Origin of the sequence: Chryseobacterium sp. C3, from assembly GCF_014218905.1 — a bacterium.
In the GTDB taxonomy this organism is placed as follows: Bacteria; Bacteroidota; Bacteroidia; order Flavobacteriales; family Weeksellaceae; genus Chryseobacterium; species Chryseobacterium mucoviscidosis.
In genome coordinates, this window is the sequence record NZ_JACLCU010000001.1 from 1 (window position 1) to 57,671 (window position 57,671).

Genomic DNA, 57,671 nt, shown 5'->3' on the forward strand with positions numbered 1-57,671 from the left:
TGATAGATTTGGAAAGCGCTACATCGATTTTGTTTGTGGGAAAAGAAATACTTCCACTTTCAAAAAGCTCTGGAACAATTTAAAAGACAGGGAAATTAATGGTTTTTGCAGTGACTATTGGAAAAGTTATTCAGAATTAATTCCTAAGGAGAAACATTGCGAATCAAAAGCGGAAACATTCACAGTTGAGAGCTATAATTCCAGAATAAGGCATTATTTAGCGAGATTCAAAAGGAAAACAAAATGTTACTCTAAAAAGCAGTTTATGCTGGAAAACTCTTTAAAGTTGCTTTTTCTAAAACTAAATAAACAATTATATATTTTAAAATAACAAATACAAAATTTTAAATGTTGAGTTTGTTTAAACTTTTTAAAATAAAAATAGTCTTATTGGAAAACGCAAACGCGCAGGATTTTTATTAGTCTCAAATCTTTGTACCTTAAGACAATACCGTATTTAATGAATATTTTTCGTCGTTGCTATGATTATTTCTATTAAGGTAAACAAGTTTGTTTTGTAGATGAATTTAAAGTATTCTAAAAAACAATTAAATATCCTATTTTTGCTAAAACTCCGGATAATCGTGAAGAATAGTTTAAGTTGGATTTTGATCTTATTTCTTTTGGTTTCAGTTTTGAACAATTGCTTAAGCAGTAAGGTTCAGAAAGAAATCAACCAGAAAAATGCTTTTTTGGATAATCTTAGAAAACTTTATTCTTCGGGCGATTCTTCACAATGGCCAAAACCTGTTCTTGATCCTGAATCTGCCCCGACTTTTGTGGAAATCGGACATTTGCCGGAGGTGGAATTTCCAAAAGATAATCCCTATTCTTCCGAAAAAGAACTCTTGGGAAAAACGCTTTTTTTCGATCCCAGACTTTCAAAATCCAATCAGATTGCGTGTGCTTCCTGTCACGATCCGGAATTGGGATGGGGCGACAGCAGAACGGTTTCTTTCGGGCACGACCGACAGCTCGGAACCCGAAATGCAATGACCATTCTGAATGCTGCTTTTGCAAAATCTCTATTTTGGGACGGAAGAGCAAAATCTCTGGAAGAACAGTCGCAGATGCCGATTCAGGATCAGAGAGAAATGAGTGAACATATTGATATTGCGGCAGGAAAAATTGCAAAAATAAAAGGCTATGAGATTTTATTCGAAAAAGCTTTTGGCGATAAAACTGTTACCAAAGACCGCATTTCCAAAGCCATTGCCACGTTTGAAAGAACGATAAAAAGTTCTCCAAGCAAGTTTGATGCGTTTATCGACGGAAAGCCGGAAGTATATACCAATGACGAATTGATGGGGCTTCATCTTTTCAGAACAAAAGCGCAGTGTATCAACTGCCACAATTCGGGATATTTTTCAAATAACCGTTTTGAAAATGTGGGAACTTCTTTACTTGGCGAAAAAGGAGAGGATCTTGGAAGGTATGCAGTGACAAAGGTTGCGGATGATGCAGGGAAATTCAGGGTTCCGGGTTTAAGAGAGGTTTCCAAAACTGCACCTTATTTGCACAACGGTTCTATGACAAGTTTAAAAGAAGTTATTGAATTTTACAGCAAGGGAAATCCTGAATATACCCAGAAAAGATCTACTATATATGAAGGAATTACTTTGCATTCTCAAAAATCGGGTATGGTGAGAATGCTTGAACTATCGGATGAAGAAATTTCACAGTTGGAAGCATTTTTAAGAACTTTATCCTCCAAAACGGAAAAAATAACACTGCCTGAACTTCCAAAATAAAACCTCCGGAAATTCCGAAGGTTCTGGAAGCAGATGCATTTTTACATACCTCTGCGAAAGTAAATATTAATAATTAATTTTTTATTGCTTTTACGGTATACTGAGAACCATCTTTCAATCGGATAATGAATAAGTATAATCCTGAATTTAATGTACTTACATTAATTTCTTTTGAAGGATTTTCAATAGTTTTAATAATTCTTCCCGAAACATCGCTGATGCTCACGGATTTTACTTTTTCAATATCTGAAATGCTCACAGTATCTTTGAAAGGATTCGGATATACTTTAACTGTATTTTTAGCCCCTGAAACTTCGCCTGTAGCCAAAACAGGGTTCTGTTTTACCTCAACATTGTCCAGTAAAACATCATCATAAAAATAACCGTTGCCGTTTACATTTTTATCTACCGTAAATCTCACCTGAATGGTTGTTCCGATGTAAGATGAAGGCAAAGGAATTCCTACAGGTCTCCATTGGTTGGAATTGGAGGTATCGCTCCATAGAGAAACCCATCCGCTTCCGCTATTTACTTCTACTGTAAGTTTGTTGTTATCATAGGTTGAAGGACTCACTGTAGTACTTGTAGAGGTAGAGTGGTTTTTAAACCATTCAAACGAAATATAAGGAGATGTTAATCCTGCTAAACTTATGTAAGGAGTAATCAGTTGTACCGTATTAACTCCCGCTCCGCTGTACGGAGAACTCGCGTCTACCCAAGCGTAAGTTCCTGCTGCTCTTCCGTTATTGGCAAGGTTGGCTCCATAATCGGCACTTCCTGAAAATTTCCATAAAAGATTCGCGGTTGTACTTCCCGGATTGGTATTCGTCCAGCAATTCGGTACAGTTGCATTATCAAAAGTCTGGGTAAATGGCGCAGATAATGTGGCGCATGCTGTTGTAACCGAAACAGGTCCCCACCAGGTACTTTTATCTGAACTGCTGCATGCAGATCTTATCCAGAAGTTGTATGTTGTAGCCGGAGCAAGTCCGTTGATGGTTGTTGAAGTTGCAGTACTGCTTCCTGAAGCTGTGGTTGCAGCAGTTGGTGCCGTGGTGTTTGTAGAATAATAATATTCATATCCTCCTGCCGGAGCAGAAGCCGGAGCCGTCCAGGAAATTCCTGCACTGTTTGCCAAAACATTAGACGAAGTTAATGCAGAAGGAGCAAAACATGACGGAAGAGGTTCCCAGTAGACATCATCGTAATAATAAGATTTTCCGTCTGCTGTATTTCTGATCGCTAGTCTTGCGTTGGAAGGAACAGAAGAAGGAACGATCACTGAATATTCGCTTGTTGAACCGTAGCTGGTGTTGCTGATGCTTAAAGTCTGTAACAATACAAATGTTGAGCTGTTTACCGGATCCGTAACGTATCCTACATTCAGCGTTCCTGTCGCTGTGCTTACTCTTGCTTTTAATCTTAACCAATGTGTTCCTGCATTGATATTGCTGAACTGAGGAAGAACAACGGTTGTTGGATTTTGAGTCGTTGAGCTGTACTGGTAAATATTTCTTACGCCCGAAGCCGGTGTTGTAGAGGTGATTGTCTGGCTTCCATTCGTATCAATAATTCTTGCCCAGCAATCCGGTACGATATTTCCTGTGGCATAAGACTCAAAATCTTCAAACATGGAAGTCATGGCTCCGCATAACGTCTTGAATGTACCTGAAAAAGACCACGCGCTCTGACTTGTTGCACCGCTGCAGTTTGCTCTTACCCAATAATAATAGGTGGTATTAGGATTTAAACCCGGAATTGTAGTTGAGGTTCCCGAAACTCCCGGAAGATTAGGCGTTGCTGCCGCAGCTGGAGGTGTATTGGTTGTGCTGTAATAAATATCATACGTGGTAGCCGTCGTTCCCGTTGCAGGTGTCCATGAAACTGCTGCGGAATTTGCCGTAAGAGTTCCTACCGCATTCAATGTAGGAGGCGCACAAGTGGAATAAGCATCTGCTGAAAAGGCAAAAATATTGGTATAACCCTGTGCGGTTGATGTTTTGGTAATTGTAATGCTTTGGATGGGCTTTGTCTGATTGGCTGCATCTAACGTCAGCAATGTCTGGTACAATCTCGGATTGGTTCCGCTCCCTGATTCCAGAGTGTCGTTTGTTCTGTTGATTCTTCCGAATCCCTGTATTGCGAATCCGGTTCCGTTATACCAGTCTGAAACCGCAACTCCCGTAAAGGTCTGGGAAGTGTTGTCGGTAAAATTAACGGTTACCGTAACGGTAGAAGCACCGCTTCCGCTGGTTGCGAGCATATATAATTTAAATGCTGCTGTCGGTGTTGAAAAAGTTATTGTTCCGGAATCGTTCTGGTTAGCCAGTTTCAGAGAATTGTTTGCACTGTAACTGGCTAATTTATAAGATAATCCCGGAGTTGTGGAAACTACACTGTTAACGATGCCGTCATTCGGTAAACCGTAAGTAAGGGGAGTACTGGAAGAGGTCAGCTGAAAATCTCTCGATACAAAAGCGAATGATACGCCGTCTACATCGGTTGAGGTAGTTACTGCGGAAGATCCGACTCCGTTTGCAATAACATCGGAATTAAGCCCCGAAGAAATAAGCATTGGCTGGAAATTTTGAGCTGCTGCTGTAGAAGCTGCCAAGACAGCTCCCGTATACATCGCTCTTGAAAGTAATTTTAAATTCATGCTAAAAAATTATAAGGTATTATTTGTTTGAAATTGTTTAGTCACGGTTTTTTACAAGAATCCATCCCGAATATTTTACAGGAGTATTTTTCTTATCATTTTCATTCCATGATACGGAGTACCAGTAGTTTCCGGTAGATATTTTTCTTCCGTTTGCGGTTCCGTCCCATTTGTATTTATTGGATTTGTCGGCTTTATGAATCTGCGCACCATATCTGTCAAAAATATTGAAAACAAGATTTTGTTTTCCGGCGAGTGCAGAATAATCAATAAAATCATTCACACCATCTCCGTTGGGAGTTATTACGTTGATGAGATTAGGAACCAATATATTTACAGTAATAGGATCGCAGTCATAAGCATCTTTTACAAAAATTTTAATGTCGCCTCTCGGTATATTTTTAAACTCGTTAGAATCCTGCCATTTGATTCCGTCTAATGAATACTGATAAGGAATCGTTCCGCCGATTGCATGAACCGTAACTTCATTATTATTATTAATATCAATACTGGAAATCACGGGCTGTTCCGATGCATATACTTTTACTTCCTGCAATGCCACGCACTGTCCTGTTTTAAGTTTTACCCAATATGTTCCCACGCCTACATTACTGATGGACTGGGTAGTTGCTCCAGTACTCCATAAATAGCCTGTAAATCCGGGTCCTGCATCCAAGTTTGTTTTATCTTCCATGCAAATAATTTTATCTTCCAGAACATTGGAAAATACAGGCGGAATGACTTCAAGAGTAACCTTTGCGATGTCATAACAGCCGAAAGAATTGCTTACTCTGATGAATACAACTCCGTTTGGCGCAATATAATTTACAGGATCTGAAATTTCATTGGTCTGATTTTCAGCGTCGGTTAACGACGGATAGTAATTTTTAACAACACCCGATGTACTGATTACCGAAGCGGTTGTTAAATTGAATAACCCTGTTGCCGGATTGTTTTCCAGAAAGCAGGTTCTTAAAGATGCATCGTTGGTGGTAACGGTAGGAGCAACTTTTAAAGTAATCGTAGCATCGTTGTTATCGCAAAGAACCTGTGAAGGATCTTTAATTATCACCGATACATTGGTATCTGCACTGTATTGAAAATTGGTAGGATTGGTGATAGGAGAGCCACCTGTATAATAGGCAAAAGTATAGTTATTCGGATTGGTAGTAAGCTGAGAATTTAAAGAAGTTAAATCCACGGTTGCCATTCCGGTAACATCCGGACATATATTTTTTGTAATGGCTCCCTGTAATAAAGGGATTTTGTCTACATACACCTTTACATTTTTAATGGAATGTCTGGATCTGTTTCCTCCTGTGGAAGCCGAAAAACCAAAATATCCGACTGTCATTGCAGCAGCAGTTCCGGAAGGAGCAAAAGACTGGTTACAGATGAGGTTTCCGTTGATGGTAATTTTCACAATCCAGTTTGCCGGAGCTGCCGGATCTACCTGTGCGGTCACTTCTACGTGTTTGTAAGCCGTTCCCTGAAACGGAAGCGTGGTATTCATATCCGGAGAATGAAAAGAGCTTCCCGGAACATTGAAAAACTCAACATTGTTGGTGTCTGTTGTGTTGACGATCTGTCCGTAACCAACGTGAACTTTGCTCATTACCGCAGTGGTGGTATTGTTATAGGTATCAAATCCTACCACAAATCCTATCGCGTTCAATGAAACACCAAGACCTGAACCCAGTACACTTGCACTAGGAGGATTGGCAAGATACCAGAAAGCAATACCGTCTCCGTTTGAGTTCTGATTAGAATCCATTCTGAAATCGAATTCTATCCTCCATTTATCGCAGTATTTCAGGTTAATAGGTTGATTTAATCTGATAGAGCCTGATTGATGATTAATATCTTGAGTTAACTGGATGAAATCTGTATTTACAGAAGTCGGAGCTACCATTGTCCATCCGGTAGTATTAACCGGATTTCCTGTAAGTTGATAAGTCTGTGAAAAGAGAAGATTAGAGAAAGAAGATAAAATAGTAAATAACAAAAAAGAATAGCTTTGTTTCATGCGTTAAAAGTTTATATAATCTGTGAATAATCATTACAGAGATAACCTTATTTCATTTTTGTGTACAGTTTCCGAAGATGATTTTAATGTCTGATTAAAAATCAATAGAAAATAAAATTATAATTTTCGCATAAATGTATGTATAATGGATATGTTTTTGATATTTTTAAGATAAATAAGTAAATTAATCTTTAATTTTATTTATAAAAAGTGAAAATTTCTTTAATGTTAATGAAAATTAATTATTCATAGAATAATATTCTTTTTAATGGTTTATTTTTAGTCTTTTTTAGGTATCGTAATGGTTTTGATAATCTTCGTATACCACAGTGGAGGGCTATACAATACCTGAAATTTATTAAAAGAGCAAAAAAAACAGTTGCACAACCTGTGCAACTGTAGTCCCTAAGATTATTTAAACTAAAAATGTGTATTTTTAATTGAAATATTTTTTTTAATATTATCAGATAAATGTATATTTATTGATTTAAACTGTAAAAAGTAAGGGTTACAAAACAAGACCACCCCATAATTAGAGTGATCTTGCTATAAAATATTCCCTTTTACTTGTATGTCTTTGTAATTATATTTTGTAACAGCATCTTCATTCTTGGTGTTTTAGTTTTAGTAAAAATAGAGATTAAGAATAAAACAATAATCAATGTCATATAATTAAGTAAAATAAACTTTAAAATTGTCATTATGTAGAATATAATTCTTTATATTTGGAGAAATAATAACCTCTAAAAGAATAATATTCTATGGAACATCTTGATAGTAAAGATTTACAGTTACTCAGATTACTCCAAAGTGATGCAAAACTAACCGTAAAAGAACTGGCAAAAGAAGTTAATCTTTCTCCTTCTCCTGTTTTTGAACGGGTAAAGCGACTGGAACAGGAAGGGTATGTAAAAAAATATGCCGCCGTTTTGGATGCTGAAAAACTTAATTTGGGATTCACTGTATATTGCCAGTTAAAACTAAAAAGCAACGACAGTTATCTGGCGGTAGAATTTGAAAGAGAAATTATGGAAATCGAAGAAGTGGCAGAATGTTACAGTATTTCCGGAGATTTTGACTTTCTGCTTAAAGTATACGTGAAAGATATGAAGCAATACCAGAATTTTGTTTTTAATATTCTCGGAGCCGTTCCGTCCATCGGAAGCACGCACAGTACTTTTGTGATGGCTCAGGTGAAAAACACCCATGGATTAACCATTTAATTCTTAAGCTGTTTCACCGTAAAATAAAACCTCCGGATTTCTCCGGAGGTTTTTTTTTATGGAATGACAAAATTTAAATTTCGCTTGGAGTAAGTCCTGCCGTAGGATCAAAAGCTTCATTTTCGTCCATGCTTCTGAACTGCATCTCTGTTTCCGGTCTTTTTCTCATCGTATTAACCGTTACGTGAGGCCAGTTAATAGGCTGTGCAGAACCTGTTGCCGGAAAAACAAGATTGATGGTTTGCGAATACTGAAGAATCTGATCTGCGTTTCCATCGCTGTCCGTAATATCTTCGATCCAGAAAGTCGCATCCATTTTGGTTGCATTTACATTCGTCTGGATGAAAGGAATATTTAAAATTCCGCCATTCGCGTCCGGAGTGCTTGTAGACATCTCGATTACCGTCATGTTGGTTACTCCTCCTGTAGAACCTACCAGACTTTCCAGAGTAGACTGAAGAAAAGCGTTTGGATTTACCTGATTAAATTCCGCAAACTGAGGATTTCCAATGATGGGATCCGAATATCCCAGTTGAGTAATTGGTCCTCCGTTCAGCATCGTAGGAATAGACGAAGCAGGATCGAAAAAGCCAGTTCCCGGATTTTCTGCATCGAAAGAACTTCCTAAAGCTAATAAAGAATTTCCGTGAGGAATAGTAGACATTCTTGCAATCGTATAACCTCCGTTCGGCTGTCCTATATTTAAAAACAAACCTGTTTCTACGTGTATGGTAGAACCTTTCGGAAAACCTTTGTCGTTACAAAAGCTTGTTTCGCATGCACTTACGATCTGCTGTTCGTACAATAACCCGAAAATGAGCTGTTCAACCTGTTGTCCTTTTACAACGGGACCTCTGTTTCCTGCCTGTACGACAACAGGATTAAAAGTTAGTGTTTCTGTATAAGGAATGACCTCAAAAACAAAGCCCGTATCCTGTCCCGGTACGGAAATGGTGTTCCAACCCGAAGAAGCCTCACTTCCCGGAATCTGTACATTTTCCCAGACACCTACAAGAGGAGCCAGAGCTCCCAAATCTGATGATGCAACTTTGTGTAACGGGAGAACCTGTGCTCCCAAAGTTAAGCCTCTTACTTTACTTTCTAAATTCATAATAATGGGTTTTTATGGTTAAAGTTTTTAATTTCATTAAATATAATATGCTCTTGTCTGAATGGCTGCCGGAGCCGACATGCTGGTTCTTACCGCGAAAGCTGGAGTATTTCCGATAAGGATTTCCATATCTTTTTTCATCGGATGTTCGGAGTTTCCGTATTCCATGCTTACACGTTTGCTGCTTTCTTCGGCATTTAAGAAATATAAATTGGTAGGCTGTAGAATATTCCAACGGCAGCCAATCAGTTTTCCTTCATTCTGTCCGTATTCTGTGATGGGCGAAAAAGCCGACATTTCAGGAATAAGATCTGCGACATCTGCTTTACAAGTGAAAATAGTTTCTTCGCTGTTTTCAGGATCGTTGCAGGTTACTGTCCATGTATTTTGTCCCGTAACGTTAAGGGAAGGAATATTGATGGTAAAAGTTGTTTTGAATTTCGGCTCTCCGAACAGTTCTATTCCGGCTTGTATCGCCATATCTGCATCGCAGGGAACATGAACGCGTTTATGTCCCATTAATTTTGTCTGTTCTTCCCCTCTCAGATATTCTTCTGCAGTAACAAAAGCAACCGTATCTTTTTGAGATTCAGGATAACAGACAATATTCAATTCTATTTCCTGAGTTGTGCTTGCTCCGTTGGGAAACTGTCCTGTATAGTTCTGAAAATTAAAACTCACAATGGCTTTTCCGTCAAAATTCGAAGCGGTAAGTCCTGTATTTTCAAGGTATTTTAAAACTTTTTCGCGGTCAACAAGAAAGGCAATTTCGAAATTAAAAAGTGTCGCGTAATAGAAGGGAAGTCCGAATCCTTTCGGAATTGGAGGTAATTGATTGCTCATGGTAAATTAGTTGTTAAAGTTTTATTGTAAAGCCCATTAATTAAAAAAAACGGGCTTTAGTTTTATTTTTTAGTTAGAAGGATACTCAAAAGTTGGTCCTGCATTGTATTGGGAAGTCAATGGCTGACTCATCAATCCGATTGCCTGCTCTTTTAATGCATACATATACATGATGGATTTTGCCAGTTCTTCAGAATGTCCTTCTACGGCAGCCTGAATTGCATCCAATAACTTTTTATACGTAATATTAAATTGTTTTCCCTGTTCGAATAACTGCGGATTCGACTGGTAATCTGACATTTTAGGATTCGGTTTCATCGGATACGCTGCGTTCCAGTCAACAGGAAGCGGTTTTCCAACCGGTGGAGTGGTTACAGGCATCATTCCGTTTTCGTCGGTGAACGGTCTGTAATCTCCCCCTAAATAAAAATGTTCATGGAAAATTTCCTTAAATCTGAAATAATGAGCCAGTTCCGCACCTTCCTCAAACTGTGAAGGATCTACATCGAAAATAGAATCATCCGCGCCTTCTCCTTGTCCTTTAATTTCCTGAAAAACAAGAATAACACCTTCTAATGCATCAACAGGATACAGTTTTCCCCCGCTTCCGTAGTATTGTTCAGGACGGATCTGTTTTGCGGGATCTCCAGTAAAAATTCCGCCTTTATTTAATTCTTCAAAAGTCTGCGGTAGTTTTCCGTTTGCTTTATAATAGGCAATAATCTGGAACACCACAATGTAAAAGAACACCACATCATAATATTCTCCAATCGTATGAACATTTTTCATGATAAAATCCTTCATGTTTTCCAGAGTCCAGAAATTATCCTCCTGAACTGCACTTTTTGAAAACATTGCTTCCGGTTGTGCATCGTAATCGTACTTCGGTGCTTTTACCAAAGGATTACTTGGGCTTTCGATAGCAATAAATGTGGCAATACTGTTGGATGAGAATGTTTCCAGACCTACGTAGAAATCCACATTCAATGGCAGTTTCATCGGGTAATTAGGATAATTCTGCGGTCTGTTTACCGAAGGCTGAATGCTTACTGCGTTCATGACGTTGCAAACCATAATCATGTGAAGCATTTCTTCAACCGCTACACTTCGGATGATCTGTGAAGGAAGGATATTCGTTCCGTCTTTAATAGAATATAAAGCCGTTAAATACGGAGGGATTGTAGAATGCTCGATTAAAATCGCAGTCTGAAGCAAATCCTGTAAAATCGGACGGTAATCCAGATTCTCTAATCCTTTTTTTACCTGAAACGCCTTTTCTCCGGAAAAATCTGCGGTCGGATTAATTTCCGGAACTTCGCCGTCAAACTGCGATCTCAGATATTCGTTAAACGCATCAATCTGGTTGTTAAGCAAAAGATTGGTTACGTTTTTACTGTGGTATTTTATTCCTTCAATCCAGTTTTCTTTACTGTTTGTGTTGTCAAATAATAACGACTGCAAAGAAATGGCTTCGTCTACGATGGTATTTTTTTCTGAAGAACTTCTTAGAAGACTGCTGTTTTCCTGAGGTTCTGTTTTATTGATTAGTCTTTGTCTCATGTTTTCTATTTTAATATGTTTTCCAGATCTTTCAGAATAGATTCTACGGAACGGATGGTGAATGCGGATAAGGTAAGAGTAGGGTTGGAAGTTCCCAAAGTCGTCATATTTCCGGCTCCTACAATGTATAGATTCGGATGATCCCACGATTTGCAATAGCTGTTTGTGACAGAATCGTCCGGATTGTCGCCCATTCTGTGGGTTCCTACAATATGTCCGGCTCCGTTATAAGAATATCTTACATTATTGTATACAAAAGTATTATTGTCTGTCGCATTGTATTTGGTGAAATCTTCAATACCCAGTCTTGCAAACATTTGGTCTGAAGCTAATTTTGCCTGTTCCATTGCTCTCATTTCGTATTCTGTAAGTCCGTAATTAATAACAGGACGCGGAATTCCCAATACATCCAGATATTGGTCGTTAATAGTTACACGGTTATCAGGATTCGGAAGCTGCTCTATTTCAAAATGGAAAAGCACCTGTCTGGAAAGTCTGTGCGTTAATGCGTCTTTCAGTTCTTCTCCGAAAAGCCCGTCATTTAAAAACTCTGAAAGGTCTGATCCCGGAGAAAAAGCCGGCCAGCTCCATCCCCAGTTGTCAAGAGGAGAGATCCAGGCAGAAAATTCGCTTCTGAAATTTCCATCTCGGAAAGACGAAATATTGGTGGTGGAACCGGGACCTCTGTAAGAATAAACAGGATCCGGAAATAATCCCCAAGTAAGCATTACCATATGATCCATCAGGTTTCTTCCCACCTGATCGCTTCTGTTGGCAACCGTTTTTTCAACATTTTGTCCGTTTTCGAAAACAGTGTATTTTGAATTTAAAAGAATTTTCGGGTTTTCAAAAGCATTGGCAGCAAGAATAACGATTGTTTCGTTCGTATCGATAACCTCTTCTACAAACTCTGTTTTCTCTCTTGAAATATATCTTCGGATGTGAACTTTAGAGATTTTTTCCTGATCTGCCACATCTACACTCAGTTTGTACACCACGCTTTGTGCCTGAACCTGAATATTATGATTTCTCTGAAGATTCTGGTTTTTATTAACTTTATACAAGGCTTTTTTCAGCGTTTTCAGAGCGTTGTATTTTGCCTGAACCGGACAGATCGGAACGCAGGATGCATTTCCTTCACAGCGTTCTCCCATATAAGGATTCCATACGGCTCCTAAAGCTTTGTATTCTTCGCTTTCAATATTTTTTAAAGTTAAAGTATATCCCGATTCTGATGCTTCAGCTTTCACTATTTTGGATGTTCCGTAAGCAATATTCGGGGTAGAATTTCTTCCCTGCGGAGACGGAACAAGCATTATCGGATATTTTTCAAAGTTAAGCTGAACCGAAGTTCCTGCCAATCCGTTAATAATCTGATGATCCATATAACTCTGCGGAATTTCTTCCATCGGAAAAACATAATTTTTACCATAATATTCTTCCATACTTTCCTTAATAGGATATTCCTGCGCTGCAACGTTTCCGGAAACACCGATCTCAAATTCAGCCATTTCATAATAAGGCTTTAATGTCTCGTAATCAATCGGCCAGTCCATCGCTCTGCCGTATTGTTCCTTCAGTCTGAAATCGTTCGGAAGCATTCTTGGGGTAGTTCCGAGCCAGTGAAGTGTGGTTCCGCCTCCTACACGAATGGCATCACTTGCAAAAGGCATAGGACCAAACTGTACCAGATAACCTTTTTTATCCGGAAACGGCGGAACAATCGGTTCTATATCCAGAACATTCGGAGAGGGAGCCTGTTTCAGATTCGGATAGGGGGAATTCGGAACTTTGGCTTCTTCTATGTAAAACTTACGGATGTAATCGTTGTAAGTAACCATTGAAGTGGCAGAATCGAGTTCTATTCCGGCTTCAAGCCCCGCTTCATACATTAGAATCGATAGTTCTTTATACGTTTTGGAGTCGTCCGTTTCGGAAAGGTGGATCATTTTTTTTGCATCGGCATCAAAAACGTGGTCTGTTAAAAGTTTGGCAATCAAAGATCCGGCGATTCCTGTTCCTACGATGATTACATCTTTCTTTTGCTGAGGTTTTTCTGTCTGATTCATGAGTTGCTGTTTACAGGTTTTGTTTCCCAAGATTTAAAGCCCGGCTGTTTTGCTCCCGGCGGATGCGCATGCATTACCGTCCATACAAGACCTTCTTTGTAAGATCTGTCGTTTACATAAGCGCCTTCCCAGGTTCCCATGTACCAAAGTGTTATTACACTCTGGGCGATTTCTTGAGTTGCGGGATTGGCAATAATTTCTGCAGTAATTGCAATTTTCAGCTGATCCTGACTTGCCGAATTTTCCAGAACATTTTTAGAAATATTCAGAAATTCAATAAAAGTGGCAGTTTCAATCTGGTTGAGAATGTACTTGTAATAAATCTCGGCTAAGCCTGTAGATTGGAGCTCGTTCACGGAAAATCCGGTGAGGGATTCTGAAATCGCCATGAACACGTCGTAATAGTAATCGTCGACGTTGAGGATTTTGTTGATAATCATCTCGTTGAATTATGGTTAAAGTTTTAGTTTTTATGCTTAGATAATTTTATTTATCAGGTAAATTGGGTTATCTAATTTTCGTCTATAAAGTTATATATTTTTCACATTGATTAGAATAAATGTTGTTTATTTAGAATCTTTCAAAAGTAAATGTTTTGTTTTGATAATTGTTTTAAAATAATCGTTTTTATTCGGCATAATTTATTAATATCATTTTCTCTTAACTATTTATTAAAATTGAGATCTTCTGAATTAAAACAATAGCAATATCTTTGTAAAATAAATTAGAATTACCATAAAATATTTTATGAAAGATATTAAAATGATTGTGACAGATATGGACGGAACGTTCCTGAATTCTTCCCATGAAGTAAGTCCGGAATTTCCGAAAATATATGAAGAACTGAAGAAAAGAAATATTTTATTTGTTCCTGCGAGCGGAAGACAGATGTTGGGAATTACTAAATATTTTGGAGAAATTGAAAATGAAATGGCTTTCATAGCAGAAAATGGGGGTTATGTCATTTATAAGAACGAGGAGCTTTTTGCGGATAAACTTGATCCAAAATACATTACGGAAATTATCGCGGAGATCAGAACAATTCCCGGAGCAATAGCTGTTTTGTCCGGCAAGAAAAAAGCATATTTTGAAACCGAGAATCAGGATTTTATAGATTATGTTTCCCAGTTTTATACAGATAATGAAAGAAAGGAAGATCTTACGCAGGAAATAGACGACAGTATTTTTAAGGTTGCGGTGTATCATTCCGGCGGTTCGGAATTAAACGTTTATCCTGTATTAAAAGATTTTGAAAAATATGATTTGGAGGTAGTGGTTTCCGGTCAGTATTGGCTGGATATCATGAACAAGAATATCAATAAAGGAATGGCACTGGAAAAACTGCAGAAAGCTTTGGATATTACTCCACAGCAGACTATGGCTTTTGGAGATTATATGAATGATATTCAGATGCTTGAAAATTCAAAATATTCTTATGCGATGCAGAATGCGCATCCTCTGGTAAAAAAAGCGGCAAGTTTTGAAGCCGGATCTAATGATCATTTTGGAGTCCTGAAAGTAATTAAAGACTATTTAAACATCAATTAAAACTTTCATTTATAATAATTTAAACCTTCAGATTTTATATCCGAAGGTTTTTTGCTTATTAAACGTTTAATTAATAATATTAAATTGTTTATGATTGTAGTTAATTTAAAGTTTTCAATTTATTTATAATAATTTCACCAATATATGAGAAAAATATTTTAAATTTATCATCGAAATAATTGCTCGTTTTAGGAGTGATATTTTAAACAAAACTGAACAACCATTTATAAAAGGCGGAACCGAAAAGCCAATAACAGAGTAGGGAAAACTAAATAATTAAACCATGAATCTATCAATTCACCCATCAGTAGGTGTTGCCCGATTAGGGAATAGCACAACTGAAATCTGCCTGTCTCCGGACACCATCGGTGGTCTGCCGTTTGATGCCGACAACAATGGGAATTCCTTAGGACCGATTACCTCCTTTAAAGATGCTGCAGGTCTTATTAAAAGACAGGGTCAGCCTTTTAAGATCCTTTCCGACACAGGAGAAGAAATCACATTAGACACTCCGAATGTAGCTTCTATCGAATGGACGGTGCATTTGGCAAACAAAAAAGCAGCGTGGTATCAGTACAGCGAGCTTCAGGGAAATCTGTTGTACGGTCAGGAAAACAGCTACGAAAATCAGAAAATTCCTTTCAGAAATCCTGATGTGCCGCAGAATGACAGGCAAACTTTAATCGTAGATCCGGGACCCAGAACCATTTCCGGTAAACAAAGTTCGATAGGATTTGATCAGAACAATGTTCCTGCCGGTTATCCTGCGCAATATCCTCCACAGAAAGTTTTATATGGTGTTCCGGTGGTTACGTTGGGAGATCTTCTCACAGATAATTCAGGAAGGCTGGTTGTTTTGGGAGGCTTTGGTCATGCGGGCGGAAATTTACCTTTAACAAGTTATGGAGGTTCCAGTACATGGCACGACGATATCTCGGACGGACCTGTTTACTGTACGGTAAACTTTAACGACGGAACGCCTTCGGTTTCTCTCACGGCATGGGTTGTGATCGGATCGCCGGATTTCGCACCGGAAATTGTGAATATTTCAAATTTAAGCGACACCATGTTCGATGTTGGGGTAAGAAATTTCAATCTGGTTCCTGAGATGTACAGCAACGGAAATTATAATCCGAACTTTCAGGCAAATTTCCAGAGAGATATTTTACCGATTATCAACAGAATCAGCAAATATCAATGGGTTGCCAATGTACAGTCGATGATGGCTTTTACCAGCAATATTTTTGATTTTACAGACAATTCTGAGGCAAACCGCCAGAATAGACAGAATTATTTTTCATATTTCAGACAAAATGATGCTCAGCCGCCGGTTCCTCCTTACTTACCTCAGGAACAGCTTCTGAAAGAAAACGGAACTGATATTTTCCCGATGATGCCTTTAAATTCAGGAAGCAACTCGGTGAGCAATACGAATATCATGAAATTCATGGCATTGGATGAAACTCAGCTTTTCCTGATGCAGCAGTGGGCGAACGGAAATTTTGTAAGCGATCCGAATTACGAACAATATCCTGTAAATGCAATGGATGCAGCAAGTGTAGGAAATTGTGTAGGACTTCCGATGTGTCCGGGAATTGAAGTAACCTGGAATTTACAGAATCCTATTATTTATGCAAATCCTTATAGAATTTTACAATACGGAAACGAACAGCAATATGCAGCACGAGGCTTAACGCCGTCTCGCGACGAATGTGAAGGCGGAGGCTGCGAACCGGGAGATCTTACCAAAAGAATGGCTTGTCCTTGGCAGGCGGATTTCTTCCAGTGTACGATTCAGCTGATTAATTTTACAGATCCGTCTGTGAATAAAGCGGGTTCTCCACCTGCACCGCTTCCTCCAACATATTATTCTTACTGGTGGCCGCCTCAAAGCCCATGGGATGTTTTGGTAGGTGAATTTACCGCTGAAGGTCAGTCGGCTACCAATGTTCCGGCAGGACAGCAGATGAACTACGCACGTGGAATCAACAGTTTTACGCAGATGGTTCAGTACTGGTACGCGCTAGGATTTATCAGGGATAAAAATTCTCACAGCTTAGGTTTCCCATTCTTTGTGGAAACTGAAAGAAATAACGAAATATTTACATATGAAAATGTTCCTGTAAGTGAGATCAGCGGAAACGAAGAGGATGATGAAACCACAATTCCGGTTTTCTACATAGAAAAGAAAACACAGGTGGTTACCGAAAGAAGTGAAAAAGGAAGAATGATGATGGAACATCTGGAAGAGGTAGGTTTTAAAGAAATTGCTGTTGCAGCAGACCGCATGCCGTTACCTCGTTCCGGAACGCGAAACAGAAGATAAAATGCAAAACTTGTTAGAAACTAATGTATTAATTGTCGGTGGAGGTCCAGCAGGGACTTCCGCCGCTTTAAGTCTGCTTAAATATTCTGACCTGAAAGTAGTTATCGTAGAAGAAACCAGTCTGGAATCTGTAAAAATAGGTGAACAGGTGAACTCAAGTATTTTTGATCTTCTCAGCTATATGGGAATCGAAAAAACAGCTTTCGATCAGAATAATTTTATTCAGGGACACAGCAGCACGGCAGCTTGGGGAAGCGAAAGACTGATGGTTCGTGATTCTATCTTTAATACCGAAACCGAAAGTTTTCAGCTGAACCGGGAGGAATTCGATTATCTGCTTCTGAAAAATGTTTCTGAAAAAGGAGGAATTATTTTTCCGAGAACGAAATGCCTGTCTTTTGATCAGGATGAAAACAATCAATGGACGGTAGATGTAAAACACGAAACCAAAGGAGACTTTACGATAAAAGCAGATTATCTGATCGATGCAACCGGAAGAATGGGAAGTGTCTGCCGGAAAATAGGAGTTCAGTCAAAACGGTATGACGAACTTGCCGCGATCGGAAGATTTTTTTATTTTGATGAATCTCAGACCATTGAGCAGAACATCATGATAGAATCTATTGAAGACGGGTGGTGGTACTGTGCTTCTCTGCCGAATCATAAGATGACGCTTACTTTTTTTTCCGATGCACAGATTATTAAAGAAAAAAGGCTTGAAAATACCGAAAACTGGAGCAGGTTATTATCAAAGACAAAACACATTCAGCATAAAATATCAAAAGCGGCTTCCGAAGGAAAACCTTGGGTAAAAAATGCATTTTCTCAGATTGCAGACATCAGTTCTAGCAAAAATTTTCTGGCGGTGGGAGATGCAGCCGCTTCATTTGATCCTATTTCATCCATGGGGATCGGTTTTGCCATAAGTTCTGCCTGTCACGCTGCAAAAGCAATTATTGATGCAAATTCAGGACACGAAAATACTTTTGTTAACTATCAGGAAAACATTAATAAAATTTATCATAATTATCTCACAACGAAGACATTTTTTTATCAGAAAGAACAACGCTGGAGCGATGCTGTGTTTTGGAAAAAAAGGATTTAAGAGGTTGGGATATGAAATTAAATTAGTAATGGCAGCCTCATAACGATCTGTGAGGCTGTTTTTTGCTTTTACATTTTTAAAATTAATAATTATTGAAATATATGAAAAAACTACTCAATTACATTTCGTTTCTGTCGGTTGTACTGTTTTCCGTAGCATGTACTTCTTCCACCATAGAAGATGAAAATGCACCCAGTGAAGTCACAACGGTATTTTACAAAAACGCCGATGAACTCGCTGCAACTTATGATCCTTCGAATACAGTAAATCAAACCTTAAGAAATCAGATTTACGATTTATACAAACAAGGGAAATGGAGCGAACTGGAATCTGTTTTTAAAGTTAATAATCTGAACGGAGGATGGCCGCCGGCAAACGGAGGGTATAATATTGTAGATAATACAGATTTCACAGCCGGACAAAAATACGACCGCTATAGCGGCGCAATCGGAACGTACAGCGGAACCGGAGCGCCGACTCTGGGAGGAAATTTCACCAGTCCGATCATCAATGGCTACGTTTACACTTTCGCTCAACGCGCCCTTAACAAACCGGAAAATGCTTATGATTTTTATTATGAAATAGAAGTTTTGAATAATTTGCTACCTTTCAAGGGACAATCGGCAGACATTATTCCGTGGTTCGGGCAGGTTGGAAAAGGGAAACAGACGATGTGGAAAATTCCTCTGGATCCTTCAACCGGATATACAAAAACATGGAATAAGCTTGCGCAGGAAGGTTATATTAAAGTAACGATAAAAAGAAGTCCGAGCGGAAATTATCCTTCAGCGGTTGGAATGGTGATTCAATAAATTTAACTGAAAATGTACGCAATAACGAAGAAAATACAGATTGTAAATAAGGCAATTATTCGGAAAGATTCGTTTATTAATGATGAAATCAGTCCTTCTGCGGAACTGAAATTCATCTGTTGTAAATGCAGTCATGAAAATCTGTTGAAAATTACTCCTTACGAATCTGGTTTTCCTATTTTTCAACTTTATCATGAAAATAAAATTCTATCTGTTGAAGAGTTGCTTAAAAATTCAATGATAAAAGAGACGCAAAAGAATATGCTTTATGCCGGAGAATTTACAGTTAATAATTTACCAACGTTATATTTTGGAACAGACTGCGAATCCTGCGCTGCAAAATACATCGTAATTTTCAGTTATGGCGAAAAACAACCGGGACTGGAATTGCTTTCCGTTTCCGGAGTATGGGAATATGCAGAGGCATAATATTTTTTTAGAAGGTGTGTTTCGGCTTCAAATCGAAGATTTGAAGCCGAATTTTTTTATGAACTTATGGAAAACCATAATCAGCAGATGTTCTAAAATTGTATTATTGCCTCATCTCATCATTAAAAAAAGACTTTAATTATATGGAAATTTTAATCATTATTATTTTATCGGTTCTGCTGATTGTTGCATTCAGTAAATCAGGTAAAAATAAAAAACAGGTTTCGGAGAAAGAAGCTCAGATTGCAAATCTTAACAGGGAAATTAATCAGCTCAGAACCGAGATTTCAAACCTCAATTCAGACAAAAGATCTTTACAGGACAAAATCCAGAGATTAAGAGCCGATTTTTCTAATCTGCAGATCGAGAAACGTTCGGTGGACGAAAAGAATAATCAATTGAGAAATCAAAATGATGCTTTAAGCAAATATCAGGATATTATTAACGTTCAGGTAGAATGTGAATATCTTCTGAAAAGAGCAGAAAGGGACAGTTTAAAATTAAAAGAAAGAGCACAGGCGGAACTGGATAACGCGCAGCTTCAGGCGAAAGAGTCGAAAAGAATGGCAAAGGAACTTGTAGAAAAAAGAACCAGAGAAGTTGAACTGCTGTATGAAAATGCAGTAAGAGAATCCAAAAGAATTATCGATAATGCTGAAGACAAGGCACTTGCCATCGGAGGTGATGCTTACAGAAGTTTACGGGAAGCCAATGAAATTGCCGACAGAATAAAAGCAATGAAAAATGTAATAAAAGGCTACGGAAACGAATACATTGTGCCTTCTTACACTTTGCTGGATGATCTTGCCGAAGAATTCAGCCACAAAGAAGCCGGAGAAAATCTTAAAAAACTTCGACAGAATAACAAATTAATGATCACAAGCCGACAAGCCGGAATCTGCGAATATATGGATGAATTCAGAAGGAATATCGCCATAGACTTTGTAATCGATGCTTACAACGGAAAAGTTGAAACCATTTTAAATTCAGTAAAAAAAGACAATTACGGAATTCTGAAACAGAAAATAGATGATGCTTTTCAGTTGGTTAATTTCAACGGAGAAGCATTCAGAAAAGCCAGAATTTCGGTGGAATATCATGAAGCCCGTCTTGAAGAACTGAAATGGGCGGTTATTGCTCAGGAACTGAAATGGCAGGAACAGGAAGAGCAAAGGCAGATCAGGGAACAGATGCGGGAGGAAGAAAAAGCAAGAAGAGAGTACGAAAAAGCCATAAAAGATGCTGAAAAAGAAGAATTAACGTTGAAAAGACTGATTGAAAAAGCCGAATCGCAGGTTGCAAAAGCCAATGAAGAGCAAAGAATGATGTTCCAGCAGAAACTTGAAGAACTTCAGGGGAAATTACTGGTTGCGGAAGAAAAAAATCAAAGAGCAATTTCGATGGCGCAGCAAACGCGCTCCGGAAATGTTTATATTATTTCAAATGTTGGATCATTTGGAGAGGATGTTTACAAAATCGGAATGACAAGACGTCTGGAACCGCTGGATCGTGTTCGTGAGCTTGGAGACGCAAGTGTTCCGTTTGAATTTGATGTTCACGCCATGATTTATTCTGATGATGCTCCGGCTTTGGAAAGACAGCTTCACAAAAAGTTTTTAAAGAACCAGCTTAATAAAATCAATCCGCGGAAAGAATTTTTCAGACTCGGAATTAACGACATTAAAAATTATCTGGAAGATACCGGAATTATCTGCAAATGGACGCTTACCGCAGAAGCCAGACAATATCGCGAAACATTAAAACTTGAAGAGGAAATGAAAACCAATAAGCAGCTCGAAAAAGAGTGGGAGCAATATCAGGAAGAAGCAGATCCTGTAGCTTTGGAAGAAGTATTGGAAGAGGAATAAAAAGACAAAACCACAACCCGAAAGTTGTGGTTTTTAATGAAAGTATATATTATTAAGATTCGGTGTGCATCAGTCCATAACTTATGGAAGTGGGTTCTTTGCCGAAAAGACAAGAAAAAATATTCTGAAATTCATGGATGTACTTACATTTGATAGAATTTCCGTAGATTTTCAGTCCCTCAACAATTTTTCTGGAACTCAGATCAAAATCATATTTAATGAAAGTTTCCGGTCTTTCGTAACGAATACGCTGTTCAGAGCTGTAAGTTCTTGAAAATCCGAATTTTTCCAGCCATTCTTCAGTAATCTGGATAGGCTTTATTGATTTTGCCGGAACAGAAAAACTGTGAAAATCATTTTCAATCTGTACAAAATAATCTTTTTCATCATTCTGGAATATTTCAGTAATCGTATAGATCTGATTTTTATATTCCACTAGATTTTTAATTTTTAAATCTGCAACGTTCATAATATTTTGTGGGTGTTTATGTTATTATTCTAAGGTTAGTGAATGCCTTGTGTAAGAAGTTTTGCAAATACTATGCCTTATGTTTGGAATAATAATTAAACTATTGTTAAGAATGATTTTCATTTTTATTGTAAATAATTGTAAATCAGTTGATTATAATAAATTAAAAATTTTAAACAATATTCGGGAAAGTTAAATTTGTGGTACTTGTGTGGTATATTATGTTAAATCGAAAAATTTAATTATTCAGTTTTCAGAGATTTATGTTCAATAGTTAATGCAAAAGCAATCATTATAACTGAAATTAATACACCAATAAAAATATTCCATGAGGTAGAGTGGAGCAGATATCCGGTTCCGCTTCCCAGAAAACTCGATCCGAAATAATAGAAAAGCCAGTAGATGGAAGTTGCAGAAGATTTTCCTTCTTTCGCATGCAGCGCCGTCATCTGGCTTGCCATGGTATGGGCAGCAAAAAAGCATAAAGTAAACAATCCCAGTCCGAAAACAACGATATAAATGTTTTCAGAAAGAAGAAGAACAAGTCCCGCTAATAAAAAGAAAATCGAACCCTTCAGAATATATTTCTTTTCAAATCTTGCAGACAGTCTGCTGGTTATCATGGTTCCCAAAACTCCGAAAGTATACATCAGAAAAATAAAAGCAATAAAAACATGACTTAAAGAAAAAGGTTCAGATTCTAAACGGAACGTCATATAATTATAGACACTCACAAAAGTTCCCATTAATAAAGCGGCAATGAAATACAAACGCAACATGTAAGAATCACGGATTAGTCTTTTCATCTGCTTCATTTTGAGGTGATAATCTGTTTTCTGAGGCTTAAAAAATTTTGAATCCGGAAAAAGCTTCCAAAACACCAGTCCCAAAATCAGACTTTGAATCCCGATCATTAAAACAGCATTTCTCCATCCGAATTCTCCGGCGAGAAGAGTTGTCAAAATCCTTCCGCTCATGCCTCCGATGGTGTTTCCACTGAGATACATACTGATTGCCAAAGCCACCACAGAAATTTCAACTTCCTCCGTAAGATAAGCCAGAGCCACCGAAGAAACACCGGAAATTACAAAACCTTTTACCATTCCAATAATGATAAGGAGTGGTAGACTCGGAATCCATGTTGAAATGATGGTTAAAATTGCCGATACAATCAGAGAAAAAACCATCAGTTTCTTTCGCGAAAAACTGTCTGCGCGGAACGCAAAAAAGAAAAGTCCCAAAGCCATCCCGATTGTGGAGGAAGAAACAAGCAGGGAACTGTCGCCTACCGTTTTGTGAAAATGTTCCGCAACCATTGGCAATAACGGCTGAAAAAGATAAAGCTGCGCAAATACCGAAAGTCCCGATAAAAATATACACAGTTTGATGTAGTAAAACCGTCTGCTTTTCCTGTCTGCTTTTTCTGAAGTATTCATGATGTGCTTAAAAAATCAAGCAAAAATTATGGAGTTATTTTCATCCGCTAATTTGATGAAATTTTTTAAATCCTTAAAATGTCTTTTTTTAATTGATTTTCTATTGAATTTTTAAATTAACTCAGCATTTTCCGGTTAAATTTTTACGGCAGTTTTTCACTTTAATACGTATCTTTAATTCAGAAAAAATTAAAAATGATCGAAAACTTTCCTTTTTATCTCTCACTGATTCTTGCCATTGTCTTTATCATTATGATCGCCAACAAAATAAGGGTTGCCTATCCTGTGCTGTTGGTTGTAGCAGGATTGTTAATCAGTTTTATTCCAAATGTTCCGGTCATCAGAATAGATCCCGAACTTATCTTCATTATCTTTCTTCCGCCTTTGCTGTATGAAGCAGCATGGGCAATTTCCTGGAAAGAACTCTGGAAATGGAGGCGGATTATAGGAAGTTTTGCCTTTGTTGTTGTATTTCTTACCGCAACGACGGTTGCTTTTGTAGCCAATCATTTTATTCCCGGATTTTCACTGGCTTTAGGATTTCTTTTAGGAGGAATTGTCTCGCCGCCCGATGCGGTAAGTGCGGGAGCGATTCTTAAATTTGTAAAGGTTCAGAAAAGACTGTCTTCTATTCTTGAAGGAGAAAGTTTGCTGAATGACGCGTCTTCCTTAATCATATTCCGTTTTGCGATGATTGCCGTTGCAACCGGTCAGTTTATTTGGCAGGATGCGGTTTTGAGCTTTTCATGGATGCTGATTGGCGGAATCGGAATCGGGTTAATCATCGGCTGGCTGTTCATGAAAGGACATAAACTGCTTCCTACAGATGCCAATATGGACACAATTCTTACCATTGTTGCACCTTATTTAATGTATATTGCGGCAGAAGAAGCGCACAGTTCAGGAGTTTTGGCTGTGGTAAGCGGCGGGTTGCTGCTCTCCAATAACCGCCATAATTTTCTCAGTACTTCATCACGTTTGCGCGGACTGAATGTCTGGGAAAGCCTGTCTTTTGTACTTAATGGTCTGGTTTTTATCCTCATTGGTCTGGACCTTCCGGAAATTACTTCAGGTTTGGGAGGAGTAAGTATTTACGCTGCGATAGGATACGGTTTGCTTGTAACGGCTGTTTTAATCGTGGTAAGAATTCTGTCGGCTTACGGAGCGGTAGTAGTTACTTTAATTGCCAGAAACTTCATTACCGTTGCAGACAACAGAAGTCCCGGATTTAAAGCTCCGATTCTGTTGGGCTGGACCGGAATGAGGGGAGTGGTGTCTTTGGCAGCAGCACTTTCAATTCCCGTAAAACTCTATACCGATGGTCCGGATTTTCCTCAGCGGAATTTAATTTTGTTCATTACTTTTATTGTTATTTTAACGACATTGCTGGTTCAGGGACTTACGCTTCCTTATCTCATCAGAAAAATGGAAATCCCTTCCTACAACGATCATCTTCCTGAAGACGAAGCGGAAGAGCTGATCCGTCGTGAAATGGCGAAAATGACTTTAGAGCATCTCAAAAAAAATCACAGCGGATTACTGGAAAAAAGTATCTTTTTGCAGCAGATCAATGAAAAATGGAAAGGAAAAGTGGAAAAAGACTACGATATTAAACTATCCTCCGAAATTAAAGAGGCTTATCTTGATATTCTCAATGCCCAAAGAGCATGGCTGATTGAACAAAACTATGACAAAAAGCAGCATTTTGATGAAGACCTGATCCGAAGACATCTTGTGAAAATTGATCTGGAAGAAGAGAGACTCTCACTGATTCATTAAAAAAGTTAAAACTTTCTGCAGGTATTCATCTTCTTTTAATACTTTATCGTACGACTGTCTCGCATACACAGGCGAAAGCTCGTAATTCTCCGGTTTAGAATCAATATCCTCATTCTCAATATATTGGTTGAGATGATGCGTATATTCTTTAATTAGCTTATTGATGGTTTTTCTTTTTGTTTTGCAGATTGTATTGTTCTTAATCTTCTGTAAAGAATTAAGAATAAAAGATTTATCGCCGTGAAAATTGATCACATTTTTTATATAGGAAAGATTATGATGATCCTGTAATACAGAATGGTTTTCTTCAAAAATCATGATAGTGGAAGTTTTTTTAATTGAAAATAGTTTCAGAACACCTGATGATAATTGCAGATCAATTGACGGGTATGGTAAAAGACTTTCTCATCATAAGGATGATATAGTCTGTAAGAAAATAATATTGAATGATCATAATAATTACTTTAAGTGAGTGATTGAACGATAAGATTGGCTGCTGATTTTTACACTTCAAATATCCAACCAATTTTTATTATTTCGTTAAATGTATTGAAAATTTGTAACAAAACACAGAATATGTGTGATATTTTGTTGAGTTTATTATTTATCATTGATATTATTGTGGTATGTTTAAATTATTTTTCTTAAAATAATATTTAAAAATCTTAAATTATGTTAAAAAAAATATTTATATTTGCTATAATTCCATTAAGGGTGATTTTAATTGAAATGTTGAAATTTTTCTCTTAATGGGACTTTTTAAAGACTGAATTAAATGATTTGGCTTTAAAAAATGTGGACGGTACATTCTAAAAGGACAAATGTTAAGAAAGGCTGATTCTGAAGTTCCCAAAAAATAGATTTCAGCCTTTTTTTATTTCTGATTTTCAATGATATTTTGCAGCAAAAGTTGTAAATTTTCTCTACCAAATCATTACCAAACACATATCCTATTAATTGCTTAATTTTTAAGCGATTGAGGAAATTTTTGTTTTATTCTTTTTTTGTTAATATTTAAATTATTTTAAAGATATAAAGGTTTTTTAAGATTATTTAATACAAATATTTTATGCATAATAAATTTTAATAGAAAATAAATTTATATATTTTTAAAATAATACTATATTTGTTTTAACATTAAACAGCTAACAAAAATTAAGGATGGACATTAACTTTTCAACAGCAACTTTTAAGGATTTCGAAAATATTCCCGGCTTCGATATGATGGAGCGTGCAGACATTTATTATGACTTTCTGGAATACATGAAATCAAACGGACGTCATCACTACAGATTGCAGAATAATACAGGTTGCAGTTCTGTAATGAATGTGGGAACTCACAACGTAACCAGAGAATTTGTAAGCTTTGTTACAAGTGATTATTTAGGGTTTACACAACACCCGAAAGTAAAGCAGGCAGCAATTGAAGGAGTAGAGAAATACGGAACCGGAACGGCGGCAACACCACTTATTGGAGGATATTATTCTTACCACAACGATTTAGAAGCTAAAATTGCTTCCTTTTTTGGGCGTTCTCAGGATGAAGCTGTGATTTTTACAACAGGATACACAACAAACAGTGCGACATTGCAGATCCTGTTGCAGAAAGAAGACATCGCAATTGTAGATATGGCAGTACATGCAAGTGTATATGAAGGATGTATTCTTACCAACAGAAAAACATTTCCGCACAACAATCTGGAGGCTTTGGAACAGATTTTGAAAACATCGGAAAAGCAGTTTCGTACAAAGCTTGTGGTAATAGACGGTGTCTATTCTCAGGATGGAGATACGGCTCCTATTGAAGAAATTTATAAATTAGTAAAAAAATACAACGCCTATCTCATGGTTGATGATGTTCACGGAGTAGGTATTTTAGGGAAAACAGGAAGAGGGACAATTGAAGATACAGGATTGCTGGATAAAATAGATATTATTACGGGAACTTTCAGTAAAACATTCGGTAACCTTGGAGGATATGTAATCGCCAATAAAAGCCTTACCAATTTTATAAGATTCCAGTCCAGACAGCAGATATTTTCGGCTACAACGCCTCCTTCCACGGCTACAGGAATTATAAAAGCCATTGAACTGATAGATGAAGAACCACAATGGAGAGAAAAACTCTGGGAAAACATCAATTACTTTAAAAAAGGACTGAATGATCTGGGGTTGGATACCGGGACTACTTGTTCCGCAGTTGTTCCCGTAAAGATCGGAGATCCGCATATAACGGGCGATGTAGGAAGAATGCTCCTGGAACACGGAGTATATACAAACCCCATTATTTATCCGGCTGTAGCCAGGAAAGATGCCCGAATCAGGATGAGTGTTACCGCAACACATGATAAAGAACATCTTGATAAAACCCTCAATGCCTTTGAGGATATCAATAAAAAGTTGCATATTGCAAAAAAATAAATAACAAATGCCAAGAAAAGTTGTACAAGGCCCTATACGGGACAAAGAAAAAACAAAACAAAAATTGCTTGCTGCTGTTGGAAAAATCCTTAGAACCAAGGGGTACTCAGGATTGAAAGTGAGTAAAATAGCAGCAGTGGCAGGCTTTGATAAAAAATTAATTTACGAATATTTCGGAAGCACCGAAAAGCTTATCGACGAATACATCAGATCTCAGGATTACTGGAGCAAAATGAACCAGGATAATATCCATGTGGATTTTTCAGACGGAGGTAAAGAGCTTTCTAAAGTTGCCATTCTTAACCAGTTTGAGCACATCAAGAAAAACAAAGAACTTCAGAAGATTATTCTTTGGGGATTATCAGAAAGCAAACCGATTCTGAAAAAAGTAGCCGATGAGAGAGAAGAAATGGGAGAAATGCTTTTCACGAATATTGTAGATCCGCATTTTAAGGATAAATCTACAAGATATCGTGCCATTGCAGCACTTCTGGTTTCCGGAGCTTATTATCTTAACCTTTACACAGCTCACAATGCAAGCATATTCTGCGGAATAGACCTGAAAAGTGATGAAGGAAGAAAAGAAATAGAAAAGGCGATTACCGAAATCATCGATTTTGCTTACGAAGAAAGATAATATGAGAAAAGTTTACTATTGTCAGAATAGAGTTATTTTAAAAGTAATTTAAAAGAATTTCATTTTTAAGTTACAACAATATTTCTTATTTTTGACCAATGGAAAATTTTATCGTATCTGCACGAAAATATCGCCCGCAGCAGTTTGATACTGTTGTTGGGCAGTCTCATATTACGGATACTTTAGAACACGCTATTGAAGAAAATCAATTGGCTCAGGCACTGCTGTTCTGTGGTCCGAGAGGAGTAGGGAAAACTACCTGTGCCAGAATTCTGGCGAGGAAGATCAATGAAAAGGACGGATCAGTTTCGGAAGACGGTTTTGCCTACAACATTTATGAGCTGGATGCTGCATCAAACAACTCTGTAGATGATATCAGAGAATTGATCGATCAGGTACGTTTTGCGCCTCAGGTTGGTAAATATAAAGTGTATATTATCGATGAGGTTCATATGTTGTCTTCTGCAGCCTTCAATGCTTTCCTTAAAACACTTGAGGAACCGCCTGCTCATGCGATTTTTATCTTAGCGACTACCGAAAAGCATAAAATTATTCCTACGATCTTATCCCGCTGTCAGATCTATGATTTCAAAAGAATCGTTATTGAAGACATTCAGGGACATCTTAGAAATATTGCTCAGAAAGAGAATATTCAGTACGAAGATGATGCATTGTATCTTATTGCCCAAAAAGCAGACGGCGCTTTAAGAGATGCACTTTCCATCTTCGACAGGCTCTCTACTTTTTCCCAGAAGAATATTACACTCGCAAAAGCCGCAGAAGTCTTAAATATTCTGGATTACGACCAGTACTTAAAAATTGTAGATTTAGCCAAAGAAAATAAAATTCCCGAAGTTCTTTCTGCTTTCAATGAAATTGTGAAAAAAGGATTTGATCCTCATATTTTCATCGCAGGATTGGGAAGTCATTTCAGAGATCTGATGATGGCGCAGAATACTTCAACCATTGATCTGATAGAAGTAGGAGAACAGACCAAGACAAAGTTTGTTGAACAGGCCCAGAAATGGAATCCTCAACAGCTTATCGATGCTATTGAGATTTGCAATCATGCAGACATCAATTATAAAAATTCCAAAAATCCAAGACTTACGGTAGAAATTGCTTTAATGCAATTGGCTTCTTTGACGGCTAATTCAGACGTTGCTAAAAAAAAAAGTTTATAATTCTGGCTCCGTTTCTCAGTGAGAAGCAGGAAGTAAAAATGCCCGTAAAACCTACGGAAACTCAGGAACAGAAATCTAAACATGAGCAACCCTCTGAAAGTCCGGAGCTTCCCGTTGTTGCGGAGATCAAAAAAACCTCAAAACCTTTATCCAGACCCGGAATTTCTTCAGGGTTCAGCATCAGTTCTTTTTTAAACAAAGAAGAAACAACTGTTGTAGAAGAAAAAGTTGTAGCCAAAACAGAACAGCTTCCCCAAAATCACTTTACCGAAACAGATCTTCAGGCAGAGTGGAATTTACTGCTCAAGCAGCTCCAGAGAAAAGATGCCATTATTTTCAATGCCATTAAATCTTTCAAAATGATAAAATCCGGAGAAAATGAAATTACCGTTTTGTTTCCTTCCGATTCTGCAAAAGCTGAATTTGATAAAGTAAGCCGTGAATTTTTTAATCATTTTAAAACGAAAGTTCACAATCATTCCATTCAGGTTACATATAAAAGAGATGCCGAAAATCTGAAAGTAGAAGTAATGACTCCAAGAAAGAAGTTTGAAAAGTTTGTTAAATTAAATCCTTTGCTGAAGGATCTTGATGATCTGATGAAATTCGATTTAACATAATTCTTGTTCCTTAATAATTTTTTCCTGCAGAAAAATCTTTAAGAAAAAGTTTCACAATTTTTATTTTAAAAAAATAGGGTAGATGAAACTTTTTTTTAAATAAAATTTATATATTTGTCAGATAATTGAAAAACAAAACGCAGCTTTTTCAGTTAAAATGTAAACCGAAAATCTAGAAATAGATAGTTTATTTTGGAAAAATTAATAAAGTCATATCAATCTGTATTTGCTCCTGCTGAATTCTTTAGCGGGCAATTTGGCTTTTCTTTTCCGTATTTTAGAAATTTCAGAACGTATTATCGATTTTATTATTGGTACTGCTAGTATAAATTTCTTTCAAAAAAATCTACAGGAATTATAGATTTCTTCTTATTTCCTGATTCCTTTAAAAAATTTTAACGGCATTTTTTAGAAAGAATTATAAAGTAATTTTATAATGCTTTTTTGTGTTTGAATATGAACAATAACGATAATAGTAAAATTAAAAATATGAATTTAAAAGACTTAAAAAACGAATGGATTAATGAATTCCAGCAGCCCATGATGATTGCGGGACCATGCAGTGCAGAAAGTGAAGCACAGATGCTGGAAATTGCAAAAAGAATCAGGGAAACCAATGCCAATGTTCCGGTTTTCCGTTCAGGAATCTGGAAGCCGCGTACAAAACCCAACGGATTTGAAGGAGTAGGAGTAATCGGTCTGAACTGGCTGAAAAAAGTGAAGGAAGAATACGGTTTCAAAACAGCGACAGAAGTTGCCAATGCACACCACGTTTTTGCAGCTTTGGAAGCAGATGTAGACATTCTTTGGATCGGGGCGCGTTCTACGGTAAATCCTTTTACCGTTCAGGAAATTGCACAGGCATTGAGAGGAACAGACAAAACCGTGTTGGTGAAAAATCCTGTAAATCCGGATCTTGCTTTGTGGATTGGAGCTTTGGAAAGGCTTTTAGGTCAGGGAATTACCAACTTGGGAGTTATTCACAGAGGGTTTTCTACATACCAGAAAACAAAGTACAGAAACAATCCGAACTGGCAAATTGCCTTAGATTTTAAAAGTCAGTTCCCGAATATCCCCATGCTGATCGACCCTTCACACATCTGTGGAAACAGAACTGGTTTGGCAGACATTACGCAGGAAGCTTTAAACGTAGGTTACCAAGGAGCCATTATAGAAACACACAGCAATCCGGATGAAGCCTGGAGTGATGCTGCACAACAGATTACACCGGAAGTTCTTGCAGAACTCATCGGAAATTTAAAAGTGAGAAACTCAGGATTGGCAGGATTTGAAGGAGAAATGGGAAGACACAGAACGTTAATTTCTGATATAGATTTTCAACTGATTGAAATGCTTGCGCAGAGAATGAAAATTTCTGAAAAAATCGGAAAGCTTAAAAAAGAAAATGATATTGCCATCTTCCAGCCGGAACGTTGGAAAGAAATTACAGAATACGCAACTCAAAAAGCTGTTGAGACCGGAATGACGAAAGAATTCATAGAAAAAGTATTCAAAGCGATCCACGAAGAGTCTATCGAGGTTCAGAACAGTATTATGATTAACAGATAATCTGGATTTTGAGTTTTAGAGTGGGAGAGTTTTAGAGTCAGAGAGTATTAGAGTTGGAGAGTGAAAAAGTAATTGGATGACTTTTATAAAAGCTCTCCGGCTCTAAAACTTTAAAACACTCAAACTAAATTTCCTATATTTGCAGCATCTTACAGTATGAAAGGAAAAATCATTAAATCTACAGGAAGCTGGTATCAGGTTTTGGAAATGGAAACCGGGAAAATCTTCGAAGCAAGAATTCGCGGAAAATTTAAATTGATTAAAACAAGGCTTACCAATCCGCTTGCTGTGGGAGATTTTGTGGAATTTCAACTGGAACAGGATGATATCGCATGGATTACAAAGATCGAGCCCCGCAGGAATTATCTCATCCGAAAATCTGTAAACCTTTCAAAAGAAGCACACATCATTGCTTCAAATATCGATCTTGCCTGCTTTATTTTCACATTAAAACATCCTGAAACTTCCCTTGGATTTCTAGACCGTTTTCTGGCGTGTTGCGAAGCATACAATATTACTCCGCTGATTTTATTCAATAAAATTGATGTTCTGCATGAAGAAGAAATCGAAATTGTAAAGGATATTGAGTTTCTTTATAATGAAATCGGCTATGATGCTCTGGAAATTTCTTCCTATTCAAAATTAAATCTGGAACAGCTTCAGGAATTGCTGAAAGATAAAACATCTGTTTTCTTCGGACATTCAGGTTGTGGAAAGTCTACTTTGGTGAATGCTTTGCAGCCGGGACTTAACCTGAAAACTTCTGAAATTTCCGATACGCATTTAAAAGGTAAACACACAACAACTTTTGCACAGATGCATTTCTGGGATTTTGGCGGAAACGTAATCGATACTCCCGGAGTTCGTGAATTTGCCATGATCGACATCGAAAAAGAAGAAGTTCAGCATTATTTTCCTGAAATTTTCAAAAAAAGAGAAGAATGTAAATACCACAACTGTCTTCATATTAACGAGCCGAAATGCGCGGTAATCGATGGTCTGGAAACAGGAGAAATTCAGCATTCAAGATATTCTACCTACATTAAATTAATGGAAGAGGCGGAAGAAGCTTCCCAAAAATAATTTTAACCTTCTACGATCATTTCTTCATCATTATATGGTTTTGATGAATAATTTTTTGTGCCAAAAATTCTTGCTTTGGTAAAAAGTTTCTTGTCATTTTAATTCAGTATTAAATCTGGATTTAAGATGAATAAACCTTAATATTCAGCCTGTAAAAACTTAAACATGGGTTTAATTATTTAAAAATCTTGAAGTTAGGCGTAGTTTTTGGGGAATTACGGGCAATAAAAAACCCAGCCGAAGCTGGGTAAAAACTAATAACCATGAAAACTCAAATTAAACATGAGAATCATAATAAAATAAACAATTACTGTGCCAAAGTTTTGTTCATGAAACCTTAACAAATGTTATTTTTATGTTAAAAATATTTTAAAATTAAAATCAAAAGAATTTTTTGTATTTTTGCGCCATTAAAAAAATATACATTTATGTCTAACATTACATTCACTATGATTAAGCCTGATGCAGTTGCGGACGGACATATCGGTGCTATATTAGGAAAGATCGCAGAAGGTGGTTTCAAAATCAAAGCAATGAAATTGACTCAACTTACTGTTGCAGATGCAAAAAAATTCTATGAAGTTCACGCTGAAAGACCATTCTACGGAGAATTGGTAGATTTCATGAGTTCTGGACCTATCGTTGCTGCTGTTCTTGAGAAAGACAATGCGGTAGAAGATTTCAGAACTTTAATCGGTTCTACTAATCCTGCGGAAGCTGCAGAAGGAACAATCAGAAAAATGTTTGCAAGAAGCATCGGAGAAAATGCTGTTCACGGTTCTGACTCTGACGAAAACGCTCTTATCGAAGCAAAATTCCATTTTTCAGGAAGAGAAATTTTCTAAGAAAAATCATTTTCAAAATAAAAAATCCGGAGAAACTTTCTTCGGATTTTGTTTTTTACAGATTACTTTCAATTGCGCCAACTTTTTCACGGTATAATTCGAGGGGTTGATCAAGAAGAACGGCAATAACAGTTAGATTTCTATCCAGTTTTTCTTTGGGTACATCAATATAAATAATTCCCGGAACCTCACTCCAGTAAAGCTTATTGTATATTTCATGGCTTAATAAAGTTCCTTCACCCACAATCCGGATTCGGGCAATTTCGTTTTTAATACCTTTCAGAGAAATTGATCCGGTCGGAATTCCTTCCACAAAAAGATAAAGGGTCTGTCTGTTTTTGGAAAGTACGGAGTTTCCTGAAAAATGACCTTCTGGAAGTCCCTTTTCTTTTTCATAGAGTGCTTCTGCGTGTTTGCTGATCCAGTTTAGAATTTCGGGATTGGTTTTGCCGGTTTTGGGAAGTTTCATTTCCATTCCGTCCTCTGTTAAACCCGAATTTTTGAAGATGTTGTTTCCCGAATGAAGCTGTTCTGCAATTTCTTAGACTGCCAGTTTCGTATTTTTATTTTCTAAAGATTCAGGAAGAGATAAATTGGGCTTATCATTTTGTACTCTGATCACAGCTTCGTCAATTGATATTTCAACAACGGTTACGTCCTGATCAAATTTTACATGGGAAAAATTGAAAGTGAAATCTCCATTACCGTTACTTTTAATATCAATCTTCGCTTTATCGTCTCCAAGAATTCTGGCAGAAATAGTATTGGTCATTAAACCGTATATTTTTACAAAATCTTTAGCTTCTTCGAGATAGAGAAATATTTTTTTCCGGTCTTTAGAAAATGCGGATTTTCCTTTATAATTGTCGAATGGCAAACCTCGTGTTGTTCCATAAATGGCTTCGGAATTTTTTGTTGTCCATCTTTCTAAATTCTTTAAAATTTCAACCTGCTGTTCCGGAATGGTTCCGTCTTCTTTCGGACTAATATCCAAAAGTAGATTGCCGCCCATATTAATCACATCCGCCAAAGTTCTTACGATCATATTCGGAGTTTTGTAGTGGTTGTCGAAAGGCTGAAATCCCCATGAATCATTCATGGTGTAGCAAAGTTCCCAGTAATTGCTTTGAGGTTTTACCACAGGAATTCCCTGTTCCGGAGTTTCGTAGTCTCCATGATTTTTCAGTCTGGAATTAACGATAATGTCCGGATTGAATTTTTTCAGATTTTCCAAAGTTTTTTGAGCGCGCCATTCTTCTGATGAGTGTTCCCAATCGCCATCAAACCACAAAAGATCGGGCTTAAATTGTAGTGAAAGTTCATTTAATTGATTCTGATAATAGGTGACGAAATTTTCCCAGCGTTTCGGATCATTTTTAATTTCGTAACGTTTTTTTGTCCGGGTATTGATGTCGTAATAAGGATGGCTCCAGTCGGGAAGAGAATAGTAAAGTCCGGTTTTCAGTCCGGAATTTTTTAATGCAGAGATAAACGGAGAAAGCACATTTCTTTTGGCTAAGGAATTTTTAGGAATGGTCGTTGATTTTTCAGCTTTTGAATCCCAAAGTGCGACGCCATCATGATGTTTTGTGGTAATCACGGCATATTTTGCGCCGGAATTTTTAATCAGTTTTACCCATTCATCAGGTTTATATTTTGCAGCCGAAAAACCATTGAGCTGTTTCATGTAATTTTTATGACTGATGTAATTATTGAAAAAAGCCCATGATTCCGGAATTCCGTTCACAGAATAAATTCACCAATGAATAAAAATTCCGAGTTTGGCATCCTGAAACCATTCCATTTTTTGATTTTCCTGTGACTGATTCTGCGCAGGATATTTTCCTGAAAATAAAACCAGACCTAAAGACAATATGCCGATTAATTTCCCTTTCATTTTTTCTTTTTGTGATCTAAAAATACTTAAAAAGAACTTCATAGAGCTCCTGTATTTATTATTGAATGATTTAAACCTTCCTGTTCTTCGGGGTTAAGTAAAAATACCGAGATTAAAATTCCGTGTTTTTACGGATGTTTTTGTCCTCATTTATTGCCATCTTTACATCAGCATTAGAGAAGGAAAATTTAAGCATTAAACTCTTCAAAACTAATAACCATTAAAGGCTCAGATTTTCATTAAGAAGAAAGGCAACTCAACGGAGTTGCCTTTTTGTTTGTATTTAAATGAAATTAAATTTTCAGTAATTCGATCGTTCTTTCCGGATTTTCTGCTGAGAAAACTGCATTTCCTGCAACCAGAACATCGGCTCCGGCTTCGAAAAGTTTAGAGGCGTTGTCGATATTTACACCACCGTCAATTTCAATTAATGCTGTCGAATTGTTGCTTAAGATCAGGTCTTTCGTTTCCGCAATCTTCTTGTAAGTGTTTTCGATGAATTTCTGTCCTCCGAATCCCGGATTTACACTCATCAGCAAAACAAGATCTACGTCTGCAATAATATCTTCCAGCATCAGAACCGGAGTGGAAGGATTTAGCACAACACCGGCTTTTGCACCCAGACTCTGAATATGATGAATCGTTCTGTGAAGGTGAATACACGCTTCGTAATGTACCGATACAAGATCTGCTCCGTGATTGATGAATTCTTCCACATATTTTTCAGGCTCTACAATCATCAGATGCACATCTACAAATTTTTTGGCGTGCTGCTGAACGGTTTTCATTACCGGAAATCCGAACGAAATATTCGGAACAAATCTTCCGTCCATTACATCTACGTGAAACCAGTCTGCCTGAGAATTGTTCAGCATTTCGATGTCTCTTTGCAGATTCCCGAAGTCTGCGGATAAAAGGGATGGAGCAATAAGCTTCGTTTTCATTTTTACTTTTTACTTTTAACTTGTCTCTTTTAACTTCTGTTAATGATACTTCAGTTTCATTTTCGGCTGAATTCTCAGAAGTGTTTCGTAGATCAGTTGGATTACATTTCCTACGTCTTCTTTGGAAACCATTTCCACTGTGGTATGCATATAACGCAAAGGTAAAGAAATTAATGCACTCGGAACGCCGCCGTTAGAATGCGCGAAAGCGTCGGTGTCTGTTCCCGTAGCGCGGCTCGCTGCTGCTCTCTGGAAAGGAATTTTCTTTGTTTTTGCGGTGTCGATAATTAATTCTCTGATGGTGTGATGAATGCTTGGTGCGAAGAAAACTACCGGTCCGTCTCCACATTTCTGGTCGCCTTCTTTTTTCTTTTCGATCATCGGAGTGGTGGTATCGTGCGTAACGTCTGTCACGATCGCAATATTAGGTTTGATAGTATCTGCAATCATATCTGCTCCATACAAACCTACTTCTTCCTGAACAGAATTGGTAATGTATAATCCGAACGGAATTGTTTTTTTATTTTCCTTTAAAAGTCTTGCCACTTCAGCAATCATAAAACCACCGATTCTGTTGTCTAACGCCCTGCAAACGAAATAACGGTCATTCATTTCGAAGAATTCATCGGGGTAGGTAATCATGCATCCTACATAAATTCCCATTTCTTCCACTTCTTTTTTGGAAGTTGCACCACAATCGATGAAGATATTTTCAATTTTCGGAGTCGGTTCGTTCTGGTTGGCTCTGGTGTGAATTGCAGGCCATCCGAAAACGCCTTTTACAATTCCGTTTTCACCGTGGATATGAACCACTTTGGACGGAGCGATTGTCTGATCAGAACCTCCGTTTCGGATCACGTAGATCAATCCGTCTTCTGTAATATAATTTACATACCAAGAAATTTCATCTGCATGTGCTTCAATCACTACTTTAAATTCTGCTTCAGGATTAATGATTCCGTAGCAGGTTCCGTAATGATCCACTTCAATTTTGTCTACATAAGGTTTAATGTAGTCCATCCATACTTTCTGTCCCTCATGTTCGTATCCTGTTGGAGATGAAGTGTTTAAATATTTCTCTAAAAATTTTAAAGATTTCTTTTCAAATTTCATAAAAAGGAATGATTTTTGCGTTCAATTTTTGTTCTAATACGCGTAAAAATAATGAATTTTAGTAAGATTATTTGTCTTTTTCTCTTCTTTTTTGGAGTCAGTATTTCGGCTCAGAGGGATTCCGTCATTGCGAAACCTTTAAGTCAGTACCCTGCAGAACTTTTGAAAACAGACGAATTCGGCAATAAATATTTCTATGATGAAAGGCAGAAAGCAAGAATCTATGAAATCAACGGGGAAACCGTCGTGGTAATGGATGAGCTGGTTTTGCTGAATAAACCGAAATTCAATAATCAGCTGGATAGGAACTATTATTATTTCTTAAATAAAAAGCTTTACAGAGTATATCCGTTATTTTTAACTGCTTTACAGCAATACAGAGATATTCAGGGAGAAATGACGAACATGGACAGTAAGGCAAAACGAAAATACATCAGAGACCGACAGAACATTCTTGCCGACCAGTACGAGAAACAGCTTCGTGATCTTACGACAACAGAAGGACAGGTTTTTGCCAAACTGATGAACAGAGCAACTGGAAAAAATGTTTACGAAATCATTAAAGAATTAAGAGGAGGATGGAGTGCATTCTGGTGGAATGTAAAAGGAAAAATGGCAGATATTGATCTTAAAGATCCCTACGATCCTCACAAAAACAGAACAGATGAATATCTGGAATCCCTGCTTCAATCCAACTGGAATTCAGGTTATCTTCAGCCTTATTCCGGAGCGAGCAGTTTTAAAGTCTACAAATAATATCAATCATAAAAAATTCCTGTAACGATCTTACAGGAATTTTTCTTTTAATTTATCAAAAACAATTTTGTCGATGGGCAACGGAAACGGATTGTCCGGTCTGTCGATCTCAATCCATTCTGTTTTTTCAATGCAGGGATCGAGAATCAGGAAATCGCCTTCGTCAATAATGTTTACAATATAATATATGGTAAGAAGCTGTTCATTTTCTCTGAAACGCGAAACCAGAAAATCTTCCTGCGTATAAAAATGTTCCACAACTTCTATTTTTACATTCAGCTCTTCATCGAATTCTCGATGCAGACAATCTATTAATCCTTCTCCAAACTCCAGTCCGCCACCCGGAAATTTCATTAAAGGTTCACCTGCATATTCTTCAAATAAAGTAAGAACTTTTTTATCCTTTACTGCACAGGCGTAAACTCTAATGTTGATCTTATCTATCATATATAATAATTTGTATAGCTAATTTAAGGAAATTTGTCGGATGCCGGAAGACAGGAGCTTGAAGTTTACGACTAATTTTAATTTTTTTAAAGCTATTTCCCGCTTAATAAGGTATAAACTCAAAACTTTGCAGATTATAAAACATCAAGTAGTAAAACCTCCATCTTCCAGCCTCAAGCTTCCATCTTCCTTCCTTACAACTTCACCGCATTAATCATCTCTCTTTTTCCCGGAGGTCCCTGTTTTTTCTCAATGTTAAAATTCAGTTCCTGAAGAATTCTTCTTACGCTTCCTTTCGAAGAATAGGTTGTTAATAATCCGTTAACAGCCATTTTATCCGCAACCATTTCAAAAAGGGGCTTTTCCCAGAGATCGGGCTGTACTCTTGCACCGAAACAATCGTAATATACCAGATTTATTGAGGGTAAATCGATATTCTTCAGATCAAAAAAATCACATTCTATCTTTTTTAAGTTGAAACCGCTAATGATTTCTTCTGACTTTTCCCATTCTGCCAGATGAATTTTTTGATAAATATTTTTGAATTCCGGGTTATCGAAAAGCTCAAAATAGGCCAAATCGTTAATTTCCGATTCATTTATGGGGTATTTCTCAAGGGTAAAATAGTTGATGATATGATTTTTGTCAGTTTTTAAATATTCATTAATTGTTACCAAAACATTCAAACCTGTTCCAAAACCGAGTTCTAAAATATTAATTTCGTAATTATTTATCAGATTTAATCCATTTTTGATAAACACGTGTTCGGCTTCCTGTAATGCACCGTGGTGTGAATGATAATTTTCATTTAAATCATTGATAAACAGTGTTTTGCTGCCATCGTTTGTGGTCTTAATTTCTCTTTTCAAGCTATTTTTTTACAAATTTACTCTAAAATTTTTATATTTAGAAAATTATGTTAAATTTGTAGAACCTCATAAAAAATTTTAGAAATGATAATTCAAAAAACTGAAAACTCCCGAATTTCTACATTCGACCCAAACAATTTTTCATTCGGAAATACTTTTATCGATCATATGATCATCTGTGAGTACGAAAACGGAAAATGGGGTGATGTAAAATTGGTTCCTTATGGTCCTTTAGCGTTTACACCGGCAATGATGGGTGTAAATTACGGACAGGCTTGTTTTGAAGGCATGAAAGCCTATAAAGACAAAGACGGACAGGTTTTCCTTTTCAGGCCCGAAAAGAATTTTGAACGTATCAATAAGTCGGCAAAACGTCTTGCCATGCCGGAAATAACGGAAGAAATGTTTTTGGACGGACTGAAAGCATTGGTGGATATCGACAGAGAATGGATCCCTTCCGGTGAAGGTATGTCTTTGTACATCAGACCATTGATTTTCGCTACTGAAGAAGCATTGAAGGCAAGAGTTGCCAATAAATATATGTTCGCGATCGTTGCAACTCCTGCAAAGATGTATTATACAGAACCTGTTTCTGTAAAAATTTCAGACCATTATTCAAGAGCGGCAAGCGGTGGAGTAGGTTCTGCGAAAGCTGCCGGAAACTATGCGGCTTCTTTCTATCCGACTCAGTTGGCAATTGAAGAAGGATACGAGCAAATTATCTGGACAGATGATGCCACTCACGAATATTTCGAAGAGAGCGGTACGATGAACGTTTTTGTAAGAATCAACGATACTATTTTTACGCCTCCGACTTCAGAAAAAATCCTTGACGGAGTTACAAGAGACAGCTTCATCCAGTTGGCTAAAAAGAGAGGAATTGAAGTAAAAGTAGAACCTATTAAAGTTCTGGATGTTATAGAAGCTCAGAAAAACGGAACTTTAAAAGAAGTTTGGGGAGTGGGAACAGCAGTGGTTACTACCGTTTTCCAGGCTTTAGGCTACAAAGGAGAAAAGCTTGAATTGCCAAGATTATCAGACGAAGAAAGCTTCGCCGTTACTTTGAAAAACGACCTTGTGAATCTTCAGACTAACCTTTCAGACGATCCTTTCGGATGGAGAGTTTTAGTAGATCACGTATTGGAAACAGTTTAATTTTTTTAAACGTTAGATATTGTAAAGCCGGAAATTTTTTCCGGCTTTTTGTTTTAAATTTTTATCAGTTAAGTAGTTTGATGTGAAGATGGTTGCTCCTTTAGGAGCAGAATCTATGTATAAATAAGAATAAATTTATCAATCAATCCATAGGATTGATATCTATAATTTTCAATAAATTTTCTAAAGATAGCGTTCCTACGGAACGCCGAACGTAAGCCTAAATATGATTTCTACACAGATAAAACTCCACAGAGTTTTTTATTCTGGATGTCTTATTTATCGTTGTTTTTAATGTATTATACTTTGCTTAGATTCTTTCAGGATGACAAAAATGCTGTCAATGGATTTTAGAAAGGATAAACAATTTTACAGTGAAAAAAAACCTGCGTAATCTGCAAAATCTGCGGGAGATTATTCAAAAGATTCTTCATTCCATATTGCTTCGCAAAATTTCAATCAGAATGACATGACTCGTTAAAGATTTTGGGAGATAAAAAGAATTGTTAACAATTATTCATTGTTTTGTTTTTCGTTTAGTATTCGCGGTGTCACTCTGAGCCTGTCGAAGAGCTTTTTTCGAGCCTTTTATTTATAGATTGCTGTTCTTTAAAAGTCCTGTGTTTAGATCCTTTCAGGATGACAATCTGCATGATTATCATCTCTCGCAGATTTTGCAAATTTAGCAGATGATTAAGTATAAAAAATCCGCACAATCTGCTAAATCTGCGAGAAACCAAAAAAGAAAATAGCTTTCAGAACAATTGAAGGAGATTTATTTGCAGTATGTTTGTCATGCTGAAAGCATCTAAAGAAAGTTTTCATTGTATCGTTGAAATCCTTTTCAGGATGACAAAAATGTTTTAATTACTTGAAGAAAAGGATAAACAATTTTACATTGAAAAAAAATCTGCGTAATCTGCATAATCTGTGGGAGATAATTCATTATTTTATTTTTTGTTTAGTATTCGCGGTGTCTCTCTGAGCTTGTCGAAGAGCTTTTTTATTTCAGATATTTATTCATGACTGTTTTTAATGTATTATACTTTGTTTAGATCCTTTCAGGATGACAAGCTGCATGATTATTATCTCTCGCAGATTTTGCAAATTTAGCAGATGATTGAGTAGGAAAAATTTGCACATAACAAGCTGTACTTGTTTGGTTATTGTAAGGAATGTCTGCAATCCTAGCCGGGATTGGAGCGATTGTCTGAGCTCATTTCTTTAGTTTACGGCGCGGCGAAGCCGCGCCGTAAACTAAAAAAATAGCGAGTGCGGAAAGCGCGATAAAGCTCCAAAAAAATACAATTCCTTTCAAGAGCAGTGGAAATTTACATCATAATCCTTCGACTGTTTCACACTCAGGAAGACAGGGAAATTGTCACAGTTTTTAATTCAATAAGTTCCTGAAGTTTTGTAATTGATTCCCGAAATGTGTATTTTCGCAAAAGTTTATGAAAAAAATACTCTTCATATCGATATTGGGTTTACTGAGCTGCAGCAAAAATGCGCAGACTCATCCTCCCGTTGGCGGCGTTCTCAGCAAGAACGATCTGGATGTTTCCAAAAACAGGATGAAAAACCTGAATGCGCAGGAAAGATACCATATTCAGGAATGGATTGGCAATCAGCCGGTAAAGTTTTATCCTACGCAGCTTAATTACTGGACGAATACGGAAGGTTTTGACCAAAGGCAGAGAAGGCAGGACAATACGCTGATTTCCTATTCTTACGACCTGTACGACTTTGATCAGACGAAAATCTACGATCAGCCGATCGCAAGAAGAGATGCCAAATTCGGTCATTTTGATGAGCTGAAAGCGGTAGAAGATGCTTTGCGTTTTATACACGACGGTGAGGAAGTTACGCTTCTGGTTCCGTCTGCACTGGCGTATGGAACGTACGGAGATGAGAAGAAAATAGATAACGACATCCCATTAATCATAAAATTAAAAGCATTATAATCCATGAAATTGTTTAACAAGAATATAATTCTGGCGGCGGCAAGTGTTTCGCTGATGAGTTGTACACCAATTTATAAAAAAATGAACGTAGACAAAGAAACTTACGAAGGTCTTAATGACGGACTTTATGCGAATCTTCAGACGACAAAAGGTAATTTGATCGTAAAATTCGAGGATAAAAAAGCACCGGTAACTGTGGCTAATTTTATTGGTCTTGCAGAAGGAAAAATCGATAACAAAGCGAAAGCGAAAGGCGTTCCTTATTACGACGGAACGATTTTCCACAGAGTGATTAAAGATTTTATGATTCAGGGGGGAGATCCTCAGGGAACAGGAATGGGAGATCCGGGATATAAATTCGAGGACGAAAGAAACGATCTTAAGCATACCGGAAAAGGAGTGCTTTCTATGGCAAATTCGGGTCCGAATACCAACGGTTCCCAGTTCTTCATCACAGAAGTAGCGACGCCTTGGTTAGACGGAAGACACACGATTTTCGGGAAAGTGGTAAAAGGTGAAGATGTAATCGATGCGATTGCAAATGTAGAAAAAGGAGCGCAGGATAAGCCTAAAACTGACATCGTTTTGGAAAAAGTTTCCGTTTTCAGCAAAGGAGACGAGTACAAAAACTACGATGCGGCAAAAACGTTTACAGAAGGAAAAGCTAAAATTGCAGAAAACAACAAAGCGTTTTTAGCAAAAGAAGAGGCTGAAAAAGCTAAAAAAGAAGCTGAATTCAAAGCCAATCAGGAGAAAATGGTTGAAGATCTGAAAGCAGGAATGCAGAAAACAGAATCCGGTCTTTACTATAAAATCACGAAAACAACAGAAGGAAAAGCTCCGAAAGCGGGGGATAACGTTTCTGTACACTATGCAGGAAAGTTGGTAGACGGATCGGAATTCGATTCTTCTTTCAAAAGAAATGAACCTATTGAAATTCCTATCGGAATGGGAAGAGTAATTAAAGGCTGGGACGAAGGAATCCTTTTGTTAAAAGAAGGTGAAACGGCTACTTTACTGATTCCGCCGGCAATGGGCTACGGAGAAAGAGGAGCAGGAGGAGTAATTCCGCCAAACGCGTGGTTGATCTTCGATGTTGAGCTTGTAAAAGTAAAATAATCTGAATCTTACAATATTCTGAAAGCCGTCCGAAAGGATGGCTTTTTTCGTTGCCGTTTGCTTGTAACGATTCGCCGGACTTCTGCGACAGATTTAAGGAAAGAAGAAGCAATCGTCTTCTTTGAAAATCGTAACAACTGTCTATTTAAAATTATGAAAACCAAATCATTCCTGTTTCTGTTCATGTTCTTGTCGTTGATGTCTTTTGCTCAGACGAAGGCAAATCCGGAAGATGCAGCCATTAAACAATCACTGTCGTATTTCGTGAATACGATTAAAACAAAGAAAATCGATCAGTCGGTGAACTGCATCTATCCCAAATTTTTCACGGTGATTCCAAAAGATCAGATGACGCAGATTCTGAACATTACCTACAACAATCCGTTTATGAAGATTGAAGTTCAGGATTTTAAGTTTGGGAATATTGCAAAGCCGGAACAGATTGATAAAGAATATTTCTCCATCGTCAATTATTTTCTCAAGCTGAAATGCAATGTCGGTTCCCTGAATGAAGACATGAAGAAGAAAATCCAAGCGATGCTGATTCAGAAATACGGCAAAAACAATGTACAGTATGCTGCAAAGGAAAATTCTTACGTCATCAACGCCAATATGAAAGCTTGTGCCGTTTCCAAAGACAAAAAATACTGGAAGTTTGTGATCCTCGAAAATGAATACAAATCTCAGTTGGTAAAAGTGCTGCCGAAGAAGATTTTGGAAAAAATTTAAAATTTTGAATTTATTTATTGAAAACCATCCGAAAGGGTGGTTTTTTTGTTGGAAATTCAGGGAAAATACGGTTTTCCGTAGATTTTGTAATTCGTATATTTCTAAATTTAATAATTAGAATAAAGATTATGGAAAAAAAATTTTTAAAATCACCGAAACAAAAACTTGCTACTAAAATAAATAAAATAAAAAAAGATAGTAATGTCAAAATAAAAAGGAATGAATTCTATGTTGATGATATATTATTACTTAAAGTTTTGAAAGATAAGTTAATTTATTATTCATTTCGATATAAGCCCAATAATATTGAAAAAGTTTCTGAAGTAAAAAATCTAGATAGCATTAAAATATTAATTGATCATGATACTTTAGATATATTAAATGTTAATATATTGAACCCCCCTAATAATATTAATAAAATTTATAATGTTTTTAAAGATATTGAAGGTTTAACAATTAGGAATATTACTATAGGTGATTATAACAAAATTGATGGAAATGATTTATATATTAATCTTGACACGTATCATATTATTGTTAAAATTGACAACGAGGAGAATATTGAAAAATCCCAGAAAGTTTTTAATAGATTAGTGCCATTTTTAAAGTCTGATTTTAATCTGTTAACGAATAGTTTGGTTTCAAACAGAGATTACAGTTTATTACTTAAAGAAATAATTGCTAGCGGTGAAATTAATCAAGAAGATTTAATTAATTTATCAAATAAATTAGCCGTAGGAAATAGTAATCAGGTAGTAATAGAAAAGCAAATCAATAGACAAACGAAATGGCTTATAGATACAATTGAAGATATTTTAGAAGAAGATAATATTACTGTACCAAAAGCAAAAGATATTGGAAACACAAAATTTGGATTTTTAAAAACATCAATAATTGGCGCAGAAAATTTAATGGAAAGAATCCTTACTGAATATGGGCAGTATTGTTTATTTGGGGTTCCAGCCTTGTTAAATACAAATAAATATGTAATTAAATCGGGTAGATCTAGATCTCAATTTGATATAATTCTTATAAATCATTTAGGAGATATTGAGGTTGTTGAATTAAAACGTCCTGATAAATATTTATTGAAGTATGGTGGCGGTAGAGGAAAATTTTATCCTTCTGAAGATTTAGCAATTGCTATTGCTCAAACGGAGAGATATATTACAAATTTTCATAAAGATAATGATCCACAATATAAAATAGATGGAAAATCACTTAACGATTTTTTGAATGATAAAATAGGTAATACTTTACATATAGAAACTATACGACCTAAAGGTTTAATAATTATGGGATCGTGGAAAAAACTATGCCCTGATTATGAAAGTTTAGATACCAAATTGCAAAATAAATTAAAAAAGCAGGACTACATAAATGATAGTATGCAAGCTTATAAAGAGTTAACAAACTCATTGAAAAATATTACAATCCTCACATATTCAGAATTATTGGAAAATGCACGAACTAGATTAGAATTAGATTCAGAAATATAACGTAAAGCCCTTATTTCCCAAAAACCACCCCATGAAAAACTCACTCCCCAATTTCCGCTCAATCTAAAAACCATGTCAGAAAGAAACCATCTGGAACCTTGCGGAAGCAGTTCGAGCCATAGAAGTCTCGGCAGCTTTGTGAAAATTATGAATGCACTCATGGGAGACGTGTATGCAGAACTGTATTTTCTGGAAATTCCTTCTTTCGATACTGAAAGAATTCTGTTCGTAGAAAGAAAAAAAGGAATCGAAAACTACCGCATCGTTTATAAAATTGCAGAATGTGCGATTCGCCTTTTGGAAGACAACGAAGAAGAAAGGATTTTAGAATATCAAAGAAAGCTGTCACCGGATTCCTATAAAATACTGCAACAATTGTTTGAAAGTGCGCTTTATCAGACGAGATATCCTAAAGAGCGTCGTATTGTTCTCGACGGAGTGCAATATTATTTCTCCAACGTTTTGAAAATGGGAAAAATCTCATCGCCCGAAGAGAATTCTTTAATCGGAAAACTCATAGACATCTGCGAAAAAATAAAAAATATGATTCAGTCAGACAACAGACCATTGGTTTTTGAGGATGATTTCAGAGGTGAAATGGAAACTTTAATCAGGGAAATTAATGGTGATTTAGAATAGTAATGAATGGTTTTCTTTCATTCTGAAGAAGAATTCCAGACAAACACCGTCTGATTTTTACAGAGACTCTTCGACAGGCTCAGAGTGACATCTCGAATACTAAACGAAAGACAAAACAATGAATAATTGTTAATAATTCTTTTGTCGCCAAAATCTTTAATGGTCGCTTGTCATTCTGATTGAAATTTTGCAAAGCATTATGGAAAGAAGAATCTTTTTGAATTATCTCCCGCGGATTGCGCAGATTAGGCAGGTTTTTTTTCAATGTAAAATTGTTTGTACTCTTTCAATGTCTTTGCAGCATTTTTGTCATCCTGAAAGGATATCAACGATACATTAAAAACTTTGTTTAGATGCTTTCAGCATGACATATCGTAAATAAATCACCCTCCAAATGTTCTGAAAGTTATTTTATTTTTTAGTTTCTCGCAGATTTTGCAGATTTTTTCTACTTAATCATCTGCTAAATTTGCAAAATCTGCGAGAGATAACAATCATGCAGCTTGTCATCCTGAAAGGATCTAAACAATGACTCAAAAGAACAGAGATCAATAAACAAAACATTCAGAAACGAGCTCTTCGACAGGCTCAGAGTGACACCGCGAATACTAACTGTAATATCTTAACAAAGAATAATTGATAAAGGTGGTTTTAAGGTATAAAATTATAAACAATCCTATGTCATTCTGACGAAGGAAGAATCTGAAAATACACAGTTGTACTCAATGATGATAGAGACTCTTCGAAAGGCTCAGAGTGACACCGCGAATACTAATTGTAATATCTTAACAATGAAAGATTGTTTTTAGTAAAACCTTTAACGCTACATTGTCATCCTGAAAGAATCTCAACGATACATTAAAAACTTTGTTTAGATGCTTTCAGCATGACATACCGTAAATAAATCACCCGAAATAAGTATTCCATAAATAAAAGGGAAATCTTACCTTAGCAGTACACTAAATTTAAAACTTTTAACTATGGCTTACGATTTTAAAATCCGTTCCGCAGTTACTTCCACAGGAAAAACCGCGTATTATGCAAAAGTAACCGGTCTTACAGATCCGGAATTTTTCGTGGCTTACAAGACGAAATATGAACAGAGATTCGGACTTTACAATGTTTCGGTTTCTAATAATCTCGTGTACAATGCCGCCGATTATGTGAACGAATTTGGTTTTTGGGCATACTTTATCGAGGCTACCGCGAAAGTGGAAAGTCAGGGTTCTTTTCTCTGCCTGAATACGTATGACAGGGCTTATTTTACATTCGGTTTTATGCAGTTTGCAGCACACGTTCCGAACGGAGATTTTGTAAGATTTTTCAGAAAACTGCTTACCTTACCAAATGCTTTGGAATACTTCCCGAGACTTCGCCTGATTAATGACCGTATTTTCTATAAAAATGATGCAGGAGCCACTTCTCAGCTTGAAAACGACAGCAGTTCCCAAAAGCTGATGGAATATCTGAATCCTACCACCAATGAAGTGGAACAGCAGGAACTTATCTGCTCGGCAAGATTTATCCATTGGGCTTCCAACGACCCGAAACACAGAAGAGTACAGGTGGAACATTCCATCAGTCTGTATAAAGAAAACATGAAAAAGTACAGCAAAAGGCTGAATCTGAACGGTTATCCTGCAAAAGTGTGTTTTATGATCTGCGATATCCTGCATCAGGGAAGAGGAACGTATGACAGGATCAGTTATGCGCTGGATACCGACAGTCACGAAAAAGCATTCCAGAATCTGTGTACGATAGGAAACACCCATTATCCGACAAGAATCAACGGACTCAAAGCCCATCTGAAAAAGCTGGAACAGGCAGGATTGTTCAACAAAAAATATAAAGCCGACACGAATGAGTTTGTGTAGAAATCAGCTTAAAGAAATATAAAAAAAATAGACGGTACATTCATTTGTACCGTCTGTTTTTTAGTGAATAAGAATCTTATGGATTGTTGGGAATTGTCACTATTTCAGGATCGATCCACAGTTAACACCCACGGTTTCCATTTTCTTTCTGATTCCCATTTTTTCTGCTTTTTTCGCAAGTTCTTCCTTTTCTTTTTTGTCTTTCATCGCATTCAGCTTGTCCAGCATTTTAAGCTCGTCAGTGGTTAATTTTGCTCCAAGATCTTTGGTAAGACAGTCTGCAGATTTTTCAGCCTTTTCTTTAGGGGTTCCTTCTTTTACCATGCTTTCAGAAATGTCTTTATACATTGCTTTTAAGATGGATTCTTTGGAACTATTCGTTGTCTGTACTTTTGTTTTGGCTTTAGATTGTGCCATTACAATCTGGCTGCTGCATAAAAGGATCATGCAGAATGCAAAAATGAGTTTCTTCATGTTTATTATTTTAGGGGCTAAAAGTAGGATAATTTTTTGAGAGTTGAGACACGGAATAAAATTTATTTTAAACTGCTTCAATGGATGAAAATATTTAACAATTATTCATTGTATAAATATTGCAGTTAGTATTAGAGATGTCACTCTGAGCTTGTCGAAGAGTCTCTTTTTCTGAAGGATTTGGATTATTATCTCCCGCAGATTCTGCAAATTGAGCAGATGATTAAGTTAAAAATCTGCGCAATCAGCGAGAAACCAAACAATAAAATAACTTTCAGAACAATTGGAGGATGATTTATTTACAGTATGTCATGCTGAAAGCATCTGAATAAAGTTTTCAATGTATCGTTGAGATCCTTTCAGGATGACAATGTAGCGTTAAAGGTTTTGCTAAAAACAATCTTTCATTGTTTTAAAATCTTGCATTTAGTATTCGCGGTGTCACTCTGAGCCTGCCGAAGAGTCTCTTTTTCTGAAGGATTTGGATTATTATCTCCCGCAGATTTTGCAAATTTAGCAGATGATTAAGTTAAAAAATTCTGCATAATCTGCTAAATCAGCGAGAAACCAAAAAATAAAATAACTTTTAAAACATTTGGAGGATGATTTATTTACGGTATGTCATGCTGAAAGCATCTAAACAAAGTTTTCAATGTATCGTTGAGATCCTTTCAGGATGACAAAAAAACTGTGAATACATTGAGAAAGTATAAAGAATTTTAAATTGAAAAAAATCTGCGCAATCTGTAATCTGCGGGAGATTATTCAAAAGATTCTTCTTTCGATAATCTTCGCAAAATTTCAATCAGAATAACACGATTTGTGTTAATGATTTTACCAAAGAAAATAACGAAACAATTTTTCATTGTTTTAAATATGGCAGTTAGTATTCGCGGTGTCACTCTGAGCCTGTTAAAGAGTTTTGTTTTAAAATGTTCCTCACTAAAAAACCGCCCTTTAAAGAGCGGTTTTAGCATTAATCTGTTTTAGGATCATTATTCTTTTTTCCCTGTCTTCTTGCCAGAACAATATTGGCAAAGTAATTCCTTCCGTTATTAATGATCGCCAGAACATTCTGATAAAAAATATCCTGCTTCACATCGGCTAACGTTGCGATGTAATTGCACATCTGTTTGTAATCTGTGGTCAGCGTCTGTCTCAGCATCTTGACATCATAGGTCTGTTTCTGGGAAGTCTTAAAAGAACGGTGCGAAAAAAGATCATTAAAATCCGTATTGGATTCTGCCAGATGATTGATGAATTTTACCAGTCCCAAAGCTGAAACCGCTGCGCTGTATTCTGAAGAAAGCAGCTTTTCCAGCATTGTATTCAGGCGGATGGTTTCTTCTTCGTAAGAATCGTCCTGCACATTTTTATACTGATCCAGAAGAATTTTTACGAAAGCATAGGCATTCTTTTCAGTTTCTGTTTTAGCGTTTCTGTACGGTTTTATGGCATCTCTCAGCGCCTGCATGTCGGCATCACGAATATCGTCCAGTTCAGCGATTTTTTTAGATTCTTCACTTGCACGTATCTGATCGAGTGCGCTGTTATACGTGGGAATCTGTGCCTGTATGGCATCGTACATTCTTTTAAAATCAGGGTCTGTTTCTGCATTCAGGGCAGAAGCTGCAAAATCTTCATAGAAACGGATGATAAGCTGCCCGAATTCGGCATGATGCAGTTTTGTGGCATCCATCGAAATTAGTTTTTTCATGTGCGTTATATTTTATTATTATATCTGCCACAGAGGATCAGGGTCTTACTGAGTCTGCGGATATTTTTTTTCTCTATCTTCAGAAATTTCCGACGGCAAACTGTAAGAGGTTCTTATCGTCGGAAATTCCGGCAGGGCAGACCACTATCAAAGTAAGCTTTCGGAGATCTCCGGCGGCGCAAACCAAAACAGTTTCGGATCGTCGGAAATTCCGACGGAGAGAACCCGAAGAGGATGAGACTTTCGGAAGTTTCCGATAATGCAATCCTGAATTTTATGTTTTTTCTGTAAACTTTCCGGCAGCTTTTTTTATTCTCCTGTGCTGTTTTATTTTTTTTGCCATGCTCTCTTTCAAAGAGTTTCATCAAAAATATAAAAATTCTTATAATGCCTGTACAAAACAGATAACAGTTATTATTCTGTACATATATAGATTGATTTTTTTTATGTTTGTCATGCTGATAGCATTAAAACAAAATTTTCAATTGATCGTTGAGATCCTTTCAGGATGATAATGTAACGTTAAAGATTTTACTAAAAACAATTCTTCATTGTTAAGATATTACAGTTAGTATTCGCAGTGTCACTCTGAGCCTGTCGAAGAGTCTCTGTCATCATTTAGTAAGATCGTATATTTTCAGATTCTTCCTTCGTCAGAATGATATAGGATTGTTAATCATTTTATATGTTAAAATAGCCTTTAACAATTACTCATTGCTAAGATAACACAGTTCCTATTCGCGGTATCACTCTGAGCTTGTCGAAGAGCTCGTTTCTGAATGTTTTATTTATTGATCTCTGTTATTTTAAATCATTGTTTAGATCCTTTCAGGATGACAAAAAAGCTGTAAATGTATATGAGAAAGCGCAAACAATTTTAAATTGAAAAAAATCTGCGCAATCTGCACAATCAGCGAGAAACCAAAAAATAAAATAACTTTTAGAACATTTGGAGGATGATTTATTTACGGTATGTCATGCTGAAAGCATCTAAACAAAGTTTTCAATGTATCGTTGAGATTCTTTCAGGATGACAATGTAGCGTTAAAGGTTTTTCTAAAAACAATCTTTCATTGTTTAAATAACAGAGTTAGCATTCGCGTTGTCATTCTGAGCTTGTCGAAGAGCTCGTTTCTGAATGTTTTATTTATTGATCTCTGTTATTTTAAATCATTGTTTAGATCCTTTCAGGATGACAAAAAAGCTGTAAAAACATTTGAGAAAGCACAAACAATTTTACATTGAAAAAAATCTGCGTAATCTGCACAATCTGCGAGAAACCAAAAAATAAAATAATTTTCAAAACAATTGGAGGATGATTTATTTACAGTATGTCATGCTGAAAGCATCTGAATAAAGTTTTAAATGTATCGTTGAGATCCTTTCAGGATGACAATGTAGCGTTAAAGGTTTTACTAAAAACAATTTTTCATTGTTTAAATAACACAGTTAGTATTCGCGGTGTCACTTTGAGCTTGTCAAAGAGCCTCTTCATCAGAATTTTAAACAAAAAAACCGCCCTTGAAGAGCGGTTGTGTATGATATTTTACCAGTTCTTATCAATCATATAAATAATCTGCGTTAGAGTACTCGCGCCGAGCAGAAGTTCCCTTCGGTTTACCTTTTCAAAAGTATCTTCTTCCGTGTGGTGAATGTCGAAATACCTTTGAGAATCGGGAACCAGTTCCGCTGTCGGAATTCCTAAATCGTGAAGCGGATAAAGATCTGTCCCGGAATAGGTATTTTTAAAATCATAAACTCCGTAAGGTAAAAACAGGTCTGCCCAACTCTGGATCTGCTTTCTTTTTTCGTTATCCATATCAAGGGAAATTCCTCTTGGGGTAAATCCTCCGGCATCCGTTTCTATGGCAAAAAGATGCTTTTCATTGTTTTCTTTCACGGTTTTACCGTACATAACGCCGCCTTTTACGCCGTTTTCTTCATTGGCAAAACAAACGACACGGATGGTGTGATTATTCTGGATGCCTAAATTTTTAAAAGTCCTCAGAACTTCAATGCTCTGCACGATTCCGGAACCGTCGTCATGGGCGCCTTCACCCACGTCCCACGAATCCAGATGTCCGCCGACAACGATTACGCTTTTATCTTTCTTTCCGGTAATTTCTCCGATCACGGAGTGGGAGAGTTTTTCGCCCTTCATGCCGCAGTTGGAGTTGAGTTTGGCCGTAATTTTCTGTGATTTTAAAAGTTCTGCCAGTTCATCCGCCGTCGTGCTTCCAACCGCAACAGCAGGAATTTTTTTATCATCCTGATAACGCATGGAACCTGTATGCGGAACATCATCAAAGGCAGAGGAAAGAGAACGGATAATCGCAAATTTCCCACCTTTTTTAGCCGTTAATGATGCAGCGGTAGATCTGTATTTTGCAGCATCACCATATCCTCTGAACGTTTCTATATACGTCTGGCTGAAAGGATAATTGAAGAACACAATCTTATCTTTTACCTGTTCCGGCGAAAGTTTATCGTATTCTTCCATGGATCTCACCATGATAATTTCTCCTGAAACATCTTTTCCTCCTGTTCCTTCAGAATTTCCCAGAGAAAGCATTTTTAAGCTTTTCCATTTTCCGCCGGAGGTTTTGATCTGTAAAGATTCTTTTCCGCGAACCCACACCGGAACCATTACTTCCTGTAGCCAGACTTTATCGGCTCCTGCATCACGAAGCTTTTGTTCTGCCCATGTTACGGCTTTTTCGTAGGATGCTGAACCGCTGAGACGATGACCGATATTTTTGGTTAATTCTCTCAGCTCGTTGTATGCTTTTCCTTTGTTTAATATTTCCGTAGAAATTTTTGCAAACTGTATGGAGTCTTCTTTTGCCTGACCAAAAACCGTCAATCCCAGAAGTGTTAAAGTTGTTCCTAATATCTTTTTCATTTACCAGTTTTTATCAATCATAAAAATCATTTGCGTCATCGCCACCGCACCGAGAAGAAGCTCTCTTTTGTTCACCTTATCAAAAGTATCCTGTTCGGAATGATGATAATCAAAATATCTTTGGGTGTCTACCACAAGCTCAGCCAAAGGAATATCCATTTTCTTTAAAGGAGAAATATCCTGAATGGCTTCTGTCTGGTCAAAATCGTAAACGCCGTAAGGAAGGAAATAATTTTTCCATTCGAAAATCTGTTTTCTTCTCTGCGGAGACATATCTAAAGAAAATCCTCTCGGAGAATAGCCTCCTGCATCGGTTCCCAGTGCAAAAATGTGCTTTTCATCTTTCTTCTTCACATACGCAGCGTACATTTCGCGTCCCTGTCCGCCATTTTCACTGTTTGCATAGAAAACAACGCGTATCGTATGGTTATTTTCAAGACCTAAAGCTTTGAATGTTCTTAAAACTTCAATACACTGGGCAACTCCGGTTCCGTCATCAATTGCTCCTTCTCCGAAATCCCACGAATCGAGCTGCGCACCCAAAACAATTACCTTCGAATCTTTTTTACCCTGAATTTCAGCAATGATATTCGGATTGGTGGTGTCGCCTTTGGATTGGGCAGTCATATTCAGTTTAGCGGTAACTTTCTGGCTTTTTAATAATTTTTCCAGTTCATCAGCAGATTTTACTCCAATGGATAAAGCGGGAATTCTTATTTTATCATCCGGTTCGTAATACACCATTTTTGCGTGTGGCGTATCGTCTGAAGCCGTGGTTAATGATCTTATAATTAATGCTTTCGCTCCGGTTTTAGCAATGACAGAAGCGGAAATAAGTTTGGATTTTGCAGTGATTAAATAAGAATCGCTTGTATTGATGATCTTTGGATCCATCGGAAGATTCACAAAAACGATTTTATCTTTCAGTTGTCCGACCGACATGGCGTTAAGTTCTGAGGTAGAATTGATGAGTACAATTTCACCGGTAAGATCTTTTCCGCCCGTTCCTTCAGAATTTCCGAAAGAAAGCATTCTGATGTTTTTCCAGTCTCCATTGGCGGTTTTTATCTGTAGAGATTCTTTTCCTCTGATCCAGACCGGAGCTTTGGCTTCCATTCTCCAGATCATATCGATCCCTATTTCTTTAAGCTTTTTTTCTGCCCAGTCTACAGCCCTCATGTAACCCGGCGTTGCGCTGAAACGCGGCCCGATTCCTTTGGTAAGCTGTCCCAGATTTTCGTACGCCGTTCCGTTGGTCATGATCTCGTCGGAAATCTTTTTAAATTCATCGTGGTAATTGAATTTTTCGCCGACAGCAGTTTTCTTAACCGGCTTTTTAAGAGGTTTTTTTTGAGAAAATAAAAATCCACCCAAAAAGAGTGGAATGATAATGAATATTTTTTTCATTTTTTATTTACCTTTTCTTTTCCGCAGATAAAAGTAGGGAAAAAATAGTAATTTAATCTAAATTCGGATTAAGAAACCCGCAGTTAATTATTTTAACGCAATGAACCCGAGGATTTTTATGTATAACTTTAATTGTCCGTTCGCAAGGGCGTGTAACTCAGCAAAGGCTTCATTTGCTGAACGAAATGTCTTTGCGAACGGAAGATATTTCAAAATTTTAAATACCTCTTTGTAATCTTAGCGTTAATCGAAAGAATTATATATTGAATAGAGGTAAAGATTAAGGTTTCATATCGTACATTAATAGTGCGGTAACCAATTTAGGCTCAATGAAAGTACATTTCGGAGGCATGCTGAGTTTCAGATCTGAAATTTTAATCATGTCATTAAAACTTACAGGGTAGATTCCGAATCCTGCTTTTCCTTCTCCGTTGTCTACTTTTTCTTTAAGATGATTGATTCCCTCAATATTGGAAGTTCCTTTTACATAAGAAATTTTCTCCGAGCTGTCCGGATCTTCAATTTTTAAAATATCTTTAAAGATGTATTTGTCTAAAAGATGATGATCCAGATTATCCAGAGACATTTCCTGAGAACGGAGATCGTGCTTTACGTGAAGGGAGTAAAATTTACCGTCCATGTACATCGAAATGTGGAATTTCTGGGAAGGAAAATATGCCGTTTCTCCTTTTTCGTGGATCAGGAAATATTTTTCCAGTTCCTTTAAAAATTCTTCGTTCGAAAGACTGTTAAGATCGGTTAAGATTCTGTTGTAATCGTGGATTTTAATCGACTGGTTGGAAACGATAAAGCTGTACACAAAATTGTAATGTTCCGTTCCGTTATGTCTTTTGTTTTTTTCTTTCTGATGTTTGGCGTTCAGTGCAGTGGAACCAATTCTGTGGTGTCCGTCTGCAATGTAAAAAGAATCGATCTGATCGATCACTTCCTTAAACTGCTGCAATTTTAAACGGTTATCGATTCTCCAGATTTTATGACGGATTCCTTTGGTATCCACATGATTGAAGATCGGAACGTTTTTCTCCTCATGATTCATCAGCAGTTCGATCTTCGAATTTGCAGGATAGGTAAGAAGTACAGGTTCTGCCTGAAGATTTACTTTTTCAAGATAATGAGCCAGTTTTTCCTTTTTCTGCGGAATGGTGCTTTCGTGTCTCTTGATTTTTCCGTTCCAGAAATCTTCGATGCTCGCTAAACCGAGAAGCCCTCTGAAAACCTGTTTGTTGGGATAAATCTGTTCATAAAGATAGTACGCAGAATTGTCCTGAACGAGTTTTTTCTCTTCCATCAATTCTTCAAAAGTCGACCGGATCTTCCTTAAATTCCTGTCGATATCTTTGGATTTACTTACGACATAAGGCTTTATCATGTTGATGTAAGTGTCTTCCACCTGAGCTTTTTCCGCGATCTCTTCCTGCGTAAAATTGTCCAGAGGATGAGTAGGGAAGGTGCTCTCATAGTCTTTATGAGGTCTTATTCCACGAAAAGGTTTAAAAATAGGCATATTTTAGTTTATAGTTTCTTTAATCTTAATAATTTGTTCTGCAAGCTCGAGTCCGATTTTTTCCTGTGCATCCACGGTATTTCCGCCTACATGCGGAGAAAGGGAAAGCGAAGGATTCATCAGCAAAAGCACTTCCGGAGTGGGTTCTTTTTCAAAAACATCCAGTGCAGCTCCGGCAACTTTTCCGGATTCGATGAAGTCTATCAGGGAAACTTCATTCATTACACCTCCTCTTGCAGTATTTACAATGTAGACTCCGTCTTTCATTTTTTCAAATTGTGGCGTGTCTATGATATATTCGTTTGTTTTCGGCGTATTGAGACTGATGAAGTCTGTATCTTTTAAGAATTCATCCATATCGTTGGTGGAAGTAATTTCGAAATTAACAGACTGTCCGTCGAAAAATTCCAGCGAAAGGACTTTTGTTTTAGGTTTTCTGGTAAGAACTTTCACTTTCATACCCAGAGAAATTCCCATTTTTACAACTTCCTGTCCGATACTTCCAAAGCCGATAACACCCAATGTTTTTCCTGAAAGTTCGTATGCTTTCGAGAAGGATTTTTTCATGGCGTTGAAGTGGGTTTCTCCCTCCAAAGGCATTAACCTGTTGGATTCATGGAGAAATCTTGCCAGTGAAAAGAAATGTGCAAACACCAATTCTGCAACCGATTTTGAGGATGCAGTCGGCGTATTGATGATGTAGATTCCTTTATCAATAGCGTATTCAACGTCGATATTATCCATCCCGATTCCGCCTCTTCCGATAATTTTAAGACTAGGACAGGCATCAATGAGATCCTGTCTTACTTTGGTAGCGCTTCTTACCAAAAGAACATCCACGTTATTCTCGTTGATGAAACTGATGACGTGATCCTGTGCAACTCTGTTGTCCAGAACTTCTATTCCGGCATCTTTAAGTGCCTGTTCTCCTGCTTTCGAAATTCCGTCGTTGGCTAAAACTTTCATGGTTTTATTTTGACTTAAATATTTAATGGTTCAAAATTTAAACAGTCTCGCAAATTAAGAAAATTTAAAATAACATTAAATATTTGTTAAGTATTTGAAATTTAATAATTTATATTATTTTATGGATCTCATAACATCTACCAAAACCTGTACGCTTTCAATCGGCAAAGCATTGTACAAACTAGCTCTGTAACCTCCCAGACTTCTGTGACCGTTCAGTCCGCTGATTCCCGCAGCTTTCCATGCCGCATCAAATTCTTCTTTTTTGCTTTCGTCTGTAATTTTGAAGGATACATTCATTA

48 protein-coding genes and 1 pseudogene (1 of these 49 running past the window's edge) are annotated in these 57,671 nt (G+C 37.0%); 25 read left to right on the forward strand and 24 right to left on the reverse strand.

What is annotated here, in order from left to right; all coding sequences use genetic code 11:
- Together H6W53_RS00005 and H6W53_RS00010 are read left to right on the forward strand one after the other, a co-directional pair.
- A partial coding sequence (locus H6W53_RS00005) for an IS1 family transposase (protein ID WP_185204365.1) occupies positions 1-331 on the forward strand: 331 nt, incomplete at its 5' end.
- 253 nt (positions 332-584) lie between these two features.
- Complete coding sequence (locus tag H6W53_RS00010; protein ID WP_317169719.1) at positions 585-1,751, forward strand: cytochrome-c peroxidase; 1,167 nt, start codon at positions 585-587, stop codon at positions 1,749-1,751.
- A 73-nt stretch (positions 1,752-1,824) separates the two neighbouring features.
- Here H6W53_RS00010 and H6W53_RS00015 read toward each other — a convergent pair whose 3' ends face one another.
- Together H6W53_RS00015 and H6W53_RS00020 are read right to left on the reverse strand one after the other, a co-directional pair.
- On the reverse strand, positions 1,825-4,410 hold the full coding sequence (locus H6W53_RS00015; RefSeq protein ID WP_185204367.1) for a fibronectin type III domain-containing protein: 2,586 nt from the start codon (positions 4,408-4,410) through the stop codon (positions 1,825-1,827).
- A gap of 37 nt (positions 4,411-4,447) precedes the next feature.
- On the reverse strand, positions 4,448-6,436 hold the full coding sequence (locus H6W53_RS00020) for a T9SS type B sorting domain-containing protein (protein ID WP_185204368.1): 1,989 nt from the start codon (positions 6,434-6,436) through the stop codon (positions 4,448-4,450).
- Between the two features lie 761 nt (positions 6,437-7,197).
- Between H6W53_RS00020 and H6W53_RS00025 the strand changes: the two genes are divergently transcribed.
- Positions 7,198-7,659 (forward strand): Lrp/AsnC family transcriptional regulator, encoded by a 462-nt coding sequence (locus H6W53_RS00025; RefSeq protein ID WP_087709790.1) that lies wholly within the window; start codon positions 7,198-7,200, stop codon positions 7,657-7,659.
- Positions 7,660-7,732: 73 nt separating this feature from the next.
- Here H6W53_RS00025 and H6W53_RS00030 read toward each other — a convergent pair whose 3' ends face one another.
- The 5 genes from H6W53_RS00030 to H6W53_RS00050 form a co-directional block, all read right to left on the reverse strand.
- On the reverse strand, positions 7,733-8,770 hold the full coding sequence (locus H6W53_RS00030; RefSeq protein ID WP_185204369.1) for a heme-binding protein: 1,038 nt from the start codon (positions 8,768-8,770) through the stop codon (positions 7,733-7,735).
- Between the two features lie 36 nt (positions 8,771-8,806).
- Positions 8,807-9,613 (reverse strand): hypothetical protein, encoded by an 807-nt coding sequence (locus H6W53_RS00035; protein WP_185204370.1) that lies wholly within the window; start codon positions 9,611-9,613, stop codon positions 8,807-8,809.
- 69 nt (positions 9,614-9,682) lie between these two features.
- A complete protein-coding gene (locus H6W53_RS00040) occupies positions 9,683-11,173 on the reverse strand; it encodes a ferritin-like domain-containing protein (protein ID WP_185204371.1) in 1,491 nt (496 codons plus the stop codon).
- A gap of 5 nt (positions 11,174-11,178) precedes the next feature.
- Positions 11,179-13,242 carry a GMC oxidoreductase gene (locus tag H6W53_RS00045; RefSeq protein WP_185204372.1) on the reverse strand — a complete coding sequence of 688 codons (2,064 nt, stop codon included), beginning with the start codon at positions 13,240-13,242 and terminating at the stop codon, positions 11,179-11,181.
- Positions 13,239-13,682, reverse strand: a complete 444-nt coding sequence (locus tag H6W53_RS00050) for a hypothetical protein (protein WP_087709799.1) — start codon at positions 13,680-13,682, stop codon at positions 13,239-13,241. The genes H6W53_RS00045 and H6W53_RS00050 overlap by 4 nt, the downstream gene beginning before the upstream one ends.
- A gap of 307 nt (positions 13,683-13,989) precedes the next feature.
- Between H6W53_RS00050 and H6W53_RS00055 the strand changes: the two genes are divergently transcribed.
- From H6W53_RS00055 to H6W53_RS00080, 6 genes are all read left to right on the forward strand, one after another.
- Positions 13,990-14,790 carry a Cof-type HAD-IIB family hydrolase gene (locus H6W53_RS00055; RefSeq protein WP_185204373.1) on the forward strand — a complete coding sequence of 267 codons (801 nt, stop codon included), beginning with the start codon at positions 13,990-13,992 and terminating at the stop codon, positions 14,788-14,790.
- Between the two features lie 283 nt (positions 14,791-15,073).
- Positions 15,074-17,116: a CTQ-dependent lysine 6-oxidase LodA gene (gene lodA, locus H6W53_RS00060; RefSeq protein WP_185204374.1), complete on the forward strand. Its 2,043-nt coding sequence runs from the start codon at positions 15,074-15,076 to the stop codon at positions 17,114-17,116.
- 1 nt (position 17,117) lies between these two features.
- Positions 17,118-18,221, forward strand: a complete 1,104-nt coding sequence (gene lodB / locus H6W53_RS00065) for a lysine-epsilon-oxidase maturase LodB (protein WP_185204375.1) — start codon at positions 17,118-17,120, stop codon at positions 18,219-18,221.
- A gap of 101 nt (positions 18,222-18,322) precedes the next feature.
- On the forward strand, positions 18,323-19,033 hold the full coding sequence (locus H6W53_RS00070) for a glycohydrolase toxin TNT-related protein (RefSeq protein WP_185204376.1): 711 nt from the start codon (positions 18,323-18,325) through the stop codon (positions 19,031-19,033).
- A gap of 12 nt (positions 19,034-19,045) precedes the next feature.
- Entirely contained in the window at positions 19,046-19,462 is a 417-nt protein-coding gene (locus tag H6W53_RS00075; protein WP_185204377.1) for a hypothetical protein, read from the forward strand.
- Between the two features lie 143 nt (positions 19,463-19,605).
- Positions 19,606-21,330, forward strand: a complete 1,725-nt coding sequence (locus tag H6W53_RS00080; protein ID WP_185204378.1) for a DUF4041 domain-containing protein — start codon at positions 19,606-19,608, stop codon at positions 21,328-21,330.
- Positions 21,331-21,382: 52 nt separating this feature from the next.
- On the opposite strand, the gene H6W53_RS00085 is transcribed toward H6W53_RS00080, so the two are convergent.
- Positions 21,383-21,799 carry a hypothetical protein gene (locus H6W53_RS00085; protein WP_076390434.1) on the reverse strand — a complete coding sequence of 139 codons (417 nt, stop codon included), beginning with the start codon at positions 21,797-21,799 and terminating at the stop codon, positions 21,383-21,385.
- A gap of 242 nt (positions 21,800-22,041) precedes the next feature.
- Positions 22,042-23,235 (reverse strand): MFS transporter, encoded by a 1,194-nt coding sequence (locus tag H6W53_RS00090; protein WP_185204379.1) that lies wholly within the window; start codon positions 23,233-23,235, stop codon positions 22,042-22,044.
- Between the two features lie 195 nt (positions 23,236-23,430).
- On the opposite strand from H6W53_RS00090, the gene H6W53_RS00095 reads away from it, so the two are divergent.
- Positions 23,431-25,014: a Na+/H+ antiporter gene (locus tag H6W53_RS00095; RefSeq protein WP_185204380.1), complete on the forward strand. Its 1,584-nt coding sequence runs from the start codon at positions 23,431-23,433 to the stop codon at positions 25,012-25,014.
- Here H6W53_RS00095 and H6W53_RS00100 read toward each other — a convergent pair.
- Positions 25,000-25,332, reverse strand: a complete 333-nt coding sequence (locus H6W53_RS00100; RefSeq protein WP_185204381.1) for a hypothetical protein — start codon at positions 25,330-25,332, stop codon at positions 25,000-25,002. The genes H6W53_RS00095 and H6W53_RS00100 overlap by 15 nt on opposite strands.
- An 843-nt stretch (positions 25,333-26,175) precedes the next feature.
- Between H6W53_RS00100 and H6W53_RS00105 the strand changes: the two genes are divergently transcribed.
- From H6W53_RS00105 to H6W53_RS00135, 7 genes are all read left to right on the forward strand, one after another.
- A complete protein-coding gene (locus tag H6W53_RS00105) occupies positions 26,176-27,435 on the forward strand; it encodes an aminotransferase class I/II-fold pyridoxal phosphate-dependent enzyme (protein ID WP_087709819.1) in 1,260 nt (419 codons plus the stop codon).
- 7 nt (positions 27,436-27,442) lie between these two features.
- Positions 27,443-28,072, forward strand: coding sequence for a TetR/AcrR family transcriptional regulator (locus tag H6W53_RS00110; protein ID WP_087709820.1), 630 nt, complete (start codon positions 27,443-27,445; stop codon positions 28,070-28,072).
- Positions 28,073-28,170: 98 nt separating this feature from the next.
- Positions 28,171-29,256, forward strand: coding sequence for a DNA polymerase III subunit gamma/tau (gene dnaX / locus H6W53_RS00115; protein ID WP_087709822.1), 1,086 nt, complete (start codon positions 28,171-28,173; stop codon positions 29,254-29,256).
- Positions 29,257-29,294: 38 nt separating this feature from the next.
- The gene (locus H6W53_RS00120) at positions 29,295-29,876 is read left to right on the forward strand and encodes a hypothetical protein (RefSeq protein ID WP_185204382.1); all 582 of its coding nucleotides are present in this window, start codon (positions 29,295-29,297) and stop codon (positions 29,874-29,876) included.
- Positions 29,877-30,365: 489 nt separating this feature from the next.
- On the forward strand, positions 30,366-31,445 hold the full coding sequence (locus tag H6W53_RS00125) for a chorismate mutase (protein WP_185204383.1): 1,080 nt from the start codon (positions 30,366-30,368) through the stop codon (positions 31,443-31,445).
- Positions 31,446-31,601: 156 nt separating this feature from the next.
- Positions 31,602-32,528: a ribosome small subunit-dependent GTPase A gene (gene rsgA, locus H6W53_RS00130; protein WP_087709826.1), complete on the forward strand. Its 927-nt coding sequence runs from the start codon at positions 31,602-31,604 to the stop codon at positions 32,526-32,528.
- A 428-nt stretch (positions 32,529-32,956) separates the two neighbouring features.
- Positions 32,957-33,373, forward strand: coding sequence for a nucleoside-diphosphate kinase (locus H6W53_RS00135; protein ID WP_076390425.1), 417 nt, complete (start codon positions 32,957-32,959; stop codon positions 33,371-33,373).
- 55 nt (positions 33,374-33,428) lie between these two features.
- Here the strand turns inward: H6W53_RS00135 and H6W53_RS21425 are convergent, their stop codons facing one another.
- From H6W53_RS21425 to H6W53_RS00150, 4 genes and pseudogenes are all read right to left on the reverse strand, one after another.
- Positions 33,429-33,848, reverse strand: a complete 420-nt coding sequence (locus tag H6W53_RS21425; protein ID WP_228457721.1) for a hypothetical protein — start codon at positions 33,846-33,848, stop codon at positions 33,429-33,431.
- Between the two features lie 66 nt (positions 33,849-33,914).
- Positions 33,915-35,312, reverse strand: a pseudogene (locus H6W53_RS00140) (alpha-L-fucosidase).
- 251 nt (positions 35,313-35,563) lie between these two features.
- Positions 35,564-36,214 (reverse strand): ribulose-phosphate 3-epimerase, encoded by a 651-nt coding sequence (gene rpe, locus H6W53_RS00145; RefSeq protein ID WP_185204384.1) that lies wholly within the window; start codon positions 36,212-36,214, stop codon positions 35,564-35,566.
- A gap of 39 nt (positions 36,215-36,253) precedes the next feature.
- Positions 36,254-37,327, reverse strand: coding sequence for a M42 family peptidase (locus H6W53_RS00150; protein WP_185204385.1), 1,074 nt, complete (start codon positions 37,325-37,327; stop codon positions 36,254-36,256).
- A 51-nt stretch (positions 37,328-37,378) separates the two neighbouring features.
- Here H6W53_RS00150 and H6W53_RS00155 point away from each other — a divergent pair, with 51 nt between their 5' ends.
- Positions 37,379-38,083, forward strand: a complete 705-nt coding sequence (locus tag H6W53_RS00155; protein WP_087709832.1) for a DUF4294 domain-containing protein — start codon at positions 37,379-37,381, stop codon at positions 38,081-38,083.
- Between the two features lie 30 nt (positions 38,084-38,113).
- On the opposite strand, the gene H6W53_RS00160 is transcribed toward H6W53_RS00155, so the two are convergent.
- Positions 38,114-38,530 carry an NUDIX domain-containing protein gene (locus H6W53_RS00160; protein WP_087709834.1) on the reverse strand — a complete coding sequence of 139 codons (417 nt, stop codon included), beginning with the start codon at positions 38,528-38,530 and terminating at the stop codon, positions 38,114-38,116.
- Between the two features lie 194 nt (positions 38,531-38,724).
- A complete protein-coding gene (gene mnmD / locus H6W53_RS00165; protein ID WP_185204386.1) occupies positions 38,725-39,399 on the reverse strand; it encodes a tRNA (5-methylaminomethyl-2-thiouridine)(34)-methyltransferase MnmD in 675 nt (224 codons plus the stop codon).
- 84 nt (positions 39,400-39,483) lie between these two features.
- Here mnmD and H6W53_RS00170 point away from each other — a divergent pair, with 84 nt between their 5' ends.
- The 7 genes from H6W53_RS00170 (at position 39,484) to H6W53_RS00200 (ending at position 48,378) form a co-directional block, all read left to right on the forward strand.
- Positions 39,484-40,554: a branched-chain amino acid aminotransferase gene (locus H6W53_RS00170; protein WP_185204387.1), complete on the forward strand. Its 1,071-nt coding sequence runs from the start codon at positions 39,484-39,486 to the stop codon at positions 40,552-40,554.
- Positions 40,555-42,008: 1,454 nt separating this feature from the next.
- Positions 42,009-42,518 carry a hypothetical protein gene (locus tag H6W53_RS00175; RefSeq protein WP_185204388.1) on the forward strand — a complete coding sequence of 170 codons (510 nt, stop codon included), beginning with the start codon at positions 42,009-42,011 and terminating at the stop codon, positions 42,516-42,518.
- 81 nt (positions 42,519-42,599) lie between these two features.
- A complete protein-coding gene (locus H6W53_RS00180) occupies positions 42,600-43,637 on the forward strand; it encodes a peptidylprolyl isomerase (RefSeq protein ID WP_228423085.1) in 1,038 nt (345 codons plus the stop codon).
- Positions 43,638-43,790: 153 nt separating this feature from the next.
- On the forward strand, positions 43,791-44,366 hold the full coding sequence (locus H6W53_RS00185; protein ID WP_185204389.1) for a hypothetical protein: 576 nt from the start codon (positions 43,791-43,793) through the stop codon (positions 44,364-44,366).
- A gap of 128 nt (positions 44,367-44,494) precedes the next feature.
- On the forward strand, positions 44,495-45,865 hold the full coding sequence (locus H6W53_RS00190) for a Shedu anti-phage system protein SduA domain-containing protein (RefSeq protein ID WP_185204390.1): 1,371 nt from the start codon (positions 44,495-44,497) through the stop codon (positions 45,863-45,865).
- Between the two features lie 72 nt (positions 45,866-45,937).
- Complete coding sequence (locus H6W53_RS00195) at positions 45,938-46,504, forward strand: hypothetical protein (RefSeq protein WP_185204391.1); 567 nt, start codon at positions 45,938-45,940, stop codon at positions 46,502-46,504.
- 980 nt (positions 46,505-47,484) lie between these two features.
- Positions 47,485-48,378, forward strand: coding sequence for a hypothetical protein (locus H6W53_RS00200; protein WP_185204392.1), 894 nt, complete (start codon positions 47,485-47,487; stop codon positions 48,376-48,378).
- A 99-nt stretch (positions 48,379-48,477) separates the two neighbouring features.
- On the opposite strand, the gene H6W53_RS00205 is transcribed toward H6W53_RS00200, so the two are convergent.
- The 8 genes from H6W53_RS00205 to serC all read right to left on the reverse strand — a co-directional run.
- Positions 48,478-48,852: a hypothetical protein gene (locus tag H6W53_RS00205; protein ID WP_185204393.1), complete on the reverse strand. Its 375-nt coding sequence runs from the start codon at positions 48,850-48,852 to the stop codon at positions 48,478-48,480.
- 976 nt (positions 48,853-49,828) lie between these two features.
- Positions 49,829-50,569, reverse strand: a complete 741-nt coding sequence (locus H6W53_RS00210; RefSeq protein WP_185204394.1) for a DUF6261 family protein — start codon at positions 50,567-50,569, stop codon at positions 49,829-49,831.
- A gap of 113 nt (positions 50,570-50,682) precedes the next feature.
- Positions 50,683-50,934, reverse strand: a complete 252-nt coding sequence (locus H6W53_RS00215; protein WP_185204395.1) for a hypothetical protein — start codon at positions 50,932-50,934, stop codon at positions 50,683-50,685.
- Between the two features lie 1,181 nt (positions 50,935-52,115).
- Positions 52,116-53,471 carry a M28 family peptidase gene (locus H6W53_RS00220; RefSeq protein WP_185204396.1) on the reverse strand — a complete coding sequence of 452 codons (1,356 nt, stop codon included), beginning with the start codon at positions 53,469-53,471 and terminating at the stop codon, positions 52,116-52,118.
- Complete coding sequence (locus H6W53_RS00225) at positions 53,472-54,878, reverse strand: M20/M25/M40 family metallo-hydrolase (RefSeq protein WP_185204397.1); 1,407 nt, start codon at positions 54,876-54,878, stop codon at positions 53,472-53,474.
- Between the two features lie 280 nt (positions 54,879-55,158).
- Complete coding sequence (locus tag H6W53_RS00230; protein ID WP_185204398.1) at positions 55,159-56,403, reverse strand: DUF1015 domain-containing protein; 1,245 nt, start codon at positions 56,401-56,403, stop codon at positions 55,159-55,161.
- Positions 56,404-56,406: 3 nt separating this feature from the next.
- Positions 56,407-57,369 (reverse strand): D-2-hydroxyacid dehydrogenase, encoded by a 963-nt coding sequence (locus H6W53_RS00235; RefSeq protein ID WP_185204399.1) that lies wholly within the window; start codon positions 57,367-57,369, stop codon positions 56,407-56,409.
- A 114-nt stretch (positions 57,370-57,483) separates the two neighbouring features.
- Positions 57,484-57,671, reverse strand: the 3' portion of a protein-coding gene (serC, locus tag H6W53_RS00240; protein ID WP_185204400.1) for a 3-phosphoserine/phosphohydroxythreonine transaminase. It continues 877 nt past the right edge of the window; 188 of the gene's 1,065 nt are visible here — the last part of the coding sequence; the start codon falls outside the window, past its right edge; the stop codon is at positions 57,484-57,486.

What these genes read in the sequence shown, in the direction of transcription:
- H6W53_RS00015 (WP_185204367.1), bottom strand. Translation starts at nt 4,410, where the DNA reads ATGAATTTAAAATTACTTTCAAGAGCGATGTATACGGGAGCTGTCTTG.
- H6W53_RS00020 (WP_185204368.1), bottom strand. Translation starts at nt 6,436, where the DNA reads ATGAAACAAAGCTATTCTTTTTTGTTATTTACTATTTTATCTTCTTTC.
- H6W53_RS00025 (WP_087709790.1), top strand. Translation starts at nt 7,198, where the DNA reads ATGGAACATCTTGATAGTAAAGATTTACAGTTACTCAGATTACTCCAA.
- H6W53_RS00030 (WP_185204369.1), bottom strand. Translation starts at nt 8,770, where the DNA reads ATGAATTTAGAAAGTAAAGTAAGAGGCTTAACTTTGGGAGCACAGGTT.
- H6W53_RS00035 (WP_185204370.1), bottom strand. Translation starts at nt 9,613, where the DNA reads ATGAGCAATCAATTACCTCCAATTCCGAAAGGATTCGGACTTCCCTTC.
- H6W53_RS00040 (WP_185204371.1), bottom strand. Translation starts at nt 11,173, where the DNA reads ATGAGACAAAGACTAATCAATAAAACAGAACCTCAGGAAAACAGCAGT.
- H6W53_RS00045 (WP_185204372.1), bottom strand. Translation starts at nt 13,242, where the DNA reads ATGAATCAGACAGAAAAACCTCAGCAAAAGAAAGATGTAATCATCGTA.
- H6W53_RS00050 (WP_087709799.1), bottom strand. Translation starts at nt 13,682, where the DNA reads ATGATTATCAACAAAATCCTCAACGTCGACGATTACTATTACGACGTG.
- H6W53_RS00055 (WP_185204373.1), top strand. Translation starts at nt 13,990, where the DNA reads ATGAAAGATATTAAAATGATTGTGACAGATATGGACGGAACGTTCCTG.
- lodA (WP_185204374.1), top strand. Translation starts at nt 15,074, where the DNA reads ATGAATCTATCAATTCACCCATCAGTAGGTGTTGCCCGATTAGGGAAT.
- lodB (WP_185204375.1), top strand. Translation starts at nt 17,118, where the DNA reads ATGCAAAACTTGTTAGAAACTAATGTATTAATTGTCGGTGGAGGTCCA.
- H6W53_RS00070 (WP_185204376.1), top strand. Translation starts at nt 18,323, where the DNA reads ATGAAAAAACTACTCAATTACATTTCGTTTCTGTCGGTTGTACTGTTT.
- H6W53_RS00075 (WP_185204377.1), top strand. Translation starts at nt 19,046, where the DNA reads ATGTACGCAATAACGAAGAAAATACAGATTGTAAATAAGGCAATTATT.
- H6W53_RS00080 (WP_185204378.1), top strand. Translation starts at nt 19,606, where the DNA reads ATGGAAATTTTAATCATTATTATTTTATCGGTTCTGCTGATTGTTGCA.
- H6W53_RS00085 (WP_076390434.1), bottom strand. Translation starts at nt 21,799, where the DNA reads ATGAACGTTGCAGATTTAAAAATTAAAAATCTAGTGGAATATAAAAAT.
- H6W53_RS00090 (WP_185204379.1), bottom strand. Translation starts at nt 23,235, where the DNA reads ATGAATACTTCAGAAAAAGCAGACAGGAAAAGCAGACGGTTTTACTAC.
- H6W53_RS00095 (WP_185204380.1), top strand. Translation starts at nt 23,431, where the DNA reads ATGATCGAAAACTTTCCTTTTTATCTCTCACTGATTCTTGCCATTGTC.
- H6W53_RS00100 (WP_185204381.1), bottom strand. Translation starts at nt 25,332, where the DNA reads ATGATTTTTGAAGAAAACCATTCTGTATTACAGGATCATCATAATCTT.
- H6W53_RS00105 (WP_087709819.1), top strand. Translation starts at nt 26,176, where the DNA reads ATGGACATTAACTTTTCAACAGCAACTTTTAAGGATTTCGAAAATATT.
- H6W53_RS00110 (WP_087709820.1), top strand. Translation starts at nt 27,443, where the DNA reads ATGCCAAGAAAAGTTGTACAAGGCCCTATACGGGACAAAGAAAAAACA.
- dnaX (WP_087709822.1), top strand. Translation starts at nt 28,171, where the DNA reads ATGGAAAATTTTATCGTATCTGCACGAAAATATCGCCCGCAGCAGTTT.
- H6W53_RS00120 (WP_185204382.1), top strand. Translation starts at nt 29,295, where the DNA reads ATGCCCGTAAAACCTACGGAAACTCAGGAACAGAAATCTAAACATGAG.
- H6W53_RS00125 (WP_185204383.1), top strand. Translation starts at nt 30,366, where the DNA reads ATGAATTTAAAAGACTTAAAAAACGAATGGATTAATGAATTCCAGCAG.
- rsgA (WP_087709826.1), top strand. Translation starts at nt 31,602, where the DNA reads ATGAAAGGAAAAATCATTAAATCTACAGGAAGCTGGTATCAGGTTTTG.
- H6W53_RS00135 (WP_076390425.1), top strand. Translation starts at nt 32,957, where the DNA reads ATGTCTAACATTACATTCACTATGATTAAGCCTGATGCAGTTGCGGAC.
- H6W53_RS21425 (WP_228457721.1), bottom strand. Translation starts at nt 33,848, where the DNA reads ATGGAAATGAAACTTCCCAAAACCGGCAAAACCAATCCCGAAATTCTA.
- rpe (WP_185204384.1), bottom strand. Translation starts at nt 36,214, where the DNA reads ATGAAAACGAAGCTTATTGCTCCATCCCTTTTATCCGCAGACTTCGGG.
- H6W53_RS00150 (WP_185204385.1), bottom strand. Translation starts at nt 37,327, where the DNA reads ATGAAATTTGAAAAGAAATCTTTAAAATTTTTAGAGAAATATTTAAAC.
- H6W53_RS00155 (WP_087709832.1), top strand. Translation starts at nt 37,379, where the DNA reads ATGAATTTTAGTAAGATTATTTGTCTTTTTCTCTTCTTTTTTGGAGTC.
- H6W53_RS00160 (WP_087709834.1), bottom strand. Translation starts at nt 38,530, where the DNA reads ATGATAGATAAGATCAACATTAGAGTTTACGCCTGTGCAGTAAAGGAT.
- H6W53_RS00170 (WP_185204387.1), top strand. Translation starts at nt 39,484, where the DNA reads ATGATAATTCAAAAAACTGAAAACTCCCGAATTTCTACATTCGACCCA.
- H6W53_RS00175 (WP_185204388.1), top strand. Translation starts at nt 42,009, where the DNA reads ATGAAAAAAATACTCTTCATATCGATATTGGGTTTACTGAGCTGCAGC.
- H6W53_RS00180 (WP_228423085.1), top strand. Translation starts at nt 42,600, where the DNA reads ATGAACGTAGACAAAGAAACTTACGAAGGTCTTAATGACGGACTTTAT.
- H6W53_RS00185 (WP_185204389.1), top strand. Translation starts at nt 43,791, where the DNA reads ATGAAAACCAAATCATTCCTGTTTCTGTTCATGTTCTTGTCGTTGATG.
- H6W53_RS00190 (WP_185204390.1), top strand. Translation starts at nt 44,495, where the DNA reads ATGGAAAAAAAATTTTTAAAATCACCGAAACAAAAACTTGCTACTAAA.
- H6W53_RS00195 (WP_185204391.1), top strand. Translation starts at nt 45,938, where the DNA reads ATGTCAGAAAGAAACCATCTGGAACCTTGCGGAAGCAGTTCGAGCCAT.
- H6W53_RS00200 (WP_185204392.1), top strand. Translation starts at nt 47,485, where the DNA reads ATGGCTTACGATTTTAAAATCCGTTCCGCAGTTACTTCCACAGGAAAA.
- H6W53_RS00205 (WP_185204393.1), bottom strand. Translation starts at nt 48,852, where the DNA reads ATGAAGAAACTCATTTTTGCATTCTGCATGATCCTTTTATGCAGCAGC.
- H6W53_RS00210 (WP_185204394.1), bottom strand. Translation starts at nt 50,569, where the DNA reads ATGAAAAAACTAATTTCGATGGATGCCACAAAACTGCATCATGCCGAA.
- H6W53_RS00215 (WP_185204395.1), bottom strand. Translation starts at nt 50,934, where the DNA reads ATGAAACTCTTTGAAAGAGAGCATGGCAAAAAAAATAAAACAGCACAG.
- H6W53_RS00220 (WP_185204396.1), bottom strand. Translation starts at nt 53,471, where the DNA reads ATGAAAAAGATATTAGGAACAACTTTAACACTTCTGGGATTGACGGTT.
- H6W53_RS00225 (WP_185204397.1), bottom strand. Translation starts at nt 54,878, where the DNA reads ATGAAAAAAATATTCATTATCATTCCACTCTTTTTGGGTGGATTTTTA.
- H6W53_RS00230 (WP_185204398.1), bottom strand. Translation starts at nt 56,403, where the DNA reads ATGCCTATTTTTAAACCTTTTCGTGGAATAAGACCTCATAAAGACTAT.
- H6W53_RS00235 (WP_185204399.1), bottom strand. Translation starts at nt 57,369, where the DNA reads ATGAAAGTTTTAGCCAACGACGGAATTTCGAAAGCAGGAGAACAGGCA.